Here is a 57,671-nt window from a genome sequence, read left to right as displayed (position 1 = left end):
GCTGCTCGTCGCGGCGGTGTGGGGAGCCAGCTACCTCGCGGCCAAGGACGTCACCACCGCGCGGACCGTGCTCGCCGTGCTGGTGCTGCGCTTCGCGGTCGCGCTGCCGGTGCTGGTGGTGGCCGGCCGGCGCTCCCTGCGCGCGCTGAGCGCGGCCCAGTGGCGCGGGGCCGCGACGCTCGGCCTCATCCTGAGCGGGATCTTCCTCCTGGAGACCTACGGCGTCGTGCACACCTCGGCGACCAACGCGGGCCTCGTCATCAGCCTCACCATGATCTTCACCCCGCTCGCCGAGGCGGCCGTGACCCGGGTCCGGCCCGCCCGCTCCTTCCTCGCCGCGGCGGGGATCTCCGTACTCGGCGTGGTGCTGCTGACCCAGAGCGGTGGCTTCACCCGTCCCTCGCCGGGTGATCTGCTGATGCTGCTCGCCGCCGTCGCCCGGACCGTCCACGTCCTCGTGATGTCCCGCGGCAAGGCGGTCCGGGGCGCCGGCGCGCTGCCGCTGACCACGGTGCAACTGGGCACCGCGGTGGTCGTGTTCGCACTGCTGTCGACCGGAACCGGCACCACGCCCTGGGGCACGGCCGCGGGCTTCGGGCGACGGGAGTGGGCCGGGCTGCTGTTCCTCGCCGTGTTCTGCACGCTCTTGGCCTTCTTCGTGCAGATGTGGGCCGTGCGCCGGAGCTCGCCGTCCCGGGTCGGCCTGTTGCTCGGCACCGAGCCGCTCTGGGCGGCCGCCACGGGCATCGTGCTCGGCGGCGAACGGCTGGGCGCGGCGGGGCTGCTGGGCGGCGCGCTCGTGGTCGTGGGGACCGTGTGGGGACGCCGGGCGGCAGGTTAAATCGCGGAGAACTCATCGGACTCGGCGGGAGAAAAGTGCAACCTTGACATTGACATGACAGCGTCTACGCGCGTCATCCTAGGGTCATGAGATTCCCCCCACGAATCACTCGCACCGGATCCCTCGTCGCCCTCCTGTCCGCGCTGCTCATCGGCGGGACCGCGGTCGCCCCCGCGGATGCCGCGGCGACCGCCGTGGGCAGCGTCTGCTACGGCGGTCTGCCCGCGCAGGCCCACGACACGCTGGACCTGATCGCCGCCGGAGGCCCCTTCCCCTACGCGCAGGACGGGGTCGTCTTCCAGAACCGAGAGGGCGTCCTGCCCGGCCAGTCCACCGGCTACTACCACGAGTACACCGTCATCACGCCGGGCTCCCCGACGCGCGGCGCCAAGCGCATCGTCACCGGCAGGAAGACGCGCGAGGACTACTACACCTCCGACCACTACGTCACGTTCAAGCTGATCAACTTCAACTGCTGAGACGGAGGCGGCCGGGCCGCTCCGCGAGGCCCCACCCTCGTGGGCGGCCCGTCGTCGGGCGCGCCGGGCCGGGAGCGTCCCGCGCCGGTGCGACGACGCCCAGGGGTGCCGGGAGCCGTGTCACCGGCCGCCCCGTGACACGGCCCTCGCACCCGCGGGCCGCCCGGGCGCGGCGGGCGCGGGGCGACGCCCGAACGAAAGTCCCCACGGCTGCGACTTTCGTCGCAGATGCCCGGACGAGGGAGGTGGCGGGAGCCCCCGACTGCGTAGATTTGTCGACCGTGACTGCCGACCATCCGCCGCACCTGCCGGGGAACCTGTCCGCGCCGGGTCTGCCGGCGTCCCCCGCGCTGCTCCTGCCCGGACGGCGCTGGCTGCTGCCCTCGGCCGTGGCCGCCGAGCTCGACCCGGCACAGACCGGGAGGAACGGGCGGCCCCGGCGCACCGTGCGCGACTGGATCGTCGACTTCGGATGGTTCCTGCTGGCCGTCGGCATCGGCGCGCTCGCCGCGGACACGCTGACGGGCGACCCGGACATCCCGCACGGCCTGGCCGTCGCCGACCAGTGGATCGGCGGGCTCGCCTGCGGGGCGGTCTGGCTGCGACGGCGCTGGCCGCTGGGGCTGGCGGTGGCGATGATCCCCGTCGGAATGATCTCGAACACCGCGGGCGGCGCCGGGCTCGTCGCCCTCTTCACCCTCGCCGTGCACCGGCCCTTCCCGTACGTGGCCTGGGTCGCCGGCAGCCAGCTCGCCCTGCTGCCCGCCTATTTCTGGCTGCGCCCCGACCCGGATCTGCCGTACCTCGCCGCCGTGCTGGTCACCGCGCTGCTGACCGCCACGGTGGTCGGCTGGGGCATGTTCGTACGGTCCAAACGACAGCTCATGCTGAGCCTGCGGGATCGCGCGCGGCGGGCCGAGACGGAGGCCGCGCTGCGGGCCGAGCAGGCGCAGCGGCTGGCCCGGGAGGCCATCGCGCGCGAGATGCACGACGTACTGGCCCACCGGCTGACGCTGCTGAGCGTGCACGCGGGGGCGCTGGAGTTCCGGCCGGACGCGCCCCGCGCGGAGGTCGCGCGGGCCGCCGGGGTGATCCGGGAGAGCGCGCACGAGGCGTTGCAGGACCTGCGGGAGATCATCGGCGTGCTGCGGGCGGGCGACGCCGACGACGCGGGGCGGCCGCAGCCGACGCTCGCGGCGCTCGACGCGCTGGTCGCGGAGTCGCGGGACGCGGGCATGAAGGTGGTTCTCGACCAGGTGGTCGCCGACCCGGCGGGTGTGCCCGCGTCGGTGGGGCGCACCGCCTATCGCATCGCCCAGGAGGGGCTGACCAACGCGCGCAAGCACGCGCCGGGCGCCGAGGTCTCCGTCTGGGTCTCGGGCGGCTCCGGGGACGGTCTGACCGTGTCCGTGCGCAATCCGGCGCCGTCGGGGGAGGTGCCGCACGTGCCGGGGTCCGGACAGGGGCTGATCGGGCTGACCGAGCGGGCCGCGCTCGCGGGCGGGCGGTTGACGCACGGGGTGGAGGGGGACGGGGGGTTCGAGGTGCGGGCGTGGTTGCCGTGGGGTGGGTGACGGGCCCTGCCGGGGCGGTTGCGGGGCGTTCGGGGTGGGGCGGCGGGTGCGGCGGGGTGTGGAGTGCCGGGTGGTGCGTGGTGGGGCGGGGCCGGGCCGGTACGTCGAGCCCGTCGCCGCTGGATCAGGCGTGGGTCAGGTGGGGAGCCGCTGCTCGATCCGGGCGTAAGCGACGGGCTCGACGTACCGGCCCGGCCCCTCGGGTGCATCGCCGGGTGCCGGGTCCGGGGTCCGGTGGCTTGTGTGTGTCGCCGGGTGCCGGCTTCCGAGGGGGGAGGGCTCGGGTGTGGGGGTCAGTGGGGGCGGGGGATCACTCGGTGGCCTGCGGTTCCGTAGACCCATGGGGATGTCTCGTGGATGAAGTCGGTGGGGAAGCCGGTGCGGAAGCCGGTGGCTTCCTCCAGGTCGGCCATCAGGTCCGCGGGGAGGGTCAGTTCGGCCGCGCCGAGGTTGTCGACGAGCTGGCCGACGTGGCGGGCGCCCACGAGGGGGTGGACGGCGGGGGAGCGGGCCATGGTCCAGGCGATGGCGACCTGCGCTGCGGAGGCGCCGAGTTCGTCGGCCGCCGTCCGGACGGCCTCCGCCACGGTGCGCTCCAACTCCCCGATCGCCTCCGGGGAGAGCCGGGTCGCCGTCCCCGGGACGACACCGCCCGGCCGGGTGTACTTGCCGGACAGGACGCCGTTCTGGAGCGGACTCCACGCCGCGACCGACATGCCGAACGCCTCGGCCATCGGCAGGAGTTCACGCTCGGCGTCCCGGCTCAGCAGGCTGTACGGCACCTGGAGCGCGGCGAACGGCGACCAACCCCGCCACTCGGCCAGCGTGTTGGCCCGTGACACCACCCAGGCGGGGGCGTCCGAGATGCCCACGTACAGGACCTTTCCGGACCGTACGGCGTCGTCGAGCGCGCGCATCGTCTCCTCGACCGGGGTGTTCCGGTCCCAGATGTGCACCCAGTAGATGTCGATGTAGTCGGTTTCCAGCCGCCGCAGGCTCGTCTCCAGGGAGAGCGCGAGGTTCTTGCGGTGGTTCCCGGCGGCGTTCGGGTCGGTGCCGTCACGGGAGACGGTGTACTTGGTGGACAGCACGAACCGGTCGCGCCGCCCCCTCAGCAGCTCGCCCACGATCTCCTCGCTGGCCCCGCCCCGGTAGTTGACGGCGGTGTCGACCACGTTGCCGCCCGCCTCCGCGTAGGCGTCGAGGATCCGCGCGCACTCCTCCTTCGGCGCGCCCACCCCGTCCTGTTCCCCGAACGTCATGGCGCCGAGGAACAGTTGGGAGACACGGAGGCCGGTGCGGCCCAAGAGCCGGTAGCGCAAGGGGGAACTCCTCCGGAAGCGGCTGTCACCTGTCACCCGGGCGGCCGGCACGGGACGCCGGCTCCGGTCAGCCGACCGTAGCCGCCCCGCCCGGACCGCGGGACGGAATCGGCACGCCGGACGGAATCACTACGGTAGGCACCATGAAAGCGATCCGACTGCTCCTGGTCGACGACGATCCCCTGGTGAGGGCCGGCCTGTCCCTCATGATGGGCGGCGCCGACGACATCGAGATCGTCGGCGAGGCCGCCGACGGCAGCGAGGTCGAGGCGCTCGTCGACCGCACCCGCCCGGACGTCGTCCTGATGGACATCCGGATGCCGACCCTCGACGGCCTCGCGGCGACCGAGCGGCTGCGCGGCCGTCGGGACGCCCCGCAGGTCGTGCTCCTCACCACCTTCCACGCCGACGAACAGGTCCTGCGGGCACTGCGCGCAGGCGCCGCCGGATTCGTCCTCAAGGACACCCCGCCCGCCGACATCGTCGACGCGGTACGCCGGGTCGCGGCCGGCGATCCGGTGCTGTCGCCCACCGTCACCCGCCGGCTGATGGAGCGGGCGGCCGGCGACCCCGCCGACACCCGCCGCGCCACGGCCCGTGAGCGGATCGCCGTCCTCAACGACCGCGAACGCGAGGTCGCCGTCACCGTCGGCCGGGGCGCCTCCAACGCGGCGATCGCCGCCGAGCTGTACATGAGCGTCGCCACCGTCAAGACGCACGTCTCCCGCATCCTCGCCAAGCTCGGACTCGACAACCGTGTCCAGATCGCCCTGCTGGCGTACGACGCCGGACTGCTGGAGGAGGACGGGCACTGAGCGGGGACCCCGCGCGTTGTGCAGGACGACGGGAGGGCGGAGCCATGATCGACCTGGGTGAGTACGGCGCACGGTTCATGAAGGACCCCTATCCGGTGTACGCGCGGCTGCGCGAACGGGGTCCCGTCCACTGGGTGCGCATGCCGGCGCCGGGCGCCTACGAATGCTGGCTCGTCGTGGGGTACGAGGAGGCGCGGGCCGCCCTCGCCGACCCGAGACTCTCCAAGGACAGCACCAAGACGGGGCTGACCTCGCTGGAGGACGAGCTGATGGGCCGCCATGTGCTCGTCACCGATCCGCCCGAGCACACCCGGCTGCGCTCCCTCGTCGCGGGCGCCTTCACCATGCGCCGGGTGGCGGCGCTGCGCCGCCGTGTCCAGCAGATCACCGACGAGCTGCTGGACGCGATGCTGCCGGCCGGACGCGCGGACCTCGTGGACTCCTTCGCCTATCCGCTGCCGATCACCGTCATCTGCGAACTGCTCGGGGTGCCCGACATCGACCGGGCCGCGTTCCGCAGGATGTCGAACGAGATCGTGACACCGGCGGACGGCGTCGGCGAGCTGGCCGCCGTGAAGGAACTGGCCGCGTATCTGGACGAGTTGATCGAGGACAAGCGCTGTACGGCTCCGGCGGGCGATCTGCTCGGCGACCTCATCCGCACCAGGGCCGAGGACGGCGACCGGCTCTCCCGCGGAGAGCTGCGCGGGATGGCGTTCATCCTGCTGGTCGCGGGCCACGAGACCACGGTCAACCTGATCACCAACGGGGTGCACACCCTGCTCACCCACCCGGCCCAACTCGCCGCGCTGCGCTCCGACATGACCCTGCTGGACGGGGCGGTGGAGGAGGTGCTGCGCTTCGAGGGACCGGTCGAGACGGCCACGTACCGGTACGCGGCGGAGCCCATGGAGATCGGCGGCCGGGCCATCGCGGTGGGCGATCCGGTGATGATCGGGCTCGACGCCGCCGACCGTGACCCGGCGTACTGCCCCGCCCCGCACACCTTCGACATCCGCCGGGCCCCGCGCGGCCATCTCGCCTTCGGACACGGCGTCCACTACTGCCTCGGCGCGCCCCTGGCCCGGCTGGAGGCGCAGATCGCGCTGGGCTCGCTGCTGGAGCGCTGCCCGGATCTCGCTCTCGACGGACCTCCTGGCGAGCCGCTGCCGGGGATGCTCATGCGTGGTGTGCGCGCTCTGCCGGTGCGGTGGTGAGCGGCCGGTGGCGTCGGTGCGGGCCCGGTCCCGCACCGACGCCACCGGGGGCCCGTCGGGTCCGGGCTCAGTCCTGCCCGGCGGGGATCTCCGCCAGTCGTACCGGGCGCCGCTCCAGCCGCGACAGCTCGCAGGCCTCCGCGATCCGCAGGGCGTGCAGGGCCTCGCGGCCGTCGCACGGGTTGGCGCGTTCGCCTCGGACGACCTCGACGAACGCGGCGAGTTCGGCTTCGTAGGCGGGGCCGAAGCGCTCCAGGAAGCCGGTCCACGGCTTGTCGGCGGGCGGCGGCCCGGCCGGTTCGGTGGAGGCGATCGGCGTACGGTCGTCCAGGCCGACGCCGATCTGGTCCAGGTCGCCCGCCAGTTCCATGCGGACGTCGTAGCCTGCGCCGTTCATCCGGGTCGAGGTCGCCGTGGCGAGGGTGCCGTCGTCGAGGGTGAGGACGGCCGCGGCGGTGTCGATGTCCCGCGCCTCGCGGAACATGGCGGGTCCGGCGTCGGAGCCCATCGCGTACACCTCGACGACCTCGTGCCCCGTCACCCAGCGCAGCATGTCGAAGTCGTGGACCAGGCAGTCCCGGTAGAGACCGCCGGACAGCGGCAGATAGGCGGCCGGCGGCGGCGACTGGTCGGAGGTCATCGCGCGGACGGTGTGCAGCCGGCCGAGCCGCCCCGACCGCACCGCCTCGCGGGCGGCCGTGTACCCCGCGTCGAAGCGGCGCTGGAAGCCCAGTTGCAGGACCGTCCCGGCCGCCTCGACCTCGGCGAGCGCGGCGAGCGTGCCCGGCAGGTCGAGGGCGATGGGCTTCTCGCAGAACACCGGGAGCCCGGAGCGCGCCGCCCGGCCGATCAGTTCCGCGTGGGCGGAGGTGGCCGCGGTGATGACCACGGCGTCCACGCCCCAGGTGAAGATCTCGTCCACGGAGGGTGCCGCGGTGGCCCCGAGACGGTCCGCGAGTTCATGGGCCCGCGCGGGGTCCGCGTCCGTGACGATGAGGGAGCCGACGTCCCGGTGGCGATCAAGAGCGGTCGCGTGAAATGTGCCGATACGACCCGTTCCGATGAGTCCGATGCGCATGGGAACAAACTGAGGGCCCACCAGTCACCGTGTCAATGGTTTGTCCGGACAATCGAACTTCACAACTTCCCGTCAACATCTCCCGGAGCTACGCTCGGCGCGTGCCGAAACCAGATGTGGACCCGACCGTGTCGCTCCAGCTCAGCGTCGACCGCAGCAGTCCGGTCCCGCTGTATTTCCAGCTGTCGCAGCAGCTGGAGGCGGCGATCGAGCACGGAACCCTGACCCCGGGCAGCCTTCTCGGCAACGAGATCGAGCTCGCCGGACGGCTCGGTCTGTCCCGGCCGACCGTGCGCCAGGCCATCCAGTCCCTCGTCGACAAGGGACTGCTGGTGAGGCGCAGAGGCGTCGGCACCCAGGTCGTGCACAGCCAGGTCAAGCGTCCACTGGAGCTCAGCAGTCTGTACGACGACCTGGAGGCGGCCGGTCAGCGCCCGGCGACCCGGGTGCTCGTCAACACCGTCGTGCCGGCGTCCGCAGAGGTCGCGGCCGCGCTCGGGGTGGCGGAGGGCAGTGACGTCCACCGGGTGGAGCGCCTGCGGCTCGCCCACGGGGAGCCGATGGCGTACCTCTGCAACTACCTGCCGCCCGCCCTGCTGGAGCTGGACAGTGCCCGGATGGAGGCCACCGGGCTGTACCGGCTGATGCGCGCCGCGGGCATCACCCTGCACAGTGCCCGGCAGTCCGTCGGCGCCCGTGCGGCCACCGCGGAGGAGGGCGAGCGGCTCGGCGAGCCCGCCGGGGCCCCGCTGCTCACCATGCAGCGCACCACCTTCGACGACACCGGGCGGGCCGTGGAGTTCGGCACCCACACCTACCGCGCGTCCCGCTACTCCTTCGAGTTCCAGCTCCTCGTACGTCCCTGAGTCCTCGTACGTTTGTGAGTCCTCGTGGGCCGGTGGGCCCGCGGTTCGCGTCCGAGTCCCCGCGGGTCCGCGTATGTCCGTGAATGCGCGTATGCCGGTGAAACCGTGTATGACGACGAATCCGCGCATGGCGGAGGAATGTCCGGCGGCCGTGAATTCTCCCGCCGCTGTGAATGTTTGGATCTTCGCCGGGCGGTGAATTCCGCTGGTGATCGGAAAGCTCCTGGTGGGCGCGGGAATCGGCGGGGGCGTGGCCGAATCTCAATCGTAAGAATGTTCTGACAAACCCATTGACTGGTGTGCGGACCCGGAGCTAGAACTCCCCTCAGCCGCAAAGGGGCGGCGGGAGAGAGGGTGGTCCCACCATGCGTACAGCCCGAACAGCAGCAGCGGTGATAGCTGTGATCGCGCTCGCGGCCGGGTGCAGCAGCTCCGGCGGCAAGGACTCGGAGGACAAGGCGAGCGGCAGCGGGAGCGGCGGCAAGGCCGCCGGCACGCCTCGACTGAAGATCGCGATGGTGACGCACTCCGGCGAGGGCGACACCTTCTGGGACATCGTCCAGAGCGGTGCCAAGGCGGCGGCCGGCAAGGACAACGTCGACTTCCTGTACTCGAACGACAAGGAGGCCAACGGTCAGGCCCAGCTCGTCCAGGCCGCGATCGACAAGAAGGTCGACGGCATCGTCGTCACCCTCGCCAAGCCGGAGGCGATGAAGGACGTTCTCGCCAAGGCCGAGGCGGCCGGCATCCCGGTCGTCACGATCAACTCCGGGGCCGAGTTCTCGAAGCAGTTCGGGGCGCTCGCGCACTTCGGCCAGGACGAGTCGGTCGCCGGTGAGGCCATTGGTGACGAACTCAACAAACGCGGTCTCAAGAAGGCCGTCTGCGTCATCCACGAACAGGGCAACGTCTCCCTGGAGCAGCGCTGCGCCGGTGTGAAGAAGACCTTCCGCGGCTCGGTCGAGAACCTCAACGTCGACGGGACCAACGCCCCCGCCAGCCAGTCCTCCATCGAGGCGAAGCTGCAGGCGACCAAGGGCATCGACGCCGTCGTCACGCTGGGCGCGCCGATCGCCGCCGTCGCGGTCAAGGCCAAGGCCGACGCGGGCAGCAAGGCCGAGATCGACACCTTCGACCTGAACGCCGAGGTGGTCAAGCGGCTCAAGGCCAAGGAGGTCGGCTTCGCCGTCGACCAGCAGCCCTACCTGCAGGGCTACGAGGCCATCGACATGCTGTGGCTCTACAAGAACAACGGCGACGTGCTCGGCGGCGGCAAGACGGTCCTCACCGGCCCGGCCATCGTCACCGAGAAGGACGCGCCGCAGCTCGAGAAGTACACCGCGCGCGGGACCCGCTGATGGGATGCATGCTCCCCGTGTTCGATACTTGGGCGTTTGGGGCCGGCGAGAGGCCGGCCCCCGGGGCCTACGGAACGGCCCGCCGGGCCGCTCCGCGGGCCCCGGCGCACCAAGGAGCACAGCAAGAAGGGCACGGCCTCGTGGCACGGACTCGGACCTGGGTAAGCATCGCGCTCGCAGGGGCGCTGGGGGCGTCCCTCGCGGGCTGCAGCAGCACCGGCGGGAAGCGGGCCGAGGACGCCCGCAAGGCGGCGTCCGCCCAGGGCAGGGCCGCGGTGGACACGCCCAGGTGGACCTTCGCGATGGTCACCCATTCGGGCGACGGCGACACGTTCTGGGACATCGTGCAGAGCGGCGCCAAGCAGGCCGCCGTCAAGGACAACATCAACTTCCTGTACTCGCACAACGCCGAGGCGCAGCAGCAGGCGCAGCTGGTCGACGCCGCGGTGGACAAGCGGGTCGACGGCATCATCGTCACGCTGGCCAAGCCGGACGCGATGAAGGCGGCCGTGGCGCGCGCGGAGAAGGCCGGCATCCCCGTGATCACGGTGAACTCCGGCTCCGAGCAGTCCAAGGCGTTCGGCGCGCTCACCCACATCGGCCAGGACGAGACCATCGCCGGCGAGGCGGTCGGCGACGAGCTGAACAAGCGGGGCCGCAAGAAGGCCCTGTGCATCCTGCACGAGCAGGGCAACGTGGGGCACGAGCAGCGCTGCGCGGGCGTGAAGAAGACCTTCCACGGCACCGTGCAGAACCTCTACGTCCAGGGCACCAGCATGCCGGACGTGCAGTCCTCCATCGGTGCCAAGCTGCAGGCGGACAAGTCCATCGACTCGGTCGTCACGCTGGGCGCCCCCTACGCGGACACCGCCGTCAAGGCCAGGAAGGACGCGGGCAGCACGGCGGAGGTCGACACCTTCGACCTGAACGCGAAGGTCGCCGCTGAGCTCAAGGACGGCACGCTCGGCTTCGCCGTCGACCAGCAGCCCTACCTCCAGGGGTACGAGGCCGTCGACCTGCTCTGGCTCTACAAGTACAACGCCGATGTCCTCGGCGGCGGCAAGCCGGTGCTCACCGGACCGCAGATCATCACCAAGGATCAGGCCGCCGCGCTGGAGGAGTACACGAAGCGGGGGACCCGATGACCGCTACCGCACCTGCACCCGCGCCGTCGCCCGGCACCAAGGCCGACGACGAGCGCCTCGTCAAGACCTCACCGCTGCGCAAGCTCATGGGCCGCCCGGAACTGGGCTCCGTGGTCGGCGCCGTCGCGGTCTTCCTCTTCTTCGCGATCTTCGCGGACAGCTTCGTACGGGCCGCCAGCCTCAGCACGGTCCTGTACGCCTCCTCGACCATCGGCATCATGGCGGTACCGGTCGCGCTGCTGATGATCGGCGGCGAGTTCGACCTCTCCGCGGGCGTCATGGTGACCAGCTCCGCGCTGATCTCCTCGATGCTCAGCTACCAGCTGACGGCGAACGTCTGGGTCGGCGTCCTCGTCTCGCTGGTCGTCACGCTCGGGATCGGCGTGTTCAACGGCGTCATGCTGACCCGCACCGACCCGCCCAGCTTCATCATCACGCTCGGCACCTTCCTGATGCTGACCGGTATGAACCTCGGCTTCACCAAGCTGATCAGCGGCACGGTCTCCACCAAGTCGATCGCGGACATGCAGGGCTTCTCCTCCGCCAAGGACGTCTTCGCCTCGACGTTCACGATCGGCGGAGTCGACTTCAAGATCACCATCCTGTGGTGGCTCGCCCTGGTCGTCGTGGCCACCTGGATCCTGCTGCGCACCCGTGTCGGCAACTGGATCTACGCCGTCGGCGGCGGTGAGATGGCCGCCCGCGCGGTCGGCGTCCCGGTCAACAAGACCAAGATCGGCCTCTACATGGGCGTCGCCTTCGGCGCCTGGATCTCGGGCCAGCACCTGCTGTTCTCGTTCGACGTCGTGCAGTCCGGCGAGGGCGTCGGCAACGAGCTGATCTACATCATCGCGGCGGTCATCGGCGGCTGTCTGATCACCGGCGGCTACGGCTCCGCGGTCGGCGCGGCGGTCGGCGCGCTGATCTTCGGCATGGTGAGCAAGGGCATCGTGTTCGCCGAATGGAACCCGGACTGGTTCAAGTTCTTCCTCGGAGTGATGCTGCTCCTCGCGACCCTGCTCAACCACTGGGTCCGCAAGCGCGCGGAGGTGACCAAATGACGACGGACACGGAGAAGACGGAAGCGGCACCCACGGAGGGCACGCCGCTCGTCGAGCTCGACGACGTCAGTAAGTACTACGGCAACATCCGCGCTCTCGAAGGCGTCTCGCTGGTGGTGCACGCGGGGGAGATCTCCTGCGTGCTCGGGGACAACGGCGCCGGCAAGTCCACTCTGATCAAGATCATCGCCGGGCTGCACCAGCACGACGCGGGCACGCTGCGCATCGAGGGCGAGGACACCCGGCTGTCGTCCCCGCGCGAGGCGCTCGACCGCGGGATCGCCACGGTCTACCAGGACCTCGCCGTCGTCCCGCTGATGCCGGTGTGGCGGAACTTCTTCCTCGGCTCCGAGCCGTCGAAGGGCACGGGGCCCTTCAAGCGCATGGACGTGGACTTCATGCGCAGGACCACCCACGCGGAACTGCTGCGCATGGGCATCGACCTGCGCGACGTGGACCAGCCCATCGGCACGCTGTCCGGTGGTGAGCGCCAGTGTGTGGCGATCGCCCGCGCCGTGTACTTCGGTGCGAAGGTCCTCGTCCTGGACGAGCCCACCGCCGCGCTCGGTGTGAAGCAGTCCGGCGTCGTCCTCAAGTACGTCGCCGCCGCGCGGGACGCCGGTCTGGGTGTCGTCCTGATCACCCACAACCCGCACCACGCCTACCTGGTGGGCGACCGCTTCGTCCTCCTCAAGCGCGGTGCGATGTTCGGCAGCCACACCCGCGAGGAGATCACCCTCGACGAGCTCACCCGCCAGATGGCGGGCGGCAGCGAACTCGACGACCTCCGCCACGAACTGGAACGCACGCCGTAGCCCACCCCGGCCGGCCCCGACACCGGGCCGGCCGCGGGCCCGGTCCGCCGTGGCACGGTGCCGAGGACCGGCTGACGTACGGCTCGCGGGCCCGACTCTGTGACGGGGCCGCAGGTCACCCCCTGGGGGCGCGGGGAACTGCGCGCCCGGCCACGGCTGACCCGCACGGTGACACCCCCGGCGGGTCTCGCCTCCACATGGCCCACCGTCCGGGGCCGCGGCACCGGACGCGTCACCCCCCGTAACCCCCCATCACCACAAGTAACCGCACGTCACCCCCACCCCGCTCCCGCCAAACCTCCCCGGCGAAGCGAACCCCGGCGGCGTGAGGCAGAATCGGCGCGATGAGCACCTACCGCGACCTCGCACACCGCGGCTCCGCGCGGGCCACCGTCCTGCGGACCGTCGGGACGCGCGAGCGCCGTTCCCACCTGACGGCGCCCCGCGTCCCCACCGTCGGTATCGACATCGGCGGTACGAAGGTGATGGCGGGCGTCGTGGACGCCGACGGCAACATCCTGGAGAAGCTCCGCGCCGAGACGCCGGACAAGTCCAAGAGCCCCAAGGTGGTCGAGGACACCATCATGGAGCTGGTCCTGGACCTCTCCGACCGGCACGACGTGCACGCGGTCGGCATCGGCGCGGCGGGCTGGGTCGACGCGGAGCGCAACCGCATCCTCTTCGCCCCCCACCTCTCCTGGCGCAACGAACCCCTGCGCGACCGCCTCGCCGGCCGTCTCGCCGTGCCGGTGCTGGTCGACAACGACGCCAACACCGCCGCCTGGGCGGAATGGCGCTTCGGCGCGGGCCGCGGCGAGGACAACCTCGTCATGATCACGCTCGGTACCGGCATCGGCGGCGCGCTCCTGGAGGACGGTCAGGTCAGGCGCGGCAGGTTCGGCGTCGCGGGAGAGTTCGGTCACATGCAGGTGGTTCCCGGCGGCCACCGCTGCGCGTGCGGCAACCGCGGCTGCTGGGAGCAGTACAGCTCCGGCAACGCGCTGGTCCGCGAGGCCCGCGAACTCGCCGCCGCCGACTCCCCGGTCGCGTACGGGATCATCGAGCACGTCAAGGGCAACATCGCCGACATCACCGGCCCGATGATCACCGAGCTGGCCCGTGAGGGCGACGCCATGTGCATCGAGCTGCTCCAGGACATCGGCCAGTGGCTCGGCGTCGGCATCGCCAACCTGGCGGCCGCACTCGACCCGTCCTGCTTCGTCATCGGCGGCGGCGTCAGCGCGGCCGACGACCTTCTCATCGGCCCGGCCCGTGACGCCTTCCGCCGCCACCTCACCGGCCGCGGCTACCGCCCCGAGGCCCGTATCGCCCGCGCCCAGCTCGGCCCCGAGGCCGGCATGGTCGGGGCCGCCGACCTCGCGCGCCTCGTCGCCCGCCGCTTCCGCCGCGCCAAGCGCCGCCGGGTCGAGCGCTACGAGCGGTACGAGCGCTACACCGAGTCCCGTCGTACGACCCAGGGCACGCCGTGACCGCCTCGCTGCCGCGCCAGGCGGCGCCGCCGGACGAGCCGCGACGGCCGCCGGAGGACCCGCGCCGCAAGTTCCGCCGCCGGGCCCTGACCCTGCTGATCATCGTGCTCCTGATCGGTGTCCCGGCCGGCTACCTGGTGATCTCCGCCAACCAGAGCCGCGACAGCGGAAAGCAGAAGGAGGAGAAGTACTCGGCGACGGGCCTCACGGCGGGCTGGCCGTCCAAGGTGCAGCGCCGCCTCTACCAGGTGGAGATCCCCCACCCGGCCGCCAAGGTCGCGTTCTACGAGACGAACAACTGGAAGACCAGCCGCCTCTACGCGCAGTTCCAGCTGACCAACGCGGGTCTGGACACCTTCCTCGCCAGTCTCGGAGCCGACCGGCAGTCGCTGACGAAGGACCACATCACCATCGGCGCCCGCGACCAGAAGATCACCGGGTGGAAGTTCTCGGTCCCGGGCCAGTGGTGGGGCTTCACGCGTAAACAGAAGGACCCGGCGCCCACCCAGGACGTCGTGGTCAACCTGGACAACCCGACGTTCCCCATGGTGTACGTCGTCTCGCGCACGGTCCCGTGACGAGCGGTCCGCGGCCGTCGCCGGGACCCGTTGTCGGACCCCGCCCGTAGAGTCGAGGACAACCGATTCGACCGAGGGGCGGGAGGTGACCGGACGTATGGGCGAGACAGCCCCGAGCACCGGCGTGGCCGTCCCCGTGCGGCTCGCCGCCGTGTTCCTGCCCGCGCCCCTGCCGCGTGACGGACGGATCGCCTTCTGGGACCCGGACGGAGGACCGGTGCCCCTTCCGGACGGCGGACGACCGGCGGCTCCGGACGCCGGAGCGCCGCCCGCGGGACTCCGGGACGCCGAAGCCCTGGACGCGGAACCTCTGGATGCGGAACCCCTGGACGCCGGGGTGCCGGCCTTCCCGGACCCGGGACCACCGGCCTTCCCGGGCGGCGGGCCCTCCGTGTCCCCGGCCGACGGCGCGGGCGGGGCGACCGCCGAACCGACCCGGCTCACCGTGGTACGACCGCACGGCGCGGGCGTCCGCCGGGCCACCGTCCCCGCGCTCACCCTGCCGATCGCCGAGGCCCTGCCGCTGCTCGCCGGAGCCCGCCGCGACCGTGCCGCGCACCCCGCCACGGCCTGCTGGGGCGCGGCCGCCCTGCACGCGCTGCGGCTCGTCGCGCGGGGCCGTCTGCTGCCCGGCCTGACCCCCGAGGGCCTCGACGCGTGGCGCGCGGGCCCGCTGGACCCGGACGACGTCGCGCACCTGCGCGCGGTGGCCGCCGCCCTTCCGTACGAGGGGCACGCCGTCCCCCTCCCGGGCAAGGGCCCCCTGCGGCTGCCCGAACCGGAGGCGCTGATGCGCGCCTTCCTCGACGCGGTCGCCGACACCCTGCCGCGCACCCCCGCCGCGCCCCACACCTCGGGGAAGCCCTTCGCGGCCCGCGCACCGCAGCGGCTGCCGGCGGCCAACGACTGGGCCGCCGAGGTCGCCGCGGGCATGGACGCGGGCGTACGGATCTCGCTCCGCCTCGACCTCTCCGCGTACCAGCTCTTCGACGACGGCGAGGGAGCGCGCCGCGCGGGCGCCGCCGTCGTCCAGGTGCACAGCCTCGCCGACCCCACCCTCGTCGTCGACGCGGCGGCGCTGTGGGCGGGTGAGGCGGACGCGGCCTTCGGTCCCCGTGCCCGGGTCGACGCGGCACTCGCCGTACGCCGCGCCGCCCGCGTCTGGCCACCCCTGGACCGCCTCTCGGAACAGGACGTGCCCGACGTCCTCGCGCTCTTCGAGGAGGAGCTCTCCGACCTGCTCGGCGTCGCGGCGACCCGCCTCGGCGCCGCCGGCGTCGCCGTGCACTGGCCCAGGGACCTCGCCCACGACCTCGGCGCGACCGCCGTGGTGCGCTCCGCGCCCGGGTCGGCCACGGACGGCACGGGTTTCTTCGAGAGCGAGGAACTCCTCCAGTTCCGCTGGCAGCTGGCGCTGGGCGGAGACCCGCTCACCGAGGCCGAGATGGACGCGCTCGCCGAGGCCCACCGCCCGGTCGTGCGGCTGCGTGACCAGTGGGTGCTGGTCGACCCGGCCCTCGTGCGCAAGGCGCGCAAGCGCGAACTGGGCCTGCTGGATCCGGTCGACGCCCTCGCCGTGGCCCTCGCCGGCACCGCGGAGGTCGACGGCGAGACGGTCGAGGCCGTGCCGGTCGGCGCGCTCGCGGCCCTGCGCGACCGCCTCACGGCCGGCGTCACCCCCGTGGAGCCGCCACCGGGCCTCCAGGCCCGCCTGCGGGACTACCAGCTCAGGGGCCTCGCCTGGCTGGACCTCATGACCTCGCTCGGCCTCGGCGGCTGCCTCGCCGACGACATGGGCCTGGGCAAGACCATCACCGTGATCGCCCTGCACCTGCGCCGGGCCCACGCCGAACCGACCCTGGTCGTCTGCCCGGCCTCGCTGCTGGGCAACTGGCAGCGGGAGATCACCCGCTTCGCCCCCGGGGTCCCCGTCCGCCGCTTCCACGGACCCGACCGCACCCTCGACGGCCTCGACGGAGGCTTCGTGCTCACCACCTACGGCACGATGCGCTCGGCCGCCGCCCGGCTCGCCCAGCAGGCCTGGGGCATGGTCGTGGCGGACGAGGCGCAGCACGTCAAGAACCCCTACTCGGCGACGGCGAAGGCCCTGCGCACCATCCCGTCCCCCGCGCGCGTCGCCCTGACCGGCACCCCCGTGGAGAACAACCTCTCCGAACTGTGGGCCCTGCTGGACTGGACGACCCCCGGCCTGCTCGGCCCCCTGAAGTCGTTCCGGGCCCGCCACGCACGCGCCGTGGAGAACGGCGAGGACGAGGAGGCGGTGGCCCGTCTGGCCCGGCTGATCCGCCCGTTCCTGCTGCGCCGCAAGAAGTCCGACCCCGGGATCGTCCCCGAGCTCCCGCCCAAGACGGAGACGGACCACCCGGTGCCGCTGACGCGGGAACAGGCTTCCCTCTACGAGGCGGTGGTCCGTGAGTCGATGCTCGCGATCGAGACCGCCGAGGGCATCGCCCGGCGCGGCCTCGTCCTCAAACTGCTGACCTCCCTCAAGCAGGTGTGCAACCACCCGGCGCTGTTCCTGAAGGAGGACGCGCGGACCGCCGCCCAGGGGCCCGCCACCCGCTCCGGGAAACTGGCCCTGCTCGACGAACTGCTGGACACCCTGCTCGCGGAGGACGGCTCGGCGCTGGTCTTCACCCAGTACGTGGGGATGGCCCGCCTGATCACCGCGCACCTCGCCGCACGCGCCGTCCCGGTGGAGCTGCTGCACGGGGGCACCCCGGTCGCCGAACGCGAACGCATGGTGGACCGCTTCCAGAGCGGTGCCACCCCGGTCCTGGTGCTCTCCCTCAAGGCGGCGGGCACCGGTCTGAACCTCACCCGCGCCGGTCATGTCGTCCACTTCGACCGCTGGTGGAACCCGGCGGTCGAGGAACAGGCCACCGACCGCGCCTACCGCATCGGGCAGACCCAGCCCGTCCAGGTCCACCGCCTCATCACCGAGGGCACGGTGGAGGACCGCATCGCCGAGATGCTCGAAGCGAAGCGGGCGCTGGCCGACGCGATCCTAGGCTCCGGAGAGGCCTCCCTGACCGAGCTGACCGACCGCGAACTGTCGGACCTGGTCTCACTCAGGAGGACCGGGTGAGCGCATCCACGGACGAGGGACGGCCGGAGCCCACCGGCCCGGACGGACGGCCCCGGTCGACGGGGAACCCCGACGCGCCGGGCGCGGCGGACGTACCGGCGCGGCCCGGCGTACCCGCGGGGCCCGGCGCACCGGTGGCCCCGGATGCGCCCGCGGGGGCGGACGTGACGGCGGGCGCGGAGGTTCCGGCGGCTCCGGACGTGTCGCCCGGACCGGGAGAGGCGGGTGCCGACGGCACGTCCCGCCCCGCGACCGACGGCGCGCGTCCCGCCGACGCGGCCCGCCGTGCCCTGCGGGCCGCGCGGGAGCGCGAGGGGAGAGACCTGACGGCCGAGGGGGAGCCGGGCTCGCCGCCCGGGACACCTCCGGTGCTCCCCGTCGCCCCGGTCGCCCCGGTCCCTCCGGGCAGCAGGCCCGGCGACGCGGCCCGTCAGGCGCTGCGTCGCGCCACCGCGCGGGGGAGCGTCCCTGGTGCTGGTGCAGGCCCCGGTGCCGGTGCCGGGGCCGGTGCAAAGCCTGCCGCGGAACGTGCCTCCGGGCCGACACCGTGGTCAGCGACGCCCGAGGAAGCTTCGGCGGCACGCCCATCCACCCCCGCGGACGCCAACGGACCGGCGGACGCGAACGGACCGGCGGACCAGGGTGGTACCGGTACGGCTCAGGGCGCCACCCGCCCGGGTGACGTCGCCCGCAAGGCCCTGCGCGCCGCCCGTGGTGAAGCCCGGCAGGCCCGGACGGACGCCGAGGGCGGAGCGCCCGAGCCACGGCGCCGTTCCGCCGACCGCACACCGCCGACCGGTTCCCCGGCCCGGCGGACCCCGCGCGGCCACGCTCCGGGCACCCGGACCCGGGACGTACGGGATCTCCTCGCCGAAGCCTTCGCGCTGCCCGACGACACCGCTCCCCGGCCCCGGACGACGCGACGGCCCGGCCCCGGCACCGCACCGCCGCCGGGCGAACGTACCGCCGCCCTCCGGGACGACTCCGGCACGGCGGCACGCGACCACCGGCCGGCGCCCTCGGAGGAGCCCCGCACCACCACGGCAGGGTCCGAGCCCGCCGAGGCGGGGGAGACGGCCGGGACACCCATCCAGGGAACGGGGACCGTCCGACGCCCGGGGACCGGCACCGAGACCCCCGCGAGCACCGAAACGCCGACCGGCACCGGCTCCCCTGCCGACGCCCGCACCCCCGCCGACGCCGCCACCCCCGTCGGCACCGAGCCCTCCGCCGGCACCGGCACCCCACACGCGCTCTCCGGGCCGACCCCGGCCCCCGGGGCGACGGAGCCCCCCGAGACGCCGGCGCCCTCCGAGAACGGCTCGGGCGGACCGGGGGAGCGGAGTGCGGCCCGGCTGCCGCGGTCGATGGGGTCGTCGGCGCGCGACGGAGAACTGCGCCGTACGTTCGCCGCGCTCCCGGCACGGAGTCCGGACACGGCGGCGTTCGCGCGGACCTGGTGGGGGAACGCCTGGGTGAGCGCCCTGGAGGAGGGCGCGCTCGACCCGGCGCGGCTGGCGCGGGGCCGGGCCTACGCGGACAAGGGGCGGGTCGACGCCGTCACCGTCACACCGGGCCTGGTGCTGGCGTACGTGCACGGCAGCCGTCCGCGTCCCTACCGCGCCCAGGTCGCCCTGCGGACACTGGACGACAAGGACTGGGACCGCTTCCTGGACGCGGCCGCCGAGCGGCCCGGCCACATCGCGGCGCTGCTCGACAAGGAGATGCCCCGCTCGCTCGCCGACTGCGGGGTCGACCTGCTCCCCGGCCCCGCCGACCTCGTACCGCGCTGCAGTTGCCCCGACCACGGACACCCCTGCAAACACGCGGCGGCGCTCTGTTACGAGACGGCACGTCTGCTGGACGAGGACCCGTTCGTCCTGCTCCTGCTGCGTGGCCGGGGCGAGCGGGAACTGCTCGACGGGCTCTCCCGGCGCAACGCGGCCCGGGCCGCGCGTGCCGCCCAGGAGCGGGAGCCGGCGCCGCTTCCCGGAGTGCGGGCCCGGGACGCCCTGGCCCGCCGGAGCCTGCCTCCCCTCCCGGTACCCCTGCCCGCGCCCGCGCACCCCGAGCAGCCGCCGACCTACCCGGGAGCGCCGGGCGGTCCCGACCCGTTCGCGCTGGACCAGCTGGCCACGGACGCGGCGGCCCGCGCGCACGCGCTGCTGACCGCGGGCCGCGACCCGGTCGCGGACCTGACGCTCTGGCAGGACGCGGTCCGGCTCGCCGCGGCCCGCCCGGGTTCCGGACTCACGGCGGCCACCCGCGCCCTCTACTCCTCGCTCGCCTCGGCCACCGGCCGCACCACGGCCGACCTCGCGCGTGCGGTCGCCGCCTGGCGGCAGGGCGGCATCGAGGGGCTGAGCGTCCTCGAAGAGCCCTGGGACCCGCCCGCGGGACGCTTCGACCGGGCCCGTCCGCTGCTGCTCGCCGCCGACCTCCCCGCGTTCCGTCCCTGGCGCAACCGCCTCACGCACCCCCGCGGCCACGCCCAACTGCGCCTGGGCCACGACGGTCTCTGGTACGCCTACGAGTCGGAACCCGGTCAGAACGACTGGTGGCCGCGCGGCACCCCCGACCTCGACCCGGTCGGCGCCCTCACCGGCCTCGGCACACCGGAGGAGTTCTGACCCCGTTCAGTCGCGCACGCACGCTTCGATGATCGAGGCGACGTGCCGTACGGCCGGCGGGTCGCGCCGCGCGCGGCGGGCCAGGGTGAGATCGATGGTCTCCGTCTCGGCGAGCGGGACGTAGGTCACGCCGTCGAGCCGCAGACTCCGTACCGACTGCGGCACGAGGGCCACGCCGTGCCCCGCGGCCACGAGGACGACGAGGGTCGCGGTCTCGCCGACCTCGACGAGCGACGAGGGCTGGAAACCGGCGCGGGCGCAGGCGGACAGGACCCGGTCGTACATCGCCGACCGCGGCTGCGAGGGGTGGATGACGAAGGGTTCGTCGGCCAGCGCGCCCAGCGCGACCGGACGGTCGGACGCCAGGGGGTGGTGGGACGGCAGCACGGCCATCAGGGGCTCGGTGCGCAGCGGCGTGATGTGCAGCCCCTCGGCCGCGGTCCCGGAGGCGCCGGCCCGCGACACGGCGAGGTCGTAGGCGCCGGTGAGCAGGCCGTCCACGAGCCGCGGGGTGATCAGTTCGCCGCGCAGGTCGAGGGTGAGGTGGGGCAGCTCGGACCGGACCGTGCGGGCGACCCGGGGCAGGACGTCGTAGGTGGCGGTCCCGATGAAGCCGACGGAGACCCGGCCGGCGCGGCCGGTGGCGAGCTCGGCCATGTGGACCCGCGCGCGTTCGGCCTCGGTGACCAGCGTGCGGGCGTAGGGGGTGAGCTGGCGGCCCGCCTCGGTGAGCTCCACGTGCCGGGTCGAGCGGTGGAAGAGGGCGACACCGAGCTCGCGTTCCAGCGCCTTGATCTGCTGGGAAAGGGCCGGCTGGGCCACGTGCAGGCGGGTCGCCGCGCGCCCGAAGTGGCACTCCTCCGCGAGCGTGAGGAAGGAGCGGGCCTGACGCAATTCCATGACATCAGCTTATAAGACAGCTTTATCAATCACTCCCGACTATGTCTTGGACGCCATGAAGCGGGCGACCTACCGTGAAGGCGTGACCGACAGTTACGTGTACGCAGCGGCAAGAACACCTTTCGGACGGTTCTCCGGCGCTCTCGCCGGCGTACGTCCCGACGACCTCGCGGCGCTCGCCGTGAACGGGGTCCTGGCCAAGGTGCCGGAGCTCGATCCGGCCGGCATCGACGACGTGGTCTGGGGGAACGCCAACGGCGCCGGCGAGGACAACCGCAACGTCGGGCGGATGGCCGTGCTCCTGGCCGGACTGCCCACCTCGGTCCCCGCCACGACCGTCAACCGGCTGTGCGGTTCCTCCCTGGACGCGGCGATCATGGCCTCCCGCGCGATCGAGACCGGTGACGCCGACATCGTCCTCACCGGCGGCGTGGAGTCGATGACCCGGGCCCCCTGGGTGCTGCCCAAGCCCCAGCGCGGCTTTCCCGTCGGTGACGTGACGGCCGTGTCGACCGCTCTGGGCTGGCGGCTGGTCAACGAGCGGATGCCGAAGGAGTGGACGGTCTCGCTGGGCGAGGCCAACGAACAGCTGGCCGACCGCTTCGCCGTCCCGCGGCAGCGGCAGGACGAGTTCGCCGTCCGCTCCCACAACCTCGCCGAGGCCGCCTGGGCGGCGGGCTTCTACGACGATCTGGTGGTGCCGGTCGCGACCGACGGGAAGGGCGGCACCCTCGACCGTGACGAGGGCGTCAGGTCCGGGTCCACGATCGACAAAGTCGCCGCGCTCAAGCCTGCCTTCCGCCCCGACGGTGTGATCACGGCGGGCAACTCCTCGCCGCTGAGTGACGGGGCCTCGGCCGTACTGCTCGGTTCCGGGGAGGCCGCGGAGCGGATCGGAGTCGCTCCGCTGGCCCGCGTCGCCGGCCGCGGAGTCTTCGCGGTGGATCCGCAGATGTTCGGCTTCGCGCCGGTGGAGGCCGCGAACCGGGCCCTGAAGAGCGCCGGCATCACCTGGTCGGACGTCTCCGCGGTCGAACTCAACGAGGCGTTCGCCGTGCAGGCGCTGGCCTGTGTGGACGCGTGGGGGATCGACCCGGCGATCGTCAACGCCAAGGGCGGCGCCATCGCGCTCGGTCACCCGCTGGGCGCCTCCGGCGGCAGGCTCCTGGGCACCCTGGCACACCGGCTGAAGGAGTCCGGTGAGCGATGGGGCGTCGCGGGGATCTGCATCGGGGTGGGCCAGGCACTCACCGTCGTCCTGGAGAACGTCACGGGGGCGGGCCGATGAGCGTGCGCGTGTGTGCCCACGCCGACGAGGCGGTCGCCGGGATCGAGGACGGCTCCACGGTGCTCGTCGGCGGTTTCGGGATGGCCGGGATGCCGGTCGAGCTGATCGACGCGCTCATCCGCCAGGGCGCGAAGGAACTGACGGTCGTGTCCAACAACGCGGGCAACGGTGACACGGGACTGGCCGCGCTGCTGGCGAAGGGGCGGGTCCGCAAGGTCGTCTGCTCCTTCCCCCGGCAGTCCGACTCGTACGTCTTCGACGGCCTGTACCGGGCCGGCGAGATCGAGCTGGAAGTGGTGCCGCAGGGCAGTCTCGCCGAGCGGATCAGGGCCGCGGGCGCCGGTATCGGCGCCTTCTTCTGCCCCACCGGAGCCGGGACCCTGCTGGCCGAGGGCAAGGAGACCCGCGTCATCGACGGCCGTACCCACGTCCTGGAGTACCCGATCAAGGGCGATGTCGCGCTGATCGGCGCCCACCGGGCCGATCGCATGGGCAACCTCGTCTACCGCAAGACCGCCCGCAACTTCGGGCCCGTCATGGCCACCGCCGCGACCACCGTGGTCGCGCAGGTCCGCGAGATCGTGGACACCGGGGCGATCGACCCCGAGGCCGTGGTGACGCCGGGCATCTATGTCGACCGCGTGGTGCAGGAGGCTGCCTCGTGACCCCGAACCGACCCACGGCCGAGAGCGGGCGCGGCCCGCTGGGCAAGTCCGGTATCGCCGCCCTGGTGGCCCGCGACATTCCGTACGGCGCGTACGTCAACCTCGGCATCGGGCAGCCGACCCTGGTCGCCGACCACCTGCGGGCCGACTCCGGTGTGGTGCTCCACACGGAGAACGGCATGCTCAACATGGGCCCCGCCGCCCAGGGCGAGGAGATCGACCTCGATCTCACCAACGCCGGCAAGGTCCCGGTCACCGAACCGCCCGGGGCGGCCTACTTCCACCACGCCGACTCGTTCGCCATGATGCGCGGCGGCCATCTGGACATCTGCGTGCTGGGCGCCTTCCAGGTCTCCTCGGCCGGGGACCTCGCCAACTGGCACACCGGCGAACCCGACGCCATCCCGGCCGTGGGCGGAGCCATGGACCTCGCGATCGGCGCCCGGCAGGTCTTCGTCATGATGACGCTGTTCACCAAGAACGGCGTCCCCAAGCTGGTCCCACGGTGCACCTACCCGCTGACCGGGCTGAACTGCGTCGACCGCGTCTACACCGACCTCGCGGTCTTCGACATCACCCCGGCGGGCGTCACGGTGCGCGAGACCTTCGGCGTCACCGTCGACGACCTCGCGGGCCGCCTCGACCTGCCGCTCCTGCCCACTCCGGCCTGACATCCCCTCAACATCGGTGCGACGAAAGGTCTTTGAGACGCCCCGGCCGTCCGCCCGTCCGGCTGCCCACAGTCCCGGAGCCGGGCTCCGGGCGCCGGGAGCGGGGAGCCGGGAACTCCGGAGCCAGGACCCGGAAGTCCCACAGCCCGTGCGCCCACCGGCCGGTCGGTCCACCCGCCCACCGGCCGGTCGGTCCGCCACCGGACCGTCACCCGTCCGCCCACCGGGCCCGTCCCGCCGACACCCCGCCGGCCCCGTCCCACCCCCCCGTCGTCCTTCCCGATTCCGCCACTCCTTGGCGTTCCCGCCGACATCGCCGTGGGCCGTTCCGTGGCCGCCCACCCGGTCCCACACTGACGTCTCCGGCAATGACGCCGGATTCACGAAAGGCCATCACGAACATGCCGGAATTCAACGACGGGACCCCTGAGACCGAACCGCCCTCCGACTCCCTCGTGACCACCGAGGTCGTCGTCGTGGGATCCGGGCCCGCCGGCGCCACCGCCGCACTGCTGCTGTCGACCCTGGGCATCGACACCCTCATGATCACCAAGTACCGGTGGACGGCCAACACGCCCCGCGCGCACATCACCAACCAGCGCGCCATGGAGGTCTTCCGCGACCTCGGTGTCGAGGACCAGGTCCTCGCGGACGCCACCGAGCACGGCCTGGTCGGGGACACCGTGTTCTGCACGAGCATCACCGGCGAGGAGATCGGCCGCATCCACACCTGGGGCACCCGCCCCGACCGTGAGGGCGACTACCGGCTCGCCTCCCCCTGCCTGACCGTGGACATCCCGCAGACCTACCTGGAACCGATCCTCGTACGGAACGCGACGCGGCGCGGCGCCCACACCCGGTTCTCCACCGAGTACCTCTCCCACACCCAGGACGCCGACGGCGTCACCGTCGAGGTCCTCGACCGGCTGACCGGAGCGCGCTACAGCATCCGCGCCAAGTACCTGATCGGCGCCGACGGCGCCCGCTCGAAGGTGGCCGCCGACATCGGCCTGCCGTTCGAGGGCGCGATGGACATCGCCGGGTCGATGAACATCACCTTCAAGGCGGACATCTCCCGGTACGTCTCCCACCGGCCCTCCGTCCTGTACTGGGTCCTGCAGCCGGGTTCGAACGTGGGAGGCATCGGCGCGGGCCTGGTGCGCATGATCCGCCCCTGGAACGAGTGGCTGATCGTGTGGGGCTACGACATCGCCGACGAGCCCCCCGTCGTCGACGAGCCGGCGGCGATCCAGATCGTCCGGAACCTGCTCGGCATGCCGGACCTGGACGTCGAGATCACGGGCACCAGCCTCTGGGGCAACAACGAGATGTACGCGACCCGCCTGCACGACGGCCGGGTGTTCTGCGCCGGCGACGCCGTGCACCGGCACCCGCCGAGCAACGGCCTCGGCTCCAACACCTCGGTCCAGGACGCCTACAACCTCGCCTGGAAACTGGCCGCCGTGCTCAGGGGCCAGGCCGCTCCGGCGCTGCTGGACACCTACACCGACGAACGCGCCCCCGTCGCGGAACGCATCGTGAAGCGGGCCAACCGCTCCAGCCGCGAGTTCGTGGACATGTTCAAGGCCCTCGGTGTCCTCGACGCGCGGACCGAGGCGGAGATGGCCGCCGCGATCGAGGAGCGCAAGGACAACACCCCCGCGGGCGCCGCCAAACGCGCCGCGCTGGTACGGGCCATGGACCTGAAGAACTACGAGTTCAACGCGCACGGCGTCGAACTCGGCCAGTTCTACGCCTCCTCGGCCGTCCTGTCCGACGGGTCCGCCCTGCCCGCTCCCACCCGCGACACGGACCTCTACTACGAGATGTCCACGGTTCCCGGCTCCCATCTGCCGCACGCCTGGGTCGGCGACAGCAGCCGCCGCCTCGCGCTGATGGACCTGGCGCCCTACACCCGGTGGACGCTGCTCACCGGCATCGCCGGCGAGGCGTGGGTCCAGGCCGGTGAGAAGATCGCGCAGGAGCTCGGCGTCCCGCTCGCGACGGTCGTCATCGGTCCGGGCCGCGAGGTCACCGACCTGTACTACGACTGGGCCAAGCTGCGTGAGGTCGAGGAGAGCGGAGTGCTGCTGGTGCGTCCCGACAAGCACATCGCCTGGCGTTCCGCGGCCCTGCCCGAGAACCCCGAGGAGCAGCTGCGACAGGCCCTGCTCTCGATCCTGGGAAGGGACTGAGCACGATGCGTTTCCTCCACGACACCCTGCCGCAACGGGTGCGCTTCGCGTCCGGCGAGGCCGCGGAGAGCCTCGGGGACGAGGTCGCCGCGCTGGGCGCGCGACGCGTGCTGGTGATCGCCGGCGCGGCGGAGCGCGCGCTCGCCGAGCGGGTCACGGGCGGCCTGCCGGTCGTCCACCTCCACGACGAGGTCGTGATGCACGTCCCCGTCGAGGTCGCCGAACGGGCCCGCGCGGCGGCCGCCGCGCACGACGCAGACGTCCTGGTCAGCGTCGGCGGCGGCTCGACCACCGGCCTGGCCAAAGCGGTCGCCCTCACCACCGGACTGCCGATCGTCGCCGTCCCCACCACCTACGCCGGTTCCGAGGCCACCCCGGTCTGGGGGCTGACCGAGGGCTCCGCCAAGACCACCGGCACCGACCCCAGGGTCCTGCCGCGCGCGGTCGTCTACGACGCCGCGCTGACGCTGGGCCTGCCCGCCGACCTGAGCGCCGCCTCCGGCCTGAACGCGGTGGCGCACTGCGTCGACTCCCTGTGGGCCCCCCGGACCGATCCGGTGAACCAGGCCCTCGCAGCCGAGGGCGTCCGGGCGCTGCGCACCGGACTGCCCCTGGTCGTCAAGGAACCCGACGCGCTGCCCGGCCGCGAACAGGCGCTCTACGGTGCCTATCTGTCCGCCCTGGCCTTCGCGTCCGCCGGATCGGGGCTCCACCACAAGATCTGCCATGTGCTGGGCGGCATGTTCAACCTCCCGCACGCCGCCACCCACGCGGTCGTCCTGCCGTACGTCCTCGCCTTCAACGGCGCCGCGGCACCCGAAGCCGAACAGCGCCTCGCCTCGGCCTTCGGTACACCCACCGCCGGGGAGGGGCTCGCCCTGCTGCGCGACCGGCTCGACGCGCCGCGCTCGCTCCAGGGACTCGGCATGCCGTCCGAGGGCATCGCCGCGGCGGCCGAGGCCGTCGTCGCCGCCGCCCCGGCCGGCAACCCGCGGCCGGTCACCCCGCGCGCGGTCACCGAACTGCTCGGCGAGGCCTGGGAAGGAGCCGAACCCCGATGACGACCCACACCCCCGCGACCACCGACGACGTGCCCGACGACCGGCAGCGACGGATGGAGGAGGAGGTCACGGACCGCGTCCTGCGGTCCTTCGCCGACTGCGCCGATCCGCGGACACGAGAGGTGATGCGGTCCCTCGTCCGTCATCTGCACGCGTTCGTCCGGGAGGTCCGTCTCACCGAGAGGGAATGGGACCTCGGCGTCGACTTCCTCACCCGCACCGGCCACATCACCGACGACCGACGCCAGGAATTCATCCTCCTGTCGGACGTCCTCGGGGTCTCGATGCAGACCGTCGCCGTCAACAACGAGGCGTACGGCCGGGCCACCGAAGCCACCGTGTTCGGACCGTTCTTCGTCGAGGACAGCCCCGAGATCGAGCAGGGCGGCGACATGGCCTTCGGTGCCCGCGGCGAACCGTGCTGGGTCGAGGGCACCGTGACCGACACCGCCGGCGAACCCGTTCCCGGCGCGCGCGTCGAGGTGTGGGAGGCCGACGAGGACGGCTTCTACGACACCCAGTACGACGACGAGCGCACCGCCGCGAGGGCCCACCTCTTCACCGACGCGGACGGCGGCTACCGCTTCTGGGGACTGACCCCCACCCCGTACGCCATCCCGCACGACGGCCCGGTCGGGCAGCTCCTGGCGGCCACCGGCCGGTCACCCATGCGCGCCTCGCACCTGCACTTCATGGTCAGCGCCCCCGCGCTGCGGACCCTCGTCACCCACATCTTCGTCCGGGGGGACGAACTCCTCGACAGCGACGCCGTGTTCGGCGTGAAGGACTCCCTCGTCAAGGACTTCCGCCCCCAGGCCCCCGGCAGCCCGACCCCCGACGGGCGCGACCTCGCGGACCGTGCCTGGTCCCGCGTGCGGTTCGACATCGTGCTCGCCCCCGACGGCACCTGACGCCCCCGGACCGCGCCGTCCCGGGTCCCGCCCGGACCACACCGTCCCGGACCCGTCGTCCGGGGACTCACCGTCGCGGTCCCCGCGGGCGGCGCCCTCCACCGCCTTCCACCGCCCGCCGGCGACCCCGCCGGCGGGCGGTCCGCCTTCACCCCTCGACGCGTCCGCTCCGCAGGACGTCGGCGGCGCCCACACCGTGCCGCTCCTTGAACCGGTGCGAGAAGTAGGAGGCCGAGGCGAAACCGCAGGCCGCCCCCGCCTCGGCCACGCTACCGGCCCGCCCCGCGGCGAGCATCGCGCGGGCGCGGTCGAGACGGCGGCCGAGGAGGTACCGCGGAAGGCTCTCGCCGCCCTGGGCGAACACCCGTGACAGATGCCGCTCGCTGATCCCGATCCCCCGGGCGACGTGCGCCGCGCAGAGCCCCTGCTCCGTCAGATGCTCGTCGATGTACGCGCGGGCCGTCGCGAGGTGCACGGCCGCGGTGGTCGGCGGGCGGCCCCCCACCACGCTGCCGAGCAGCTCCAGCACGACGTCCTCGTCCACGGCCTCGGAGGACTCCGGCAGCACCGCCCGGTCGACCATCCGGGCCAGGGTCCTCGCCTGCGCGGCTCCTTCGGCGACGTCGAAGACCAGGGGCTGAGACAGTTCCGGTCCGCCGAGATCCCGCCAGACCGGCCGGGGCACCTTCACCGCGAGCTCCTCCAGCCCCTGCGAGAAGCCCCGTATGAAGGGCCGGTCCGCGTCGCAGACGATCAGCTGTCCCGGGTGCAGCACCCGCACCCCGTCGTCGTGGTAGAAGAAGGCGTCCCCGGCCAGCGCGAAGTAGCACGCGATCGCCTCGGACGGCAGGTGACGGACCACCGACCGGGTCCGTTCCACGACATGCGGACTGCCCGCGACCCGGGCCAGATGGACCTGCGGCAACTGGAGGTTGATCTCCGTCGCCTCCAGCGCGTCGTCGCGCAGCGAGCGGCAGTGCACGCCGATGAGGGCTGCCGCGTTGTGCGCCTCCCACAGGGCGACCCGCCGGCCCTCCGGGAGGCCGACCGTGCTGAACAGAACAGGGCCGGATCCCATCCCGTTGCTCATCCCACCAGGGTAACGGCGTTCCGCGCGGACGCTCCGGGCCGGGGGAGGGCGGCCGCGGCCCGACGTGGAGGACCTGCGAGGGGGCGCGAAGGTGTGAGGAGGTTTGGCGGGCGTCCCGATCCCCCGGCGTGAGAAAATGTGGGATGTGGGAACGTGAACGGGTGAGCACGACGACACCTGAACACCTGCAATACCGCTTGGACGGGCCGGAGGACGCCCCGGTCCTCGTCCTCGGCCCCTCGCTCGGCACGACCTGGCACATGTGGGACCGGCAGATACCGGAACTGGCGAAGAACTGGCGGATCTTCCGCTTCGACCTGCCGGGCCACGGCGGGGCCCCCGCCTATCCCGCGGGTTCGTTCACCGAACTCGCGGGGCGCCTGCTCGTCACCCTCGACGCGCTCGGCGTGCAGCGCTTCGGCTACGCGGGATGCGCGTTCAGCGGAGCCCTCGGGATCGAACTGGCCCTGCGCCACCCGGAGCGGATCGCCTCCCTCGCGGTGATCGCCGCCTCACCCCGCTTCGGATCCGCGGACGAGTTCCGCCAGCGCGGGGTGATCGTGCGGACCAACGGGCTCGACCCGATCGCCCGCACCTCTCCCGAACGCTGGTTCACGGCCGGCTTCGCCGCGGCCCAGCCCGCCATCACCGAGTGGGCCGTGCAGATGGTCCGCACCACCGACCCCGGCTGCTACATCGCCGCCTGCGAGGCGCTCGCCGCGTTCGACGTACGGGCCGAACTGGGCCGGATCGGCGTCCCCGCCCTCGTCCTGGTGGGCTCCGACGACCAGGTCACCGGGCCCGCCGAGGCCCGCACCCTGGTCGCCGGCATCCCGGACGCCCGGCTCGCGGTCGTGCCCGGCGCCTCGCACCTGGTCCCCGTGGAGCAGCCCGCCGCCGTCACCGACCTGCTGGTACGGCACTTCTCCACGGCCTGGCAGCCCGCCTACGACTCGTCGACCGGCCAGGTGGCGATCCCGGCGGCCCCGGTGAAGGCGGCCCTCACCACGCCCCCGCCGCCGGCGCCCGTCGCCGAGATCGGTCCCGCCGTCCAGGTCCAGCCCGAGATGATGGGCCGGCCCGACCCGTACGACGCGGGGATCAAGGTACGCCGCGAGGTGCTCGGGGACGCGCACGTCGACCGGGCGCTGGCCTCGGCGGACGCGTTCTCCGGGGACTTCCAGGAGTTCGTCACCCGCTACGCCTGGGGCGAGGTCTGGGACCGGCCGGGTCTCGACCGGCGCTCGCGCAGCTGTGTCACGCTCACCGCGCTGGTGGCGGGCGGCCACCTCGACGAGCTCGCCTTCCACACCCGTGCCGCGCTCCGCAACGGCCTGACCCCGGTCGAGATCAAGGAAGTGCTCCTGCAGGCGGCGGTGTACTGCGGCGTCCCGGCCGCGAACAGCGCGTTCCGGGTGGCCCAGGCGGTGATCCGGGAGGAGACCACCCCGCAGGAGTGATCGTCCGCACGGGGTGAGCGGGGCCGGACAGGCCCCGGGGCGCCCGGCGGGGGCAGGATGGAATCATGAAGCTCACGAAGAAGTCGCATGCCTGCATCCGTCTGGAGAAGGACGGGCGCACGCTCGTCATCGACCCCGGTGCCTTCAGCGAGGAGGACGCGGCCGTCGGCGCGGACGCGATCCTGATCACGCACGAGCACGCCGACCACTTCGACGAGGAGCGGTTGCGGGCCGGCCTGGAATCCCGCCCCGGGACCGAGGTCTGGACCCTGAAATCGGTCGCGGACCGGCTCTCCGCCGCCTACCCGGGCCGGGTGCACACCGTCGGCCACGGCGACACGTTCACCGCCGCGGGCTTCGACGTCCAGGTCCACGGCGAGCTGCACGCCGTGATCCACCCGGACATCCCGCGCATCACGAACGTCGGCTACCTCGTCGACGGGGGCCGGGTCTTCCACCCGGGCGACGCGCTCACCGTCCCCGACCGGCCGGTCGAGACGCTGATGCTCCCGGTGATGGCCCCGTGGAACAAGATCTCCGAGGTGATCGAGTACGTCCGCGAGGTCAAGCCCCAGCGCGCGTACGACATCCACGACGCCCTCATCACGGACCTCGCCCGCCCGATCTACGACCATCAGATCGGCGCGCTGGGAGGCGCCGAGCATCTGCGGCTCGCGCCCGGGACGTCGGCGGAGGTCTGAGCGCGGGGCCCGGGCCGAGCGGGCCGCGGGGACCCGTTGTCGTACCCGCCCGGTAGGTTGTCGGGTATGCGCATCGCGACCTGGAACGTGAACTCGATCACCGCCCGCCTCCCGAGGTTGCTGGCCTGGCTGGAGAGCAGCGGCACGGACGTGCTCTGCCTCCAGGAGGCCAAGGTCGCCGCCGAGCAGTTCCCCGTCGCCGAGCTGCGCGAGCTGGGCTACGAGTCGGCCGTGCACGCCACCGGCCGGTGGAACGGCGTGGCGGTGCTCTCGCGCGTCGGCCTGGAGGACGTGGTCAGGGGACTGCCCGGCGACCCCGGTTACGAGGGCGTCGAGGAGCCCCGGGCGGTCTCCGCGACCTGCGGCCCGGTCCGCGTCTGGTCGGTGTACGTGCCGAACGGCCGCGAGGTGGGCCACCCCCACTACGCGTACAAGCTCCAGTGGTTCGAGGCGCTGAAGGCGGCGGTCGCGGGCGACGCGGCGGGCGCCAGGCCCTTCGCCGTCCTCGGGGACTACAACGTGGCACCGACGGACGACGACGTCTGGGACGTCTCCCTGTTCGAGGGTGCCACGCACGTCACCCCGGCCGAGCGCGCCGCCCTGACCTCGCTGCGGGAGACGGGTCTCACGGACGTGGTCCCGCGCCCCCTCAAGTACGACCACCCCTTCACCTACTGGGACTACCGCCAGCTCGGCTTCCCCAAGAACCGGGGCATGCGCATCGACCTGGTGTACGGCAACGAGGCGTTCTCCAAGGCGGTCGGCGACGCCTACGTCGACCGCGAGGAGCGCAAGGGCAAGGGCGCCTCGGACCACGCGCCGGTCGTGGTGGACCTCGACGTGTGACCCGCGCGCGGGTGGGCGGGCGCGTTCCGGGGCGCGCCTGTGGTGTGTCGGACGGCGGGAATGCCACGCTGGGCGTATGAACATCCCTTTTTTGGGCACCTGGCGCAAGAAGCACGGTCTGGCCTTCGGGGTGGCCGTGTTCACCGAGGGCGACCACGATCCGGCGGGTATCGCCGAACTCCTGGCCGAGTGCGAGCTGCTGCGTTCGCAGGCCTACCAGGCGGGGGTCGAACTCGACGACTCCGCGGGCTCGTTGGAGGCGCTGGACCAGTTGCTGCCGCGCTGGCGCGACGACGAGGAGAGCCTGCCCTGGCTCGGTAACGACGCGGGCCTCTACCTCGGTTCGGTCATCGTGCGCACGGTCTCCGGTGCGGCCTGGGAGATCTGGCCCAACGGTCAGCCGGTGGTACGGCTGACCTCCGGCCGCGAGATCGATGTGGTCGCCTCCGGTCACACCTGGGCGTCCAGCGGTGCGCCGGAGCTGTCCCAGCTGTACGCGGAGGTGTCGGAGGGGTGATCCGGCGGCCGTCGCGCACGTCCCGAACCGGTCGGCCGTAAACCTGAAACTTGATAAATACGGCTAATGCCCGAAAAGTGCGTGTCGTGTGTCGAGTGCGATCTTGCCCGGATAGTTTGCGGCATCTGCGACACCGCGGAGAGTGGGTAGGGCCGGGCATGGCTGTCGATCCTCTGATCGAACTGCAGGGCGTGAACAAGTACTTCGGCGAGTTGCATGTCCTGCAGGACATCGACCTCACCGTCGCCAGGGGGGAGGTGGTCGTCGTCATCGGCCCGTCGGGGTCGGGCAAGTCCACGCTGTGCCGGACGATCAACCGGCTGGAGACCGTGCAGTCGGGGACCATCAGACTGGACGGACGGCCGCTGCCGGACGAGGGCCGGGCGCTCGCCGGCCTGCGTGCCGAGGTCGGGATGGTCTTCCAGTCCTTCAACCTCTTCGCCCACAAGACGGTCCTGCAGAACGTCTCGCTGGCCCAGATCAAGGTCCGCGGCCGCAGGAAGGACGACGCGGACCGGCGCTCCCGTGAACTCCTGGACCGGGTGGGCCTCGCCGCACAGGCCCCCAAGTACCCGGCACAGCTCTCCGGCGGCCAGCAGCAGCGCGTCGCCATCGCCCGCGCTCTGGCCATGGACCCCAAGGCGCTGCTGTTCGACGAGCCGACCTCGGCGCTCGACCCGGAGATGATCAACGAGGTCCTGGAGGTCATGCGGCAGCTCGCGCGCGACGGCATGACCATGGTCGTCGTCACCCACGAGATGGGCTTCGCGCGCTCCGCCGCCAACCGGGTCGTCTTCATGTCCGACGGCCGCATCGTCGAGGACCGCGCCCCCGAGGAGTTCTTCACGGCCCCGCGCAGCGACCGCGCCAAGGACTTCCTCTCCAAGATCCTCAAGCACTGAGCGGGGGAGTGCACCGCATGATCCGTACCACACGTGTGCGCCTCGTCCTGGCGGTGGCCGCCGCGCTCCTCGCCGCCGTCCCGGGCTGCGGCAAGGAGGGCAGCCCGCCCGCCAAGGGACCGGCCGCGGAGAAGCTGCCCGCCTACGAGATCGCGAAGGGCTTCGAACTCCCCGACTCGCCCACCTGGGTGCGGGCGAGGAGACGCGGCCACCTGAACGTCGGCGTCAAGGAGGACCAGCCCTACCTGGGCGAGAAGGACCCGGCGACCGGGGCCTACGCCGGCTTCGACATCGAGATCGCCAGGATGATGGCGGCCTCGCTCGGCTTCGACCCGAAGACCGTCAACTTCCGGACGGTCGCCTCGGCCAACCGCGAGACCGCTCTGCAGAACGGCCAGATCGACTACTACGTCGGCACCTACACCATCAACGACCTGCGCAAGAGGCTCGTCGGCTTCGCGGGCCCGTACTACCTGGCCGGCCAGTCCCTGCTGGTGCGCAAGGACGAGAACGACATCCACGGACCCCAGGATCTGGCCGGCAGACGCGTCTGCTCGGCCGCCGGGTCGACCCCCTACCAGCGCATCAGAGAGGACTACCCGAAAGCCGTCCTCGTCTCCTACGACACCTACTCGGTCTGCGTGGACAACCTGCTCACCTACCAGGTCGACGCCGTCACCACCGACGACGCGATCCTGATCGGCTACGCGGCCAAGGCCCCCGACGAACTCAAGGTCGTCGGAAAGCCGTTCTCCGAGGAGCCCTACGGCATCGGCGTCCCGCGCGGGGACAACGCGCTGCGCTACGCGCTCGACGACGCCCTGCGGGCCCGGGAGAGGAACGGCGACTGGAAGAGGGCGTACGAGGCGACCCTCGGGCTCTCCGGAGTACCGGCGCCCGCCCCGCCCGCCATCGACCGCTACCCGGCGAGCTGAACGAGGCCGACGTGAACGTACTGACAGACAACCTCTCCACCTTCGCCGCCGGATTCCTCGGCACGGTCGAACTCACCGTCTACGCCTCGGCGCTGGCGCTCCTGCTCGGCTTCCTCATGGCCTCGTTCAGGGTCGCGCCGGTCGCCTCCCTGCGGGCCCTCGGCACGGCCTGGGTGACGGTACTGCGCAACACCCCGCTCACCCTGCTGTTCTTCGCGGTCCTGCTCGGCCTGCCGCGCTTCGGACTCGTGCTGCCCTTCCAGCTGTTCGCGGTCCTGGCGCTCGGCTGCTACACCTCGGCGTTCATCTGCGAGGCGCTGCGGGCCGGCATCAACACCGTGCCCAGGGAACAGGGGGAGGCCGCCCGCAGTCTCGGCATGACCTTCCGGCAGACGCTCTCGCTGGTCGTCCTGCCGCAGGCCTTCCGGTCGGTGATCCCGCCGATCGGTTCCACCCTCATCGCACTCGCCAAGAACTCCGCCATCGCCGGGGCGTTCAGCGTCACCGAACTGCTCGGCACCTACAAGACGCTCAGCGAACTCGGCTACAACATCGTCTGGACCTTCGTCTGGATCGCCGTCGGGTACCTGATCATCACCCTCGCCATCAGCGCGGTCTTCAACATCCTGGAGAAGCGCTGGGGAGTCGCCCGATGACCGCCACCGCCCATCGGTCCCCCGCACCCCGTCCGCCGGCCCGCCGGACCGCCGACCTCGGGTCCACCGCCCTCTACGACGTGCCCGGGCCGAGGACCCGGCGACGCCACCGGATGTACGGGTTCGTGTCCACCGCCCTGATCCTCGCCCTGATCGGCTGGATCCTGTATCTCCTCTTCGACACCGGCCAGTTCACCCACACCAAGTGGACGCCCTTCGAGTACAAGGGCATCCAGGAGCTCCTGCTGCGCGGACTGGGCAACACGCTCAAGGCTTTCGCCCTCGCCGCGGTGTTCTCGCTGGCGCTGGGCGGCCTGCTGGCCACGGGACGCCTCTCCGACCACCGCCCGGTCCGCTGGATCTCCACGCTGGTCGTCGAGTTCTTCCGCGCCATGCCCGTGCTGGTGATGATCTTCTTCATCTTCGTGGCGCTGAAGGTGCAGCCGCTGCCCGCGCTGGTCGCCGGACTGACGCTCTACAACGGCTCGGTGCTCGCCGAGGTCTTCCGCTCCGGCGTCGGCTCCGTCGACCGCGGGCAGCGGGAGGCCGCGTTCGCGCTGGGCATGCGTAAGACCCAGGTCATGTCCCACGTCCTCGTACCGCAGGCCGTACGGGCCATGCTGCCCGCCATCATCAGCCAGTTGGTGGTCGCCCTGAAGGACACCTCGCTCGGCTATCTCATCACCTACGAGGAGTTCCTCCACGCCGGGAAACTGATCGCGTCCAACCTGGACTACGATTTGCCGTTCATCCCCGTGGTGATGGTGATCTCGCCGATCTACATCGGGATGTGCATGCTGCTCTCCTGGTCCGCCCACTGGGTGTCCCGGTGGGAGCGGCGCAGTCCCAAGACCGAGGCCGTGAAGGTGGCACCGGCCGAACCAGGGACGCTGCTGCGGGGTGGGGGCCGGCCCCCCACCGCCCCATAGGGGAGCAGCAGCTCACAGGGCCAGGCCCGGCCGGCGGCAGCCGGAGATCACTGCTCGCGCAGGGGAATCGACACGAAGGACGGGTCGTTCGCCGGTGAGGAGAAGGTCAGCTGCGCGCCGGGCGGGTTGTGCTCGGTGTAGAGCGGGTCGACCGTGTCGACGACCAGGGCGAGCCGGTGTCCCGCGGGGACGTCGTAGGCCGTGGAGTACAGGTCCAGATCGACGCCGAACGGCCGGCCGGGTGTCCGCCCGTGGAAGGTGTACGGCGCGTTGCTGACCAGCTTGCCGAGGCCGAGCGGCCCCACGTCGTACAGGTAGGCGACGAGGGTGCCGCTCTCCTCGGTCGGGGTGAGCGTGGTGTGCAGCCGGGCGGTGCCGCGGACCTGCTGGACGTCCGTGTACCGCTCCGACTGCCAGACGGCCGCCCAGCGGCGCGGCAGCAGCGGGACGGCCGCCGTCGGAGGGATCCGGGCCACCTGGTCCAGGAGGCTGGAGAGGAAGATGATCCCGCCGTCCGCGCCCGAGTCGACGTTCGTGTGGATCGTGGTGGTACCCGCCAGCGCCATCTTCCGCGTGGTGGCGCCGACCGACTTCCAGTCCGGGTAGCCCTCGTAACCGCCGGTGGAGCGGGACTTGAGCCGGACCGGCTGCTCACGGTCGATTCCGTTGTCCTCGCCCCTGAGGTAGTGGTCGAACCAGCGGCTGGCGTCCGTCCACACGTCGTTGGGGACTCCGAACAGACCGGTGAGCTCGGCGGTGGCGTGGTCGCCGGGGCGGAACTCCAGGCGTTTGGGCCCGGTCAGCTCCTCGTAGAAACGGGCGTACTGGTTGGGCGGGAAGATCGTGTCGCCCCAGGCGTTGGCCATGAAGACGGCCGGCCCGTTCCGGTCGAGCTGGTCGACGTAGGTCTCGGGAGAACGTTTCCGCCCCCAGGCCATCATCTCCTGCTCCTTCGAGAGGTCCGAGGAGAAGAAGGCCGAGAGGATCCCGCGGAGTTCGGCGCTGGGGCGGCCGGTGACGGCGCCGACGCCGCCGAGCAGGGCGGTGGCCTGGGTGTGCTCGGTGCGGCCGGAGTAGATCGAGTCGATGAGGTCGGCCCAGCCGCTCAGCGCGGCCACCGCCTTGATCCGCTTGTCGTGCTCGGCGGCCAGCAGGCTGATCCCGGCGCCGTACGAGACGCCGGCCACGCCGATCCGCCGCGCGTCGGCGGGGGTGTGGGCGAGCGCCCAGTCGATCACCCTGGAGGTGTCGGCGACGTCGGGCGGCCCGGCCACTTCTATCTCGCCGCCCGACTGCCAGAAGCCGCGGACGTTGTAGGTGACGACCACATAGCCGGAGTCCGCGAGCCTGCGGGCCTGGGCGAGGTACTCGACCTGGGGCAGGCCCCAGCTCGTGGGCAGCACGAGGAGCGGGTAGGTGCGGCTGCCGTCGGCGTCCGCGGGGGTGACGACGTTGCCCTTGAGGACCGTGCCGCCGTCCCCGGCGATGTCGACGAAACGGACGCCGTCCGAGGCCGCCCCGGCGGCGGGCGCGAGCCCGAGGGTGCCGCCGGTGATCAGGGCCGCCGAGACGGCGCCCACGGCGGTCGTGCGCAGGGCATGGCGACGCTGTCCCACGGGCCACTCCTCACTCGTGCGGGGAAAGTGACCCGACGGTAACCGCGCGCGTTTACCGGAAGTAACCCGTCGGTAAGTTACGCGCCGGTAAAGGTTCCGGTAAGGTGACGGGAGAGTCCTTTATGTGATGATTTCTACGACGAGCGGCGCGAGGCGCGTGCGGTGCGCGCGGGCGTGGGCGCGGGGTCCGACGCGGGCGTGGGCCGCGGGGACTGGGCGGCGCGGGTCACGTCCGCCACCTGTTCGACCACGTCGGGGCCGTACGCCTGGGAGTTCACCACCTTCAGGAGCAGGACGAAGGAGTTCCCGCCGTGTCTGCGCGCCAGCCGCTCGTGGTTGCGGGCGAGATAACGGGTGGCGGCCTGGTTGGTGATCGCCCGCTGGCCGCAGAAGAGGAACACCGGCCGCGTCCCGCGTTCCTGGCCGGCGACCAGACGGGCGAGGATCACGTACTCGGCCTTGCCCGCCTCCAGGCGGTAGTGCTCGCTGCCGATCCGGAACGCGCCGCGTTCCGGCCCCGGTTCGGCGTCGACGTTCACCTCGACGCCCGGAAGCAGGGAGTGCAGATGTGCCGCCATCCTCCGGTTCGACGACGGACCGCCGACACAGAACTCCGTCCGCTCCCCGAAGCCCTGCTGGGTCGCGTCGTGCGCGATGACCTGGGCGTGCGCGCCGCAGTCCTTGATCAGCGCGGACAGTTCGAGCAGTGCGAAGACGTCGTGCCGCATCACCGTGAGCTCCGGCCCGCCCGCCTCCCGGTTGACCACCAGCAGCGACTCGGAGTTGTCGGGCAGCCCGAAGAACGCCTGCTTGCGCCGGAGCCTGCGCTTCCACAGATAGGTGCGGGCGAGCCAGCCGAGGGCGGCGCTGATGCCCGCAGCCAGCACGCCGAGGACGATGTTGCGCACGTCGTCATTCATGGGCGCGCATGCTAGCCGGAACGCGCACCGGTGTTCGAGGGGTCCTGACGGAAGGGCAGGGGTGAAGTTACGCTGCGCAGACGGCTGTTGACTGGAGGTACGGATGCGTCGCCCTGTTGCGCGGAATCTGGCGGTCCTGGCGGTTTCGGCCGCGGTGGTGTCGGTCGGCGCCGCGGCACCCCCGGGCTCGGTGAAAGCGGCCGTGCCGGTCGCCGCCGGCGCGCCGGCGAAGGTCCCGGTCGCCGTCGGGTACGGCGGCGCGGTGGCGAGTGTGGACTCCGACGCCTCCGCGGCGGGGATCGAGGTCCTCAGGAAGGGCGGCAACGCGGTGGACGCGGCGGTCGCCACGGCCGCGGCCCTCGGCGTCACCGAGCCCTACTCCTCCGGCGTGGGCGGAGGCGGCTACTTCGTCTACTACGACGCCAAGTCCCGTACGGTGCGCACGATCGACGGCCGCGAGACCGCGCCGCTGAGCGCCGACTCGGGGCTGTTCCTGGAGAACGGCAAACCCCTCCCCTTCGCGGACGCCGTCACCAGTGGACTGAGCGTCGGCACGCCGGGCACACCCGCCACCTGGCAGACGGCGCTGGACAGTTGGGGCAGCAGGCGGCTGAGCACCGTGCTCGCGCCCGCGGAGCGCATCGCCCGGGACGGCTTCAAGGTCGACGCGACCTTCCGCTCCCAGACGGAGTCCAACGAAGCCCGCTTCAGGAACTTCCCGGACACCGCGAAGCTGTTCCTGCCCGGCGGGAACCTCCCGGTGGTCGGCTCGACCCTCAAGAACCCCGATCTCGCCCGCACCTACGAGGAACTGGGGCGCAAGGGCGTCGGCGCGATCTACCGCGGCGACCTCGGCAGGGACATCGTGGCCACCGTGAACAAGCCGCCGGTGGACCCCCGTTCCGCCTACGACGCGCGGCCCGGAAAGCTCTCGCTCCGGGACCTGGCGGCGTACCGGGCGAAGAAGCAGGCGCCCACGGAGACCTCGTACCGCGGTCGGAAGGTCTACTCGATCGCACCCTCCTCGTCCGGCGGCACCACGGTCGGCGAGGCCCTCAACATCCTGGAGAGGACCGACCTCTCCCGGGCGAGCGACGTGCAGTACCTGCACCACTTCATCGAGGCCAGCCGGATCGCGTTCGCCGACCGGGGGCGCTGGGTCGGCGACCCCGCCTTCGAGAACGTCCCCACGAAGGAACTGCTGTCGCAGAAGTACGCCGACTCGCGCGCGTGCCTGATCAAGGACAATGCGGTGCTGACCAGCCCGCTCGCCCCCGGGGACCCGCGCCACCCGGCGGCCTGCTCCACCGCCGGAAAGGCCGCCCCGACGACGTACGAGGGTGAGAACACCACGCACCTCACCGTCGCCGACAAGTGGGGGAACGTCGTCTCCTACACGCTGACCATCGAGCAGACCGGCGGCAGTGGCATCACCGTCCCGGGCCGGGGTTTCCTCCTCAACAACGAGCTGACGGACTTCTCGTTCACCCCGGCCGACCCGGCCGTGCACGACCCGAACCTGCCCGGTCCCGGCAAGCGGCCGCGCTCGTCGATCTCGCCGACGATCGTGCTGGACCGGCACGACCGGCCGGTGGTGGCGCTCGGTTCACCGGGCGGGGCGACCATCATCACGACCGTGCTGCAGACCCTCACCGGATTCCTGGACCGCGGACTGCCGCTCGTCGACGCGATCGCCGCGCCGCGGGCCAGCCAGCGCAACGCGGCGCAGACGGAACTCGAACCGGGGCTGTACGACAGCCCGCTCAGGGCCCGGCTGGAGGCCCTGGGGCACTCCTTCAAGCTCAACCCCGAGATCGGCGCGGCGACCGGCGTCCAGCGCCTTCCCGACGGCAGGTGGCGGGCCGCGGCGGAGACGGTGCGGCGCGGCGGTGGCTCGGCGATGGTGGTGCGCCCCGCGCCGTAGAGGCCGGCGGGCGGAAGGTGAACGGCGCGGTGCCCCGCGCCGTTCACCGGCACCCTCGCGCGGAGCCGGGGTCGGCGTGCCGTCAGGATGCCGGGCCCTGCCCGGGCCGACCGTTTCGGCACCGAGGTCCACGGAGACCAGGTCGCCGTCGCGCGGCCGGTGGCCGGTGGCCGGTGGCGGGTGGCGGGTGGGGACGCAGGGGAGGCCCGCGCCCGGATCGCGCTCGGACCGCGCCTGGACGGCCTCGGCCACCGGACTCCGCGCCCCGCCGGAAAACTCCCCGTAGCCGTCCCGTAACACGGAGGGTGTTCTCTACCGGACCGGAGTACTCCAGTCGGGCGGGGAGTCGTGTGATGGTTGTGGATCAACTTCCGGCAGAGATCCGGGAGTTCGCGAGCTTCCTGGACGGGCTGATGCGCCGGCTCGATCAGGACGGCGGCTGGTGCGGGGTGTTCTGGCAGCGTGACCCCGACGGCATGCGGGCCTGCCTGGAGGGTCGTGAGGTACCGCCCTGGGACGTGGTCGAGGCGCTCCTGCAGGACCTCGGCGCGGAGCACGGCGCGGCGGTCGCGGCGCGGGAGGCCGGGCGGGCCCGTTCGCTGCACGGCGCCTCGCTCACGGCGTTCGACGCACGGCCCGGCGGGCGCGACGCGCTCGGCGACCGTCTCGACGTGATGCTCCGTGAGCGGCGCTACGCGGCCGAGCGCCGGACCGAGCTGAACCGGCTGCTGGGGGAGGCCGTCACGGCGGAGGACGCCGACGCGGTACGGCTGGACCTGGCCTGGGCCCAGGACGACCACGAACGGGCCACGGCCCGCTGCGCCGAACTCCGCCGGCGTGCGGAGGACCTCGACCGCCGTGCCCTCGGGGCCCACGCGTCCGGCGGGCCCGGCCTCCCGGGGGGTGCCGCGGGCGTCCCCCGGGCGGTGGACGACCGGGCGGTGGACGACGGCGAGCGCGGGGACCGTCCGGTCGCGTGGACGGCCGAGGGAGCGTGGGGGCGGCACCCGCGCCCCGGCCCCGGCGCGGACGACGCCTGGCCCGGTCGGGGGCGTCCCGAGGTCCCCGCACCCGCCTCCTCGGCCACCCCGGCCGCTCCTCCGGCCCCCGGCCCACCCGCCGCGCTCGTCGGACCCCGCGCGGACGGCGACGGTGCCTTCGCCCCCGGCGAGGCCGTCTCCCCGGCGCCGGGTCTCCCGCGTGCCACTCCCGGCACCGGAGCGCGGAGGTTCACGCCCGACGGGCCGAACGCCGGTGACAGGGCTCCCGGTTCGGACCGTGCCGCTGTCGCCGCCGGGGATGGGGGCGGCCGCGGGGACGACAGTGGGAGCGGGAGCGGCGCCTTCCCGCCCGGTCGCCCCCGGACAGGTGCGGAGGCGTTCGGCGCCGCCCGGCCGGCCGCGCCCGGAGGAGTCCCCGGCCCGATAGGGGATTCCGGCGTCCGGGGTGACCACCTGGCCTCCGGCCGTCCCGCCTCCGCGGCCCCCGCCCGCACCCGGCCCGCCCCGAACGACACCGCCTTCGGCGGCCCCGTAGGCTCCCGCGCCCACGTCGACGCAGGCGCCGCCCAGAACGCCCTCAGGCCCGAGACCGGCGACCCCTTCCGGGGCCGGAACCCCGAGACCGCCCCGGGCGGCAGCGGTTTCGGTACCGTCCCGCCCGCCTCCGGCCCCCGGCCCGACGCCTACGCCCCGGACGCCCGGCCGGGGGACGACGCTTCCGGCCTCCGGCCGGGGGACGACGCCTCCGACGCCGTACCGCCACGCGCCGAAGCCCGGCCGTCACCCCCGGAGTCCGCGACCCCCGGCGGGGCCGGCCGCTCCCCGGGACGGCGCTCCAGGCGCCGCCCCCGGGGCAGCGCGCGGTTCGCCGGGCTGACGGACGCCGGCACGGCCCCCGTGCCGGTGCCGGGCGCCGCGGTGCCCCTGCCCGCCGCCCCGGCCGCGCCGAACCGCCGTACGCCACGCGGCGCGCGATTCGCGGGAGCCGCCGAGGAGCGGCCGGAGCCGCGGCCGGCACCCGGCACGGAGCCGCCGGACGAGGACGCCGGGCGGGACACCGCCGAGACCGTCGGGAGACTGCTGCGCCTGCGCGCCGAGGGCCGCAGCGGCGAGGCGCACGCCACGCTCGTCGAGGCCGCGCACTGGCCCGCCGCCCGCTTCCCGCTGCTCGCCGCGGAGTTGAGGGAGGCGGGCCTCGACGCGGACTGGGCCACGCTCCTGTGGGAGGCCGCGTCGCTCCCCGCGGACCGGCTGGTCGCCGCCTTCGACGCACTGGTCGCGGCCGGCCGCACCGCCGACGGGCGGCAGATGCTGCGCCAGGGCGTCGCCCGCCCCGCGCCGGAGATCGGGGCGGCCGTGCTCGGCCTCGCCGACGAAGGCCGCCGACGGGAGATCCGGGCGCTGCTCGACGCCTATGTGCGGGTCCGCACCCCCGAGGAGGCCGCCCGCAGCGCGGAGAGCGACCCGGCGCGGCTCGTGCCGCTCCTGCTGGACGCCGCCCGGGGAATCTCGGAACGGCACCACTGGGACCTGGTGCACGCCCTCCGGGTGGCCGGGTTCGCCGCGTGAGTCACCCGGGCGGCCCACGCCCCGGTCAGCCTCTCACCCACAGGGGGGTGAAACGTGATCGACTCAGCGGGTTAACCCCGATGGTCTTGGCAAGGCTGTCCAGGGGGCTTACTTTCGAGCCTCTACCGCCTTGTTCTACGGGCGTAGAGGCTCTCTGACGTCCCGTCGAAGGAGCAGCTCATGGCCAACGTCGTACGCGCCGCTCTGGTCCAGGCGACCTGGACCGGCGACACCGCTTCCATGGTCGCCAAGCACGAGGAGCACGCCCGCGAGGCGGCCCGGCAGGGCGCGAAGGTGATCGGCTTCCAGGAAGTCTTCAACGCCCCCTATTTCTGCCAGGTCCAGGAGCCGGAGCACTACCGCTGGGCGGAACCCGTGCCCGACGGACCCACGGTGACCCGTATGCGTGAACTCGCCCGCGAGACCGGCATGGTCGTCGTGGTGCCCGTCTTCGAGGTCGAGCAGTCCGGCTTCTACTACAACACCGCGGCCGTGATCGACGCCGACGGCACCTTCCTCGGCAAGTACCGCAAGCACCACATCCCGCAGGTCAAGGGCTTCTGGGAGAAGTACTACTTCAAACCCGGCAACCTCGGCTGGCCCGTCTTCGACACCGCCGTCGGCCGGATCGGCGTCTACATCTGCTACGACCGCCACTTCCCCGAGGGCTGGCGCCAACTCGGCCTCAACGGCGCGCAGCTCGTCTACAACCCCTCCGCCACCTCCCGCGGCCTGTCCGCCTACCTCTGGCAGCTGGAACAGCCCGCCGCGGCCGTGGCCAACGAGTACTTCGTCGCCGCGATCAACCGTGTCGGGCAGGAGGAGTACGGCGAGAACGACTTCTACGGGACCTCGTACTTCGTCGACCCGCGCGGCCGGTTCGTGGGGGAGCCCGCCAGTGACAAGACCGAGGAACTCGTCGTCCGGGACCTCGACTTCGACCTGATCGAGGAGGTGCGTCAGCAGTGGGCGTTCTACCGCGACCGCCGGCCCGACGCGTACGAGGGGCTGGTGCAGCCGTGAGCGACCTGTACGCACGGCACAAGGCGGTCCTGCCCGACTGGCTCGCCCTCTACTACAAGGACCCGCTGGAGATCACCCACGGCGAGGGCCGCCATGTCTGGGACGCCGACGGCAACAAGTACCTGGACTTCTTCGGCGGCATCCTGACGACGATGACCGCGCACGCGCTGCCCGAGGTGACCAAGGCCGTCAGCGAGCAGGCCGGGCGGATCATCCACTCCTCCACGCTCTACCTCAACCGGCCCATGGTCGAACTGGCCGAGCGGATCGCCCAGTTGTCCGGCATCCCGGACGCCCGGGTCTTCTTCACCACCTCCGGCACCGAGGCCAACGACACGGCCCTGCTGCTCGCCACCACCCACCGGCGCAGCAACCAGATCCTCGCGATGCGCAACAGCTACCACGGCCGCTCCTTCAGCGCGGTCGGCATCACCGGCAACAAGGGCTGGTCGCCGACCTCGCTCTCGCCGCTGCAGACGCTGTACGTCCACGGCGGCGTCCGTACCCGCGGTCCCTACGCCGACCTGTCCGACAGCGAGTTCATCGCGGCCTGCGTCGAGGACCTCAGGGACCTGCTCGGCCACGTCCGGGCGCCCGCGGCCCTGATCGCCGAACCCGTGCAGGGCGTCGGCGGGTTCACCGCCCCGCCCGACGGCCTCTACGCGGCCTTCCGGGAGGTCCTCGACGAGCACGGCATCCTCTGGATCGCCGACGAGGTGCAGACCGGCTGGGGGCGCACCGGCGAGCACTTCTGGGGCTGGCAGGCGCACGACGCCGCGGGCCCGCCGGACATGCTGACCTTCGCCAAGGGCATCGGCAACGGCATGTCCATCGGCGGCGTCGTCGCCCGCGCCGAGATCATGAACTGCCTGGACTCCAACTCCATCTCGACCTTCGGCGGCTCACCGGTCACGATGGCGGCGGGGCTGGCGAACCTCGCCTACCTCCTCGAACACGACCTCCAGGGCAACGCCCGGCGCGTCGGCGGTCTGCTCATCGAGCGGCTGCGGGCGATTGCCGCGCAGGTCGACGGCGTACGGGAGGTCCGCGGTCGCGGGCTGATGATCGGCGTCGAACTGGTGAAGCCCGGCACCGACGAGGCGCATCCCGAGGGCGCCGCCGCCGTGCTCGAAGCGGCCCGCCAGGAAGGCCTGCTGATCGGCAAGGGCGGCGGTCACGACACCAGCGTGCTGCGCATCGCGCCGCCACTGTCCCTCACCGTCGCGGAGGCGGAGGAGGGCGCGGCGATCCTCGATCGCGCGCTGAGGTGCATCCGGTAAGAGAACCTGAGCAAGGGAACGCCGCCATGACCACCGCCCCGGACACCGCCCTGTCGGTACGCCAGGTCCTCACCCTGGAGCGGGTGCTCGCAGGCGAGCCCGAGGTGGTGGCGGGCGCGGGCCACCTCGACCGGCCCGTGCGCTGGGTGCACGTCGCCGAGGCCGCCGACGTGGGCGTCATGCTCAGCGGCGGGGAGATGGTGCTCACCACCGGCGTGCTGCTGGCCGGCGACCCGGACGCGCAGACCGAGTACATCCGTTCGCTGCACCGCGCGGAGGCCGCGGCCGTCGTCCTCGGACTCGGCCGGGCCTTCCCCGCGGCGCCCGACGTGATGTGCCGCGCCGCCGAGCGGTGCGGGCTGCCCATGGTGGTCCTGCACCGCCCCTTCCCCTTCGCCGAGCTGACGGAGGAGGTGCAGTCCCGGCTGGTCTCCAGCAAGTTCGCGGCCGTGAGCCTCTCCGAGTCCGTGCGCACCGCGCTCACCGGCCTCATCACCTCGGGCGCTCCCATGCAGCGGATCCTCGACGAGATCGCCGGGCACGCGGCCTGCCCCGTCGTCGTCACCAACCTCGCCCACCGGGTCCTCGCCACCGCGGGGGAGCGGTCGGCGGTGGACGACGTGCTGCGCGACTGGGAGCGCATCGCCCGGCAGGCGGGCGGCAGCGAGGGCGACGGATGGATCCGGGCCGAGCTGGGCGGGCGGGGCGAACGCTGGGGCCGCATCGTGCTGTGCGGCCACCGCGGCGACGCGGTGACCGGGCGGCTGCTCGCCGACCGGGCCGCCGAGGCCCTGGTCCTGCACCGGATGCTCGCCGGACCCGCGCACACCTGGGAGGAGGAGTCCGCGCAGAGCCTGCTCACCGACCTCGTGACCGGCGTCGTACCGGCCCGGCAGCTGCTGCCCCGGGCGCGCGCCGCCGGACTGCCCGTGAACCGGCGGTCGTTCGTGCCGCTGGCCGTCCGGGACGGCGACCCGGCCCGGCTGGACCGGGTGCTCAGACTGCTCGGCCTGTCCGGACTCGTCGCCGAACTCGCCGACGGGACCACCGCCGTGCTGCTGAGCCTCGCCCGCGACCAGGACGCCGAGGCGCTGGCCGCGCACTTCGCCGCCCGGCTGCGGCACGAGACCGGGGGCCCCGCGACCGTGGCGGCCGCCGCCGCGCGGCACGACTGGGACGACGTGCCCGGCGGCCTGCGGGAGGCCCTGCACGTCGCCGAGGCGGCCGCCGACACCCCCGTCGGCCAGCAGGACCACCCGGTGGTCGTGCGGCTGCGTGACGTCCATCTGCGCGGCCTGGTGCGGCTGCTGAGGGACGACCCGCACGTCCAGTCCTTCGCCGAACGGGAGCTGGACGGGCTGCTGTGCGGGGCCGAGTCCGACCCGGAGCTGCTGCCCGTGCTGCGGACGTATCTCGCGACGGGCCGCAACAAGTCCCGCACCGCGCGGCTCCACCACGTCAGCAGGCCCGCGCTCTACCGCCGGCTGGAGGCGATAGAGGCACGCCTCGCCGTCGACCTCGACGACTTCGAACAGGCGGCCTCCGTCCACATCGCGCTGCTCGCGCACGACGCTCAACAACGGTGAAACACCGGATGACTCAGGTGAAACATGCGACGACGCGGGGGTGACACCGTGGAACGGCAACGCACCGCAGACGTGACACGGTGCACCTCAAAGCCGTCTGCCGGGCTTCCTAGGCTCCTCGCACACCGAGCGACCGGAGGTCCCGATGAGCAGAGTGATCCGCGCCGCCGTCTTCCAGACCGCCTGGACCGGCGACAAGGAGTCGATGATCCAGGTCCACGAGCAGGCGGCCCGCGACGCCGCCGCGCAGGGCGCACAGGTCCTGTGTTTCCAGGAGCTCTTCTACGGGCCCTACTTCTGCCAGGTCCAGGACAAGGCCTTCTACGCGTACGCGGAACAGATACCCGAGGGCCCGATCGTCCGGCGCTTCCAGGCACTCGCCGAGGAACTGGGCCTCGTCCTCGTCCTGCCGATGTACGAGGAGGAGCAGCCCGGCGTCCTGTACAACACCGCGGCGGTGATCGACGCCGACGGCTCCTACCTGGGCAAGTACCGCAAGACCCACATCCCCCAGGTCGGCGGGTTCTGGGAGAAGTTCTACTTCCGGCCCGGCAACTCGGGCTGGCCGGTCTTCGACACCGCCGTCGGCAGGATCGGCGTGTACATCTGCTACGACCGGCACTTCCCGGAGGGCTGGCGCGCGCTGGGCCTCGCGGGTGCCGAGATCGTCTTCAACCCGTCGGCCACCTCGCGCGGACTCTCCGGCTACCTGTGGCAGCTGGAGCAGCCGGCCGCGGCCGTCGCCAACGAGTACTTCGTGGGCGCGATCAACCGGGTGGGCGTCGAGGAGTACGGCGACAACGACTTCTACGGGACGAGCTACTTCGTCGACCCGGAGGCCCAGTTCGTCGGCGAGGTGGCGAGCGACAAGGAGAGCGAACTCGTCGTCCGCGACCTGGACCTGGCCAAGCTCCGCGAGGTGCGCGACCGGTGGCAGTTCTACCGGGACCGTGCCCCGGGGGCGTACGGGCCGCTGACGGCTCCCTGACGGCCGGCCCCGGGCGGGTCCGGCCGTCAGGGGCCGGGCCCGCCCGGCCGCCGTCCCCCCGGGCCCGTCCCGGGCGGACGGCGTCGGGCGCGGTCCTCGGCAGTTTCGGAAATCCCCCAGTGCACGCACGACCGGAAGGAGAGGGAGCATGAGCCGTACCGTCATCCGTGGTGGTCTCGTCATCACCGCGTCCGACGAGATGCACGCCGACGTCCTGATCGAGGACGGCCGGGTCGTCGCGCTCGCCGCGACGGGCACCCCGACGGCCGAGTCGTGGACGGCCGACCGGACCGTCGACGCGGCCGGGAAGTACGTCATCCCGGGCGGCGTCGACGCCCACACCCACATGGAGCTGCCGTTCGGAGGCACCTTCGCCTCCGACACCTTCGAGACGGGCACCCGGGCGGCGGCCTGGGGCGGCACCACCACCATCGTCGACTTCGCGGTGCAGAGCGTCGGCCACTCGCTGCGCGAGGGCCTCGACGCCTGGAACGCCAAGGCCGACGGGCAGTGTGCCGTCGACTACGCCTTCCACATGATCGTCTCGGACGTCAACCAGGACACCCTGAAGGAGATGGACCTGCTGGTGGAGGAGGGGGTCACCTCCTTCAAGCAGTTCATGGCCTACCCCGGTGTCTTCTACAGCGACGACGGCCAGATCCTGCGCGCGATGCAGCGCTCCGCCGAGAACGGCGGCCTGATCATGATGCACGCCGAGAACGGCATCGCGATCGACGTGCTCGTCGAACAGGCGCTGGCCCGGGGCGAGACCGACCCGCGCTTCCACGGGGAGGTCCGCAAGGCGCTCCTGGAGGCCGAGGCCACCCACCGTGCCATCAAGCTCGCGCAGGTCGCCGGGGCACCGCTGTACGTCGTGCACGTCTCGGCGCAGGAGGCGGTCGCCGAGATCGCACGGTCGCGCGACGAGGGCCTGAACGTCTTCGGCGAGACCTGCCCGCAGTACCTGTTCCTGTCGACCGACAACCTCGCGGAGCCGGACTTCGAGGGCTCGAAGTACGTGTGCAGCACCCCCCTTCGGCCCAAGGAGCACCAGGCCGCCCTGTGGCGGGGCCTGCGCACCAACGACCTCCAGGTGGTGTCGACGGACCACTGCCCCTTCTGCTTCGTGGGCCAGAAGGAGCTCGGCCGGGGCGACTTCTCGAAGATCCCCAACGGCCTGCCCGGCGTCGAGAACCGCATGGACCTGCTGCACCAGGCCGTCGTCGACGGGCACATCTCGCGCCGCCGCTGGATCGAGATCGCCTGCGCCACCCCGGCCCGGATGTTCGGCCTGTACCCGAAGAAGGGCACCATCGCGCCGGGCGCCGACGCCGACATCGTCATCTACGACCCGCACGCCGAGCAGGTCATGTCCGCCGAGACGCACCACATGAACGTCGACTACTCGGCGTACGAGGGCAAGCGGGTCACCGGCCGTGTCGAGACCGTGCTCTCGCGCGGCGAACCCGTCATCACCGACCGGGAGTTCACCGGACGCGCGGGGCACGGTGTGTACACGCCCCGCTCCACCTGTCAGTACCTCCTCTGAACGCCTAGGAGTGGCGCCATGGACTTCGGACTCGTCCTGCAGACCGACCCCCCGGCCTCCCGCGTCATCGAGCTGATGAAGCGGGCCGAGGACAACGGCTTCACGTACGGCTGGACCTTCGACTCCGCCGTGCTGTGGCAGGAACCCTTCGTGATCTACAGTCAGATCCTCGCGAACACCGAGCGGCTGACGGTCGGACCGATGGTCACCAACCCGGGCACGCGCACGTGGGAGGTCACCGCGTCCACCTTCGCGACGCTCAACGACATGTACGGCAACCGCACCGTGTGCGGCATCGGACGGGGCGACTCGGCGATGCGTGTCGCCGGACGCAAACCGAACACGCTCGCCCGGATCAGCGGCGCGATGAAGGTCATCCGGGCGCTCGGCCGCGGCGAGGAGGCCGACCTCGGCGGTACCGTCGTCAAGTTCCCCTGGGTGCGGCCGGGAGCCGAACTCCCGGTGTGGATGGCCGCGTACGGCCCCAAGGCGCTGAAGATGACCGGTGAGGAGGCCGACGGCTTCATCCTCCAGCTCGCCGACCTCTATCTGACCGAGTACATGGTCAAGGCGGTGAAGACCGCGGCGGCCGAGGCGGGCCGGGACCCGTCCGAGGTGACGATCTGTGTGGCCGCGCCTGCCTACGTCACGCGGGACGACTCCCCGGAGGCGGTCGCCCACGCCCGCGAGCAGTGCCGCTGGTTCGGCGGCATGGTCGGCAACCACGTGGCCGACCTGGTCTCCAAGTACGGCGAGCACTCCGCCGCCGTGCCCGCCGAACTCACCGACTACATCAAGGCCCGTGAGGGGTACGACTACTCCCACCACGGACGCAGCGGCAATCCCGACACCACGTTCGTGCCCGACGAGATCGTCGACCGGTTCTGCCTGATCGGCACCGCCGAGCAGCACGTCGAGAAGCTGAACGCGCTGCGCGAGCTGGGCGTCGACCAGTTCGCGCTGTACGACATGCACGACGCGCAGGAGGCGACCATCGACGCCTACGGGTCGACGGTCATCCCGGCCGTCAACGGCCGATGACCGGCTGAACGACCCCTGGGGCGGGGTCCGTCGGGGCCACACGGCCCCGTCCCGGATCGCAGGCCCCACCGCCACCCCTCACCCCGTTCTCCCCTTCCCGCGGGCCCACCGTCCGACCGTCCCGGGAAGGGGACAGGGCGCTCTCCCCGCGCACCCCCCATGGAGCCACCCGCACGGCCTTTCCGTCACTCCTCACCTGATGGGCCTGCCCATGACCGATACCGTCCCCACCGACAGCCCACCGACCTCCCAGGTCACGCTCCCCGACGGCCGGGTGGAGATCGCCCCCGGCGCTCCCGCACCCAGCGGCCCCTACGCCAACGAGGACCTGCTGCCGGTCCCGGTCGCGCGGCGGACCTGGACCACGTACAACTTCTCGGCGCTGTGGGTCGGCATGGCCCACAACACCGCGTCCTGGACCCTCGCCTCCGGTCTGATCGCCGTCGGCATGGACTGGAAACAGGCCGTGCTCACCATCGCGCTGGCCAACCTGATCGTGCTCGTCCCGATGCTGCTCACCGGGCACGCGGGCCCCAAGTACGGCATCCCGTTCCCGGTCTTCGCCCGTGCCTCCTTCGGGGTCCGCGGTGCCAACCTCCCAGCCGTCGTGCGGGCGTTGGTGGCCTGCGGCTGGTTCGGCATCCAGACCTGGATCGGCGGCGAGGCGATCTACTTCCTCGCCGGGAAGCTCTTCGGGGACCGCTGGGCGAACGCCTCGCACATCGGTGGCTACGCGTGGACGATGTGGCTGTCCTTCGCGGTCTTCTGGGTGCTCCAGGTCGCGATCATCTACCGGGGCATGGAGACGATCCGCCGCTTCGAGAACTGGGCCGCTCCGTTCGTGCTCGTCGGCGCCGGCGTCATGCTGTGGTGGATGAGCAGCAAGGCGGGCGGCTTCGGCCCGCTGCTCGACCAGCCCTCCAAGCTCGGCTGGGGCGGCGGCTTCTGGAAACTCTTCTGGCCCTCGCTCATGGGCATGATCGGCTTCTGGTCCACCCTGTCGCTGAACATCCCCGACTTCACCCGCTACGGCAGGAGCCAGAGGGCGCAGACGATCGGACAGGCCCTCGGCCTGCCCACCACGATGACCCTCTTCGCCTTCCTGTCCGTCATGGTCACCTCGGGGTCGCAGGCCGTGTACGGCGAGGCGATCTGGGACCCGGTCAAGCTGGCCGCCAAGACCGACAACGTCGCGGGGATCGTCTACGCGCTGGTCACCGTGCTGGTCGCGACCCTGTCCGTGAACATCGCGGCCAACCTGGTCTCCCCGGCCTTCGACTTCTCCAACATCGCGCCCAGGAGGATCAGTTTCCGGGCCGGCGCCATGACCACCTGCGTCCTCGGTGTGCTGATCTTCCCCTGGAAGCTGTACTCCGACCCGCAGGGCTACATCTTCACCTGGCTCGGCCTGGTCGGCGGGCTGCTCGGCACGGTCGCCGGCATCCTCATCGCCGACTACTGGATCCTGCGCCGCACCCGGCTCGACCTCACCGACCTGTACCGCACCGGCGGACGGTACTGGTACGACGGCGGCTGGAACTGGCGGGCCGTCGTCGCCTTCGTCACCGGCGGAGTCCTCGCCGTCGGCGGCGCCGACTTCCACCCGCTGATCGACGGGCGGCCGATCCCGGCGCTGTCGTCGCTCGCCGACTACGGCTGGGCGGTGGGCCTGGGTACGTCACTGGTGCTCTACACCGGCCTGATGCTGCTGAGGGGCCGCACGGAGTCCGAAGCCTGACCCACGGCCGCGCGAGGGAGAACGGTCAGACCTTCCGGCCGTTCTCCAGCGTGGCCACCACTTCCTTGGCGGCCTTGATGGCCCCCTTGTTGATCTCGTCGGTGCTCGGCGCCTTCTTCGTCTCGAAGTCGCTTCCGTTGTACGTGACGGCCACCAGCGCGTTGGACACGCGGGCGATCACCACCCCCTCGCGGGTCTGCTGCTTGTCCTCGGTGGTGAGGTTCACGACGGAGTAGCCCCCGTCGCCGAGGCCGGGCACGGGGCCGCCGCCGCTCTTCTTCGTCACCCGGTCCTGGTAGGACTTCTGCGCCGCCGCGTCCGAGGCCATGATCTCGTAGGACACGTCGAGCCAGCGGTAGTCGAACCCCTTGAGCGCGTTCCAGGAACAGGTGCGGCGCACCGACCTGTCGGTGGACGCGATCTCCTGGCCGGCCGTCTTGGCGCCCGGGACCAGCGAGCTGATCGACTTGGTCGCGAGGCTGGTGCACGGCGCGGGCGCGGCCGTGTAGGTCTTCACGGCCGCCGTCGTCGAGGGCTGGGACGGACTCCCGCTCTCCTGGCCCGACTTGGGCCCGGTCCCGGTCCCGGATCCGGCCGAGGACGCGGGTGGCGAAGAGGAACCGGACGACATGACCCAGCCCGTGCAGGCGAGCACGGCGACCGGCAGCAGACGCGCGGTGAGGGCGAGCGGCAGAGGAAGAGAACGCACGGCGCACTTCTCGTGGGGGACGGTGCGGAGGAGTCCGCACTGCGGACGGGACGCCAGTGTCACATGACTCCCTGTGGGGCGGAAGGGCGAACTCGCTCCGTGCCTGTGCGGTGACTGTGGTTCATCGCCGGACGGCTGGACTCCACTTCGCCGTCACCAGCCACACCGCCGCCCGCAGGCACACCCCCCGATCCGTCTCATAAGGGCGCAGAGCATCCTCCAGGGCTCGGCGGGCGGCCGCGTCGACCACCTGTCCGGGCGTACGCGAGAGGACGAAACCGACCGCGTCCGCCGCGTCCCGCCCCCACACCGCCTCCGCGCCGACCGGTGTGACACGCACCTCGTCCCAGCCCGCCAGCACCGCACGGAGCCGTGCCGGGTCGGACAGCGAGGCCATCGCGGTCTGCGCCGCGACGGTGTGGGCGTCCGGAGCGTCGAGGAGTTTCGCGAAGAGGCTCAGGGCACGCGACTCCTCCTGGTGCGGACCGGCCGGCTGCGGGCAGACGAACGCGAGGCGCCCGCCCGGCCGCAACGCCCGGGCCAGATTCCGGAACGCGGCCTGATGGTCCGCGAAGAACATCACCCCGCCCCGGCTGATCACCACGTCGTAACCGGCGGGCGGGAAGCGGTGGGTCTGGGCGTCGCCGAGTTCGTAGGCCACGTTGGCGACACCCTCGGCCGCGGTGAGCGCCCGGGCCCGTTCGAGCAGGGGCGCCGAGAGGTCGACGCCTACCGCGTGCCCGTGCGCGGCCAGCCGGCCCGCGGTCCTCGTCGTCGCGCCGGCCCCGCAGCCGACGTCCAGGACCCGGTCGCCCGCGGCGATCGCGGCCCCCTCGAAGAGCGCGTCGTCGAGACCCGACACGAGCGCGCCGTAGCGGAGGTGATGGGTGGCCCAGTGGGTGCCGAGCGGCCCGTTCCACACCCGCGCCTGCACGGAGTCGGCGATCCGCGTCATGAGGCCTCCCTCGCCGCGCGCACGGGCAGCGCGGTCTCGATCCGGTCGACGGCCGCGAAGGCTCCGTACGCCACGAGCCGCACCAGCGGGCCGTCCGTGCGTTCGGGGGTGCGCCAGGCCGCCACGTCCTCGTCCGTGATCCGGTACGGGGCGAGCGCGGCCAGCAGCGCCAGACGGGCGCCGGGACGGTCACGGCCGGGCAGCCCGGCCCACCCGAGCGGCGGATGCGCGCCGTCCCAGGCGCCCAGCGTCTCCCGTACGAGGAGGCGGTCGGCGGCGTCGAGCAGCTCCCCGCCCTCCCCGGCGGCGGCGCGCAGCGCTGCGTAGGCGGGACCGACCGTGGTCGCGCCCGCCCAGTCCGGGCCCGGACCGGCGTGGTCCAGGATCGCCAGACCGGCATCGTCGAGGAGGGTCAGACCGGCGCCCGGCACCGGGTGCCGGCGCACGGTCCTGGACAGCGACCGCCCGCCCAGACTCCGCACCGCCCGGAACCGCTGGACGCCGCCCGGCAGCAGCCGCTCGGTCAGCAGCGCCGACACCACACGGTTGATGAAGTGGAAGGCGAGGGCGGTGCCGATGTACGCCGGCGCGTGCGCCGCGGGGAAGGGGTACGGGGCCAGTTCCCGCGCTCCGGGGACCCGGGTCGCCCTGCCCCAGGCCAGCACCCGTGCCTGCCGCTCGTCGGCCGGCGCTTCTCCCCGGGCCACCCTCTCCGCGAGCGCGTGGTCGCCGGTGGCGTGCAGCAGCATCCGGTGCGCGTCCACGCAGAACGGACAGCGGTTGGCCTCGGACACGCCCAGCGCCGCGAGCTCCTTCCCGGTCCGGCTCCCGTCGCCCGCGATCAGCGACTCACGCATCAGCGCCCAGGCGGACGCCATGATCCCGGGCGCCGAGGACAGCACGACGAAGGTGGCCGCCCGCGAGATCCCGAAGTCCCGGGCGAGCTGGGCGTAGACGGAGCGGACCGGACCGGCGGCGGACGCGGGCTCGGGCGGAACGGTGTACCGGAAGGGACTGGACACGGGATGCGCCTCCTGGTGGGTCGTGCGGTGACCCGACGGCCACCGCCCTCGCAACCCTCGTCCACCGGGGGGTGCGCGGGCGTCGTACGGCCGAAGACACTCCCGGCTGCGCCACCCGGCCCGCACGCGCCCGGGACTACTCCGCCGGGAGTAGGCCGGACCCCCTCCACAGGTCTGACGCGAGCGGCCGAACGGCCGTCTATCGTGCGGGACATGACGCTGGACCCGGCCTCACGCCGACAGCTCGCCGACACGGCCCTCGCGATCGTCGTCGGCGCCCTCGTCATGACCGCCGCCGCCTTCGACGAGGGCACCGCACCCGCCGACTACGCGCTGACGGCCGTCGCCTCCCTCGCCCTCGCGGGGTACCGTCACGCACCACGCGGGGTGCTCGTCGTCAGTACGGCCGCCACGACGGCGTACGTCGTGCACGCGCACCCCGGCCCCCTCGCCGCCCTGCCCGTCCTGTGCGCCGTCCACACCGCCGCGCGCGCCGGGCACCGGGGTGCCGGGGCCCTCGCGAGCGCGGTGTTCCTGGCCGGGTACGTCGCGACGGGCCCCACCCGGCAGGAGATCGTCGAACGCGCCGGCCTGCTGGCCGGCTGGTTCCTGTGCGCCTTGGTCACGGGCCTCGCCGACCGCAACTGGCAGGCCTACCTGCGCCAGACCGAACAGCGCGCGCTGGAGGCGGAACGCACCCGGGAGGAGGCCGCCTTGCGCCGGGCGGGCGAGGAACGCCTGCGGATCGCCCGCGAGTTGCACGACTCGCTCACGCACAGCATCTCCATCGTCAAGCTCCAGGCCGGTGTCGCCGTCCATCTCGCGCGCAAACGCGGCGAGGAGGTGCCCCCCGCGCTGCTCGCCATCCAGGAGGCGGGCGGCGAGGCGATGCGCGAACTGCGGTCCACGCTGGAGGTGTTGCGCACCGACGAACCGACCGGCACCCCCGCGCAGCTCGTGGAGCGGGCCCGCGCCGCCGGCCTCGCCGTCGAACTGGCGGTCGGCGGCGACGCACGACCGCTGCCGGAGACGGTGGACCGCGCCGCCTACCGCATCGTCCAGGAGGCGCTGACCAACGCCGCGCGCCACGCGGGCCCCGCCGAGGTGACCGTCCGGCTCGACTACTCGGCGGCCGGGCTGGCGATCTCGGTGGACGACGACGGCGGCGCCGACCCCTCCCGTCCGCCCACGCCCGGCATCGGCCTCACCGGGATGCGCGAGCGGGTCACGGCCCTCGGCGGCACCCTGCGTGCCGCCCCGCGTGTCGGGGGAGGCTTCTCCGTGCACGCCCGACTGCCCCTGGGGACACCGGAGGACGGATCGTGATCAGAGTCGCGCTCGTCGACGACCAGGCGCTGATGCGCGCCGGATTCCGTGCCCTGCTGGACGCCGAGGACGGCATCGAGGTGGTGGGCGAGGCCGCCGACGGGGAGCAGGGGCTCGCGCTGGTCCGGGCCCGGCGGCCGGACGTCGCCCTCGTCGACGTGCAGATGCCGGTGATGTCGGGCATCGAGGCGACCCGGCGGATCGCCGCCGACCCGGGACTGTCCGCGGTACACGTCCTCATCCTCACCAACCACGGCCTGGACGAGTACGTCTTCGAGGCGCTGCGGGCCGGGGCCGACGGCTTCCTGCTCAAGGACACCGAGCCCGCCGACCTCCTCCAGGCCATCGAGATCGTCGCGCGCGGCGAGGCCCTGCTGTCCCCGTCCGTGACCCGCACGCTGATCGGCGAGTTCGTCGCCCGGCCGCCGGACCGGACCACCGCACCGGGCCTGGAGTGCCTCACCCGCCGCGAACGCGAGGTGACCGCGCTCGCCGCGCGCGGCCTCAGCAACGAGGAGATCGCCGCGCACATGGTCGTGAGCCCGTTCACGGCCAAGACGCACATCAGCCGTGCCATGACCAAGCTGGGCGCCCGCGACCGGGCCCAACTCGTCGTGTACGCCTACGAGTCGGGTCTGGTGACGGCCCGGGCGGGCGCTCCCCGGCGGCGTGCGATGATCGGCGAATGACCGTGCCGCGCCCGAGCCCGCCGTGCCCGAGGCCGATCCGCCGCGCCCTCCTCGCCGGTGCGCTGGTGTTCGCCGTCGCCGGTTGTGGCTTCTTCTCGGAGCCCGACCACCGGCCCCTGACCGTCCACTCGCCCGCCGTCGCGGTCCCGAGGGCCGCCGAGTGTCCGCCGTCCGGTGTGCGCGTCGACGCCGGCCGGGTCGACGCGGCCATGGGACTGCGGGCGATGACGCTCACGCTCACCAACTGCTCCGGGCGCCCGTACCGACTGAACGGCCACCCCTCCGTCCGCGTCCTCGACGAGAAGGGCGCCGCGCTCACCGGAGTGCGCACCGTCCAGGGCACCGACCAGGTGCCCATGGCCCCGGAGGACCCCGGGGCCCACCCGCTCACCCTGGACCCCGGCGAGAGCGCGCGGGCGGCGCTGTACTGGCGGATGGCCGCCGAGAACGGCACCTACCTGAAGGTCGTCCCGCAGCCGGGGCGCGCCGCGGTGAACGTACGGCCGCCGGAGACCCTCGACATCGGGCCCGAGAACACGCTCGGCACGACGGCGTGGACGTCACCGTCCTGAGCGAGGCCCGGCCCGGGCGGGTCCGGCGCGGGCGACGTCGCCGCAGTCACCCGCGTCC

49 protein-coding genes (1 of these 49 cut by a window edge) are annotated in these 57,671 nt (G+C 72.6%); 40 read left to right on the top strand and 9 right to left on the bottom strand.

The window, feature by feature from the left end; translation table 11 throughout:
• From OG776_RS11990 to OG776_RS11980, 3 genes are all read left to right on the top strand, one after another.
• A protein-coding gene (locus OG776_RS11990) for a DMT family transporter (RefSeq protein WP_148014925.1) crosses the window boundary here: on the top strand, positions 1 to 841 show its 3' portion. Its footprint begins 65 nt before the window's first position; 841 of the gene's 906 nt are visible here — the last part of the coding sequence; the start codon falls outside the window, past its left edge; the stop codon is at positions 839 to 841.
• Between the two features lie 86 nt (positions 842 to 927).
• On the top strand, positions 928 to 1,320 hold the full coding sequence (locus OG776_RS11985; protein WP_148014924.1) for a ribonuclease domain-containing protein: 393 nt from the start codon (positions 928 to 930) through the stop codon (positions 1,318 to 1,320).
• A gap of 272 nt (positions 1,321 to 1,592) precedes the next feature.
• Positions 1,593 to 2,894, top strand: a complete 1,302-nt coding sequence (locus OG776_RS11980) for a sensor histidine kinase (protein WP_443077263.1) — start codon at positions 1,593 to 1,595, stop codon at positions 2,892 to 2,894.
• A 293-nt stretch (positions 2,895 to 3,187) separates the two neighbouring features.
• On the opposite strand, the gene OG776_RS11975 is transcribed toward OG776_RS11980, so the two are convergent.
• Positions 3,188 to 4,216 carry an aldo/keto reductase gene (locus OG776_RS11975; RefSeq protein WP_329320538.1) on the bottom strand — a complete coding sequence of 343 codons (1,029 nt, stop codon included), beginning with the start codon at positions 4,214 to 4,216 and terminating at the stop codon, positions 3,188 to 3,190.
• A gap of 143 nt (positions 4,217 to 4,359) precedes the next feature.
• On the opposite strand from OG776_RS11975, the gene OG776_RS11970 reads away from it, so the two are divergent.
• On the top strand, positions 4,360 to 5,031 hold the full coding sequence (locus tag OG776_RS11970; protein ID WP_148013109.1) for a response regulator: 672 nt from the start codon (positions 4,360 to 4,362) through the stop codon (positions 5,029 to 5,031).
• Positions 5,032 to 5,075: 44 nt separating this feature from the next.
• Complete coding sequence (locus tag OG776_RS11965; protein ID WP_148013108.1) at positions 5,076 to 6,248, top strand: cytochrome P450 family protein; 1,173 nt, start codon at positions 5,076 to 5,078, stop codon at positions 6,246 to 6,248.
• 67 nt (positions 6,249 to 6,315) lie between these two features.
• Here the strand turns inward: OG776_RS11965 and OG776_RS11960 are convergent, their stop codons facing one another.
• Positions 6,316 to 7,326 carry a Gfo/Idh/MocA family protein gene (locus tag OG776_RS11960; RefSeq protein WP_148013107.1) on the bottom strand — a complete coding sequence of 337 codons (1,011 nt, stop codon included), beginning with the start codon at positions 7,324 to 7,326 and terminating at the stop codon, positions 6,316 to 6,318.
• A gap of 128 nt (positions 7,327 to 7,454) precedes the next feature.
• On the opposite strand from OG776_RS11960, the gene OG776_RS11955 reads away from it, so the two are divergent.
• The 9 genes from OG776_RS11955 (at position 7,455) to OG776_RS11915 (ending at position 20,378) form a co-directional block, all read left to right on the top strand.
• Positions 7,455 to 8,192 (top strand): GntR family transcriptional regulator, encoded by a 738-nt coding sequence (locus OG776_RS11955; protein WP_148013304.1) that lies wholly within the window; start codon positions 7,455 to 7,457, stop codon positions 8,190 to 8,192.
• 365 nt (positions 8,193 to 8,557) lie between these two features.
• A complete protein-coding gene (locus OG776_RS11950; protein WP_329320534.1) occupies positions 8,558 to 9,550 on the top strand; it encodes a sugar ABC transporter substrate-binding protein in 993 nt (330 codons plus the stop codon).
• A gap of 140 nt (positions 9,551 to 9,690) precedes the next feature.
• Complete coding sequence (locus tag OG776_RS11945) at positions 9,691 to 10,695, top strand: sugar ABC transporter substrate-binding protein (RefSeq protein WP_148013105.1); 1,005 nt, start codon at positions 9,691 to 9,693, stop codon at positions 10,693 to 10,695.
• The gene (locus OG776_RS11940) at positions 10,692 to 11,756 is read left to right on the top strand and encodes an ABC transporter permease (protein ID WP_148013104.1); all 1,065 of its coding nucleotides are present in this window, start codon (positions 10,692 to 10,694) and stop codon (positions 11,754 to 11,756) included. Before OG776_RS11945 ends, OG776_RS11940 begins: the two co-directional genes overlap by 4 nt.
• Entirely contained in the window at positions 11,753 to 12,571 is an 819-nt protein-coding gene (locus OG776_RS11935; RefSeq protein ID WP_148013103.1) for an ATP-binding cassette domain-containing protein, read from the top strand. Before OG776_RS11940 ends, OG776_RS11935 begins: the two co-directional genes overlap by 4 nt.
• A 344-nt stretch (positions 12,572 to 12,915) precedes the next feature.
• Positions 12,916 to 14,061: an ROK family glucokinase gene (locus tag OG776_RS11930; protein ID WP_148013102.1), complete on the top strand. Its 1,146-nt coding sequence runs from the start codon at positions 12,916 to 12,918 to the stop codon at positions 14,059 to 14,061.
• Complete coding sequence (locus OG776_RS11925) at positions 14,058 to 14,639, top strand: sugar kinase (RefSeq protein WP_148013101.1); 582 nt, start codon at positions 14,058 to 14,060, stop codon at positions 14,637 to 14,639. The genes OG776_RS11930 and OG776_RS11925 overlap by 4 nt, the downstream gene beginning before the upstream one ends.
• 97 nt (positions 14,640 to 14,736) lie before the next feature.
• Positions 14,737 to 17,748: a DEAD/DEAH box helicase gene (locus OG776_RS11920; protein ID WP_148013100.1), complete on the top strand. Its 3,012-nt coding sequence runs from the start codon at positions 14,737 to 14,739 to the stop codon at positions 17,746 to 17,748.
• On the top strand, positions 17,745 to 20,378 hold the full coding sequence (locus tag OG776_RS11915; protein WP_329326410.1) for an SWIM zinc finger family protein: 2,634 nt from the start codon (positions 17,745 to 17,747) through the stop codon (positions 20,376 to 20,378). The genes OG776_RS11920 and OG776_RS11915 overlap by 4 nt, the downstream gene beginning before the upstream one ends.
• A 6-nt stretch (positions 20,379 to 20,384) precedes the next feature.
• On the opposite strand, the gene OG776_RS11910 is transcribed toward OG776_RS11915, so the two are convergent.
• The gene (locus tag OG776_RS11910) at positions 20,385 to 21,278 is read right to left on the bottom strand and encodes a LysR family transcriptional regulator (protein WP_329320525.1); all 894 of its coding nucleotides are present in this window, start codon (positions 21,276 to 21,278) and stop codon (positions 20,385 to 20,387) included.
• Positions 21,279 to 21,360: 82 nt separating this feature from the next.
• Between OG776_RS11910 and OG776_RS11905 the strand changes: the two genes are divergently transcribed.
• From OG776_RS11905 to OG776_RS11880, 6 genes are all read left to right on the top strand, one after another.
• Positions 21,361 to 22,566, top strand: a complete 1,206-nt coding sequence (locus tag OG776_RS11905) for a thiolase family protein (RefSeq protein WP_148012750.1) — start codon at positions 21,361 to 21,363, stop codon at positions 22,564 to 22,566.
• Positions 22,563 to 23,231, top strand: a complete 669-nt coding sequence (locus OG776_RS11900; RefSeq protein ID WP_148012751.1) for a 3-oxoacid CoA-transferase subunit A — start codon at positions 22,563 to 22,565, stop codon at positions 23,229 to 23,231. The genes OG776_RS11905 and OG776_RS11900 overlap by 4 nt, the downstream gene beginning before the upstream one ends.
• Positions 23,228 to 23,902 carry a 3-oxoacid CoA-transferase subunit B gene (locus OG776_RS11895; RefSeq protein ID WP_148012752.1) on the top strand — a complete coding sequence of 225 codons (675 nt, stop codon included), beginning with the start codon at positions 23,228 to 23,230 and terminating at the stop codon, positions 23,900 to 23,902. Before OG776_RS11900 ends, OG776_RS11895 begins: the two co-directional genes overlap by 4 nt.
• 401 nt (positions 23,903 to 24,303) lie before the next feature.
• A complete protein-coding gene (locus OG776_RS11890; protein ID WP_148012753.1) occupies positions 24,304 to 26,097 on the top strand; it encodes an FAD-dependent oxidoreductase in 1,794 nt (597 codons plus the stop codon).
• A 5-nt stretch (positions 26,098 to 26,102) separates the two neighbouring features.
• Positions 26,103 to 27,158, top strand: a complete 1,056-nt coding sequence (locus OG776_RS11885) for a maleylacetate reductase (protein ID WP_329320521.1) — start codon at positions 26,103 to 26,105, stop codon at positions 27,156 to 27,158.
• A gap of 53 nt (positions 27,159 to 27,211) precedes the next feature.
• On the top strand, positions 27,212 to 28,069 hold the full coding sequence (locus tag OG776_RS11880; RefSeq protein WP_384953645.1) for an intradiol ring-cleavage dioxygenase: 858 nt from the start codon (positions 27,212 to 27,214) through the stop codon (positions 28,067 to 28,069).
• A gap of 148 nt (positions 28,070 to 28,217) precedes the next feature.
• Here the strand turns inward: OG776_RS11880 and OG776_RS11875 are convergent, their stop codons facing one another.
• The gene (locus OG776_RS11875) at positions 28,218 to 29,159 is read right to left on the bottom strand and encodes a helix-turn-helix domain-containing protein (protein ID WP_148012756.1); all 942 of its coding nucleotides are present in this window, start codon (positions 29,157 to 29,159) and stop codon (positions 28,218 to 28,220) included.
• 161 nt (positions 29,160 to 29,320) lie between these two features.
• On the opposite strand from OG776_RS11875, the gene pcaDC reads away from it, so the two are divergent.
• The 8 genes from pcaDC to OG776_RS11835 all read left to right on the top strand — a co-directional run bounded on the left by pcaDC (position 29,321) and on the right by OG776_RS11835 (position 36,105).
• Positions 29,321 to 30,619 (top strand): bifunctional 3-oxoadipate enol-lactonase/4-carboxymuconolactone decarboxylase PcaDC, encoded by a 1,299-nt coding sequence (gene pcaDC, locus OG776_RS11870; RefSeq protein WP_329320518.1) that lies wholly within the window; start codon positions 29,321 to 29,323, stop codon positions 30,617 to 30,619.
• Positions 30,620 to 30,684: 65 nt separating this feature from the next.
• The gene (locus tag OG776_RS11865) at positions 30,685 to 31,320 is read left to right on the top strand and encodes an MBL fold metallo-hydrolase (protein WP_148013085.1); all 636 of its coding nucleotides are present in this window, start codon (positions 30,685 to 30,687) and stop codon (positions 31,318 to 31,320) included.
• Between the two features lie 66 nt (positions 31,321 to 31,386).
• Entirely contained in the window at positions 31,387 to 32,166 is a 780-nt protein-coding gene (locus OG776_RS11860) for an exodeoxyribonuclease III (protein ID WP_148013084.1), read from the top strand.
• Positions 32,167 to 32,242: 76 nt separating this feature from the next.
• Positions 32,243 to 32,683 carry a DUF6278 family protein gene (locus OG776_RS11855; protein ID WP_148013083.1) on the top strand — a complete coding sequence of 147 codons (441 nt, stop codon included), beginning with the start codon at positions 32,243 to 32,245 and terminating at the stop codon, positions 32,681 to 32,683.
• Between the two features lie 158 nt (positions 32,684 to 32,841).
• Positions 32,842 to 33,585 (top strand): amino acid ABC transporter ATP-binding protein, encoded by a 744-nt coding sequence (locus tag OG776_RS11850; RefSeq protein ID WP_329320515.1) that lies wholly within the window; start codon positions 32,842 to 32,844, stop codon positions 33,583 to 33,585.
• Positions 33,586 to 33,602: 17 nt separating this feature from the next.
• Positions 33,603 to 34,520: a glutamate ABC transporter substrate-binding protein gene (locus OG776_RS11845; RefSeq protein ID WP_148013081.1), complete on the top strand. Its 918-nt coding sequence runs from the start codon at positions 33,603 to 33,605 to the stop codon at positions 34,518 to 34,520.
• An 11-nt stretch (positions 34,521 to 34,531) separates the two neighbouring features.
• A complete protein-coding gene (locus tag OG776_RS11840) occupies positions 34,532 to 35,176 on the top strand; it encodes an amino acid ABC transporter permease (RefSeq protein ID WP_148013080.1) in 645 nt (214 codons plus the stop codon).
• Positions 35,173 to 36,105: an amino acid ABC transporter permease gene (locus OG776_RS11835; protein WP_148013079.1), complete on the top strand. Its 933-nt coding sequence runs from the start codon at positions 35,173 to 35,175 to the stop codon at positions 36,103 to 36,105. Before OG776_RS11840 ends, OG776_RS11835 begins: the two co-directional genes overlap by 4 nt.
• Before the next feature lie 47 nt (positions 36,106 to 36,152).
• On the opposite strand, the gene OG776_RS11830 is transcribed toward OG776_RS11835, so the two are convergent.
• Entirely contained in the window at positions 36,153 to 37,721 is a 1,569-nt protein-coding gene (locus OG776_RS11830; protein WP_329320512.1) for an alpha/beta fold hydrolase, read from the bottom strand.
• 134 nt (positions 37,722 to 37,855) lie between these two features.
• Entirely contained in the window at positions 37,856 to 38,641 is a 786-nt protein-coding gene (locus OG776_RS11825; protein WP_329320510.1) for a hypothetical protein, read from the bottom strand.
• A 103-nt stretch (positions 38,642 to 38,744) separates the two neighbouring features.
• Here OG776_RS11825 and ggt point away from each other — a divergent pair, with 103 nt between their 5' ends.
• From ggt to OG776_RS11780, 9 genes are all read left to right on the top strand, one after another.
• A complete protein-coding gene (ggt, locus tag OG776_RS11820) occupies positions 38,745 to 40,565 on the top strand; it encodes a gamma-glutamyltransferase (protein WP_329320508.1) in 1,821 nt (606 codons plus the stop codon).
• A gap of 353 nt (positions 40,566 to 40,918) precedes the next feature.
• A complete protein-coding gene (locus OG776_RS11815) occupies positions 40,919 to 43,135 on the top strand; it encodes a hypothetical protein (protein ID WP_329320506.1) in 2,217 nt (738 codons plus the stop codon).
• Positions 43,136 to 43,315: 180 nt separating this feature from the next.
• The gene (locus OG776_RS11810) at positions 43,316 to 44,158 is read left to right on the top strand and encodes a nitrilase-related carbon-nitrogen hydrolase (protein ID WP_148013075.1); all 843 of its coding nucleotides are present in this window, start codon (positions 43,316 to 43,318) and stop codon (positions 44,156 to 44,158) included.
• Positions 44,155 to 45,438: an aspartate aminotransferase family protein gene (locus tag OG776_RS11805; protein WP_329320504.1), complete on the top strand. Its 1,284-nt coding sequence runs from the start codon at positions 44,155 to 44,157 to the stop codon at positions 45,436 to 45,438. Before OG776_RS11810 ends, OG776_RS11805 begins: the two co-directional genes overlap by 4 nt.
• 26 nt (positions 45,439 to 45,464) lie before the next feature.
• Positions 45,465 to 47,024, top strand: coding sequence for a PucR family transcriptional regulator (locus OG776_RS11800; protein WP_329320502.1), 1,560 nt, complete (start codon positions 45,465 to 45,467; stop codon positions 47,022 to 47,024).
• 145 nt (positions 47,025 to 47,169) lie between these two features.
• The gene (locus tag OG776_RS11795) at positions 47,170 to 48,012 is read left to right on the top strand and encodes a nitrilase-related carbon-nitrogen hydrolase (protein ID WP_148013072.1); all 843 of its coding nucleotides are present in this window, start codon (positions 47,170 to 47,172) and stop codon (positions 48,010 to 48,012) included.
• Positions 48,013 to 48,160: 148 nt separating this feature from the next.
• The gene (gene hydA / locus OG776_RS11790) at positions 48,161 to 49,561 is read left to right on the top strand and encodes a dihydropyrimidinase (RefSeq protein ID WP_148013071.1); all 1,401 of its coding nucleotides are present in this window, start codon (positions 48,161 to 48,163) and stop codon (positions 49,559 to 49,561) included.
• Between the two features lie 18 nt (positions 49,562 to 49,579).
• The gene (locus OG776_RS11785) at positions 49,580 to 50,602 is read left to right on the top strand and encodes a TIGR03842 family LLM class F420-dependent oxidoreductase (protein WP_329320499.1); all 1,023 of its coding nucleotides are present in this window, start codon (positions 49,580 to 49,582) and stop codon (positions 50,600 to 50,602) included.
• A gap of 211 nt (positions 50,603 to 50,813) precedes the next feature.
• Positions 50,814 to 52,340, top strand: coding sequence for an NCS1 family nucleobase:cation symporter-1 (locus tag OG776_RS11780; protein WP_187285954.1), 1,527 nt, complete (start codon positions 50,814 to 50,816; stop codon positions 52,338 to 52,340).
• 25 nt (positions 52,341 to 52,365) lie between these two features.
• Here OG776_RS11780 and OG776_RS11775 read toward each other — a convergent pair whose 3' ends face one another.
• From OG776_RS11775 to OG776_RS11765, 3 genes are all read right to left on the bottom strand, one after another.
• A complete protein-coding gene (locus OG776_RS11775; RefSeq protein WP_329320496.1) occupies positions 52,366 to 53,049 on the bottom strand; it encodes a hypothetical protein in 684 nt (227 codons plus the stop codon).
• Positions 53,050 to 53,170: 121 nt separating this feature from the next.
• A complete protein-coding gene (locus tag OG776_RS11770; RefSeq protein WP_148013067.1) occupies positions 53,171 to 54,004 on the bottom strand; it encodes a class I SAM-dependent methyltransferase in 834 nt (277 codons plus the stop codon).
• The gene (locus tag OG776_RS11765; protein ID WP_148013066.1) at positions 54,001 to 55,026 is read right to left on the bottom strand and encodes a carboxymuconolactone decarboxylase family protein; all 1,026 of its coding nucleotides are present in this window, start codon (positions 55,024 to 55,026) and stop codon (positions 54,001 to 54,003) included. The genes OG776_RS11770 and OG776_RS11765 overlap by 4 nt, the downstream gene beginning before the upstream one ends.
• Positions 55,027 to 55,239: 213 nt before the next feature.
• On the opposite strand from OG776_RS11765, the gene OG776_RS11760 reads away from it, so the two are divergent.
• Genes OG776_RS11760 through OG776_RS11750 form a run of 3 tightly spaced genes read left to right on the top strand, consistent with a single transcriptional unit; the run spans position 55,240 to position 57,613 of the window.
• Entirely contained in the window at positions 55,240 to 56,352 is a 1,113-nt protein-coding gene (locus OG776_RS11760; RefSeq protein ID WP_148013065.1) for a sensor histidine kinase, read from the top strand.
• A complete protein-coding gene (locus OG776_RS11755; RefSeq protein ID WP_148013064.1) occupies positions 56,349 to 57,041 on the top strand; it encodes a response regulator in 693 nt (230 codons plus the stop codon). Before OG776_RS11760 ends, OG776_RS11755 begins: the two co-directional genes overlap by 4 nt.
• Positions 57,038 to 57,613, top strand: a complete 576-nt coding sequence (locus OG776_RS11750; protein ID WP_329320492.1) for a DUF4232 domain-containing protein — start codon at positions 57,038 to 57,040, stop codon at positions 57,611 to 57,613. The genes OG776_RS11755 and OG776_RS11750 overlap by 4 nt, the downstream gene beginning before the upstream one ends.
• Positions 57,614 to 57,671: the final 58 nt, after the last annotated feature.

The organism is Streptomyces sp. NBC_01689 (assembly GCF_036250675.1).
Lineage (GTDB): Bacteria > Actinomycetota > Actinomycetes > Streptomycetales > Streptomycetaceae > Streptomyces.
This window is presented reverse-complemented; position numbering and strand designations above follow the sequence as displayed.

What these genes read in the sequence shown, in the direction of transcription:
- OG776_RS11985 (WP_148014924.1), top strand. Translation starts at nt 928, where the DNA reads ATGAGATTCCCCCCACGAATCACTCGCACCGGATCCCTCGTCGCCCTC.
- OG776_RS11970 (WP_148013109.1), top strand. Translation starts at nt 4,360, where the DNA reads ATGAAAGCGATCCGACTGCTCCTGGTCGACGACGATCCCCTGGTGAGG.
- OG776_RS11965 (WP_148013108.1), top strand. Translation starts at nt 5,076, where the DNA reads ATGATCGACCTGGGTGAGTACGGCGCACGGTTCATGAAGGACCCCTAT.
- OG776_RS11960 (WP_148013107.1), bottom strand. Translation starts at nt 7,326, where the DNA reads ATGCGCATCGGACTCATCGGAACGGGTCGTATCGGCACATTTCACGCG.
- OG776_RS11950 (WP_329320534.1), top strand. Translation starts at nt 8,558, where the DNA reads ATGCGTACAGCCCGAACAGCAGCAGCGGTGATAGCTGTGATCGCGCTC.
- OG776_RS11940 (WP_148013104.1), top strand. Translation starts at nt 10,692, where the DNA reads ATGACCGCTACCGCACCTGCACCCGCGCCGTCGCCCGGCACCAAGGCC.
- OG776_RS11935 (WP_148013103.1), top strand. Translation starts at nt 11,753, where the DNA reads ATGACGACGGACACGGAGAAGACGGAAGCGGCACCCACGGAGGGCACG.
- OG776_RS11930 (WP_148013102.1), top strand. Translation starts at nt 12,916, where the DNA reads ATGAGCACCTACCGCGACCTCGCACACCGCGGCTCCGCGCGGGCCACC.
- OG776_RS11920 (WP_148013100.1), top strand. Translation starts at nt 14,737, where the DNA reads ATGGGCGAGACAGCCCCGAGCACCGGCGTGGCCGTCCCCGTGCGGCTC.
- OG776_RS11910 (WP_329320525.1), bottom strand. Translation starts at nt 21,278, where the DNA reads ATGGAATTGCGTCAGGCCCGCTCCTTCCTCACGCTCGCGGAGGAGTGC.
- OG776_RS11900 (WP_148012751.1), top strand. Translation starts at nt 22,563, where the DNA reads ATGAGCGTGCGCGTGTGTGCCCACGCCGACGAGGCGGTCGCCGGGATC.
- OG776_RS11890 (WP_148012753.1), top strand. Translation starts at nt 24,304, where the DNA reads ATGCCGGAATTCAACGACGGGACCCCTGAGACCGAACCGCCCTCCGAC.
- OG776_RS11885 (WP_329320521.1), top strand. Translation starts at nt 26,103, where the DNA reads ATGCGTTTCCTCCACGACACCCTGCCGCAACGGGTGCGCTTCGCGTCC.
- OG776_RS11880 (WP_384953645.1), top strand. Translation starts at nt 27,212, where the DNA reads ATGGAGGAGGAGGTCACGGACCGCGTCCTGCGGTCCTTCGCCGACTGC.
- OG776_RS11875 (WP_148012756.1), bottom strand. Translation starts at nt 29,159, where the DNA reads ATGAGCAACGGGATGGGATCCGGCCCTGTTCTGTTCAGCACGGTCGGC.
- OG776_RS11865 (WP_148013085.1), top strand. Translation starts at nt 30,685, where the DNA reads ATGAAGCTCACGAAGAAGTCGCATGCCTGCATCCGTCTGGAGAAGGAC.
- OG776_RS11860 (WP_148013084.1), top strand. Translation starts at nt 31,387, where the DNA reads ATGCGCATCGCGACCTGGAACGTGAACTCGATCACCGCCCGCCTCCCG.
- OG776_RS11855 (WP_148013083.1), top strand. Translation starts at nt 32,243, where the DNA reads ATGAACATCCCTTTTTTGGGCACCTGGCGCAAGAAGCACGGTCTGGCC.
- OG776_RS11850 (WP_329320515.1), top strand. Translation starts at nt 32,842, where the DNA reads ATGGCTGTCGATCCTCTGATCGAACTGCAGGGCGTGAACAAGTACTTC.
- OG776_RS11845 (WP_148013081.1), top strand. Translation starts at nt 33,603, where the DNA reads ATGATCCGTACCACACGTGTGCGCCTCGTCCTGGCGGTGGCCGCCGCG.
- OG776_RS11835 (WP_148013079.1), top strand. Translation starts at nt 35,173, where the DNA reads ATGACCGCCACCGCCCATCGGTCCCCCGCACCCCGTCCGCCGGCCCGC.
- OG776_RS11825 (WP_329320510.1), bottom strand. Translation starts at nt 38,641, where the DNA reads ATGAATGACGACGTGCGCAACATCGTCCTCGGCGTGCTGGCTGCGGGC.
- ggt (WP_329320508.1), top strand. Translation starts at nt 38,745, where the DNA reads ATGCGTCGCCCTGTTGCGCGGAATCTGGCGGTCCTGGCGGTTTCGGCC.
- OG776_RS11815 (WP_329320506.1), top strand. Translation starts at nt 40,919, where the DNA reads ATGGTTGTGGATCAACTTCCGGCAGAGATCCGGGAGTTCGCGAGCTTC.
- OG776_RS11810 (WP_148013075.1), top strand. Translation starts at nt 43,316, where the DNA reads ATGGCCAACGTCGTACGCGCCGCTCTGGTCCAGGCGACCTGGACCGGC.
- OG776_RS11800 (WP_329320502.1), top strand. Translation starts at nt 45,465, where the DNA reads ATGACCACCGCCCCGGACACCGCCCTGTCGGTACGCCAGGTCCTCACC.
- OG776_RS11795 (WP_148013072.1), top strand. Translation starts at nt 47,170, where the DNA reads ATGAGCAGAGTGATCCGCGCCGCCGTCTTCCAGACCGCCTGGACCGGC.
- hydA (WP_148013071.1), top strand. Translation starts at nt 48,161, where the DNA reads ATGAGCCGTACCGTCATCCGTGGTGGTCTCGTCATCACCGCGTCCGAC.
- OG776_RS11785 (WP_329320499.1), top strand. Translation starts at nt 49,580, where the DNA reads ATGGACTTCGGACTCGTCCTGCAGACCGACCCCCCGGCCTCCCGCGTC.
- OG776_RS11780 (WP_187285954.1), top strand. Translation starts at nt 50,814, where the DNA reads ATGACCGATACCGTCCCCACCGACAGCCCACCGACCTCCCAGGTCACG.
- OG776_RS11770 (WP_148013067.1), bottom strand. Translation starts at nt 54,004, where the DNA reads ATGACGCGGATCGCCGACTCCGTGCAGGCGCGGGTGTGGAACGGGCCG.
- OG776_RS11760 (WP_148013065.1), top strand. Translation starts at nt 55,240, where the DNA reads ATGACGCTGGACCCGGCCTCACGCCGACAGCTCGCCGACACGGCCCTC.
- OG776_RS11750 (WP_329320492.1), top strand. Translation starts at nt 57,038, where the DNA reads ATGACCGTGCCGCGCCCGAGCCCGCCGTGCCCGAGGCCGATCCGCCGC.